The organism is Arenibacter arenosicollis (genome assembly GCF_014397245.1).
Classification (GTDB): Bacteria; Bacteroidota; Bacteroidia; order Flavobacteriales; family Flavobacteriaceae; genus Arenibacter; species Arenibacter arenosicollis.
In genome coordinates this window covers 57672-113172 of sequence record NZ_JACLHY010000017.1, presented here as the reverse complement: position 1 = coordinate 113172, position 55501 = coordinate 57672, and the positions used below count along the sequence as shown (strand labels likewise).

The 55501-nt window shown below is 37.6% G+C and carries 39 protein-coding genes; 20 read left to right on the top strand and 19 right to left on the bottom strand.

Going from position 1 to position 55501, the window contains the following annotated elements; all coding sequences use genetic code 11:
* Positions 1–722: 722 nt before the first annotated feature.
* Positions 723–890, bottom strand: coding sequence for a DUF6747 family protein (locus H4O18_RS22505; protein ID WP_187586220.1), 168 nt, complete (start codon positions 888–890; stop codon positions 723–725).
* Positions 891–1161: 271 nt separating this feature from the next.
* The gene (locus H4O18_RS15585) at positions 1162–1554 is read right to left on the bottom strand and encodes a response regulator (RefSeq protein ID WP_187586218.1); all 393 of its coding nucleotides are present in this window, start codon (positions 1552–1554) and stop codon (positions 1162–1164) included.
* Between the two features lie 708 nt (positions 1555–2262).
* On the opposite strand from H4O18_RS15585, the gene H4O18_RS15580 reads away from it, so the two are divergent.
* Complete coding sequence (locus tag H4O18_RS15580; RefSeq protein WP_187586216.1) at positions 2263–2955, top strand: LytR/AlgR family response regulator transcription factor; 693 nt, start codon at positions 2263–2265, stop codon at positions 2953–2955.
* Positions 2956–3417: 462 nt separating this feature from the next.
* Here H4O18_RS15580 and H4O18_RS15575 read toward each other — a convergent pair whose 3' ends face one another.
* Positions 3418–4257 carry a M23 family metallopeptidase gene (locus H4O18_RS15575; protein ID WP_187586214.1) on the bottom strand — a complete coding sequence of 280 codons (840 nt, stop codon included), beginning with the start codon at positions 4255–4257 and terminating at the stop codon, positions 3418–3420.
* Positions 4258–4317: 60 nt separating this feature from the next.
* On the opposite strand from H4O18_RS15575, the gene H4O18_RS15570 reads away from it, so the two are divergent.
* From H4O18_RS15570 to H4O18_RS15550, 5 genes are all read left to right on the top strand, one after another.
* Entirely contained in the window at positions 4318–5541 is a 1224-nt protein-coding gene (locus H4O18_RS15570; RefSeq protein ID WP_187586212.1) for a hypothetical protein, read from the top strand.
* A gap of 123 nt (positions 5542–5664) precedes the next feature.
* Complete coding sequence (locus H4O18_RS15565; protein WP_187586210.1) at positions 5665–6507, top strand: hypothetical protein; 843 nt, start codon at positions 5665–5667, stop codon at positions 6505–6507.
* A gap of 67 nt (positions 6508–6574) precedes the next feature.
* Complete coding sequence (locus H4O18_RS15560) at positions 6575–8131, top strand: toprim domain-containing protein (protein ID WP_187586208.1); 1557 nt, start codon at positions 6575–6577, stop codon at positions 8129–8131.
* Positions 8132–8204: 73 nt separating this feature from the next.
* Positions 8205–10730 (top strand): type IV secretory system conjugative DNA transfer family protein, encoded by a 2526-nt coding sequence (locus H4O18_RS15555; protein WP_187586206.1) that lies wholly within the window; start codon positions 8205–8207, stop codon positions 10728–10730.
* Between the two features lie 21 nt (positions 10731–10751).
* Entirely contained in the window at positions 10752–11150 is a 399-nt protein-coding gene (locus H4O18_RS15550; RefSeq protein ID WP_187586204.1) for a hypothetical protein, read from the top strand.
* A gap of 403 nt (positions 11151–11553) precedes the next feature.
* Here H4O18_RS15550 and H4O18_RS15545 read toward each other — a convergent pair whose 3' ends face one another.
* The 7 genes from H4O18_RS15545 to mobC all read right to left on the bottom strand — a co-directional run bounded on the left by H4O18_RS15545 (position 11554) and on the right by mobC (position 22974).
* Positions 11554–13230 (bottom strand): ATP-dependent nuclease, encoded by a 1677-nt coding sequence (locus tag H4O18_RS15545; RefSeq protein WP_343065470.1) that lies wholly within the window; start codon positions 13228–13230, stop codon positions 11554–11556.
* 128 nt (positions 13231–13358) lie between these two features.
* Positions 13359–14993, bottom strand: a complete 1635-nt coding sequence (locus tag H4O18_RS15540) for a response regulator receiver domain (protein WP_187586202.1) — start codon at positions 14991–14993, stop codon at positions 13359–13361.
* Positions 14986–17973 carry an ATP-binding protein gene (locus tag H4O18_RS15535; protein WP_187586200.1) on the bottom strand — a complete coding sequence of 996 codons (2988 nt, stop codon included), beginning with the start codon at positions 17971–17973 and terminating at the stop codon, positions 14986–14988. The genes H4O18_RS15540 and H4O18_RS15535 overlap by 8 nt, the downstream gene beginning before the upstream one ends.
* Positions 17940–19049: a DNA cytosine methyltransferase gene (locus H4O18_RS15530; RefSeq protein ID WP_187586198.1), complete on the bottom strand. Its 1110-nt coding sequence runs from the start codon at positions 19047–19049 to the stop codon at positions 17940–17942. Before H4O18_RS15530 ends, H4O18_RS15535 begins: the two co-directional genes overlap by 34 nt.
* 246 nt (positions 19050–19295) lie before the next feature.
* A complete protein-coding gene (locus H4O18_RS15525; protein ID WP_187586196.1) occupies positions 19296–19781 on the bottom strand; it encodes a hypothetical protein in 486 nt (161 codons plus the stop codon).
* A 513-nt stretch (positions 19782–20294) separates the two neighbouring features.
* Positions 20295–22589: a relaxase/mobilization nuclease domain-containing protein gene (locus H4O18_RS15520; RefSeq protein WP_187586194.1), complete on the bottom strand. Its 2295-nt coding sequence runs from the start codon at positions 22587–22589 to the stop codon at positions 20295–20297.
* A 1-nt stretch (position 22590) separates the two neighbouring features.
* Complete coding sequence (mobC, locus tag H4O18_RS15515) at positions 22591–22974, bottom strand: plasmid mobilization relaxosome protein MobC (RefSeq protein WP_187586192.1); 384 nt, start codon at positions 22972–22974, stop codon at positions 22591–22593.
* Positions 22975–23137: 163 nt separating this feature from the next.
* Between mobC and H4O18_RS15510 the strand changes: the two genes are divergently transcribed.
* The 14 genes from H4O18_RS15510 (at position 23138) to H4O18_RS15445 (ending at position 36279) form a co-directional block, all read left to right on the top strand.
* Complete coding sequence (locus tag H4O18_RS15510; protein WP_187586190.1) at positions 23138–23365, top strand: hypothetical protein; 228 nt, start codon at positions 23138–23140, stop codon at positions 23363–23365.
* A gap of 459 nt (positions 23366–23824) precedes the next feature.
* The gene (locus H4O18_RS15505; protein ID WP_187586188.1) at positions 23825–24508 is read left to right on the top strand and encodes a ParA family protein; all 684 of its coding nucleotides are present in this window, start codon (positions 23825–23827) and stop codon (positions 24506–24508) included.
* An 11-nt stretch (positions 24509–24519) separates the two neighbouring features.
* Positions 24520–24966, top strand: coding sequence for a hypothetical protein (locus tag H4O18_RS15500; RefSeq protein WP_110357172.1), 447 nt, complete (start codon positions 24520–24522; stop codon positions 24964–24966).
* Between the two features lie 9 nt (positions 24967–24975).
* A complete protein-coding gene (locus H4O18_RS15495) occupies positions 24976–25326 on the top strand; it encodes a hypothetical protein (protein WP_187586185.1) in 351 nt (116 codons plus the stop codon).
* Complete coding sequence (locus H4O18_RS15490) at positions 25259–25618, top strand: TrbC/VirB2 family protein (protein ID WP_110357174.1); 360 nt, start codon at positions 25259–25261, stop codon at positions 25616–25618. Before H4O18_RS15495 ends, H4O18_RS15490 begins: the two co-directional genes overlap by 68 nt.
* A 12-nt stretch (positions 25619–25630) precedes the next feature.
* The gene (locus tag H4O18_RS15485) at positions 25631–25954 is read left to right on the top strand and encodes a DUF4133 domain-containing protein (protein ID WP_187586183.1); all 324 of its coding nucleotides are present in this window, start codon (positions 25631–25633) and stop codon (positions 25952–25954) included.
* Entirely contained in the window at positions 25939–28473 is a 2535-nt protein-coding gene (locus tag H4O18_RS15480; protein WP_187586181.1) for a TraG family conjugative transposon ATPase, read from the top strand. Before H4O18_RS15485 ends, H4O18_RS15480 begins: the two co-directional genes overlap by 16 nt.
* A gap of 13 nt (positions 28474–28486) precedes the next feature.
* Entirely contained in the window at positions 28487–29104 is a 618-nt protein-coding gene (locus H4O18_RS15475) for a hypothetical protein (RefSeq protein ID WP_187586179.1), read from the top strand.
* 7 nt (positions 29105–29111) lie between these two features.
* Positions 29112–30023 (top strand): TraJ family protein, encoded by a 912-nt coding sequence (locus tag H4O18_RS15470; protein ID WP_187586177.1) that lies wholly within the window; start codon positions 29112–29114, stop codon positions 30021–30023.
* 46 nt (positions 30024–30069) lie between these two features.
* Entirely contained in the window at positions 30070–30687 is a 618-nt protein-coding gene (locus tag H4O18_RS15465; protein WP_187586175.1) for a hypothetical protein, read from the top strand.
* 10 nt (positions 30688–30697) lie between these two features.
* The gene (gene traM / locus H4O18_RS15460; protein ID WP_187586173.1) at positions 30698–31708 is read left to right on the top strand and encodes a conjugative transposon protein TraM; all 1011 of its coding nucleotides are present in this window, start codon (positions 30698–30700) and stop codon (positions 31706–31708) included.
* A 2-nt stretch (positions 31709–31710) separates the two neighbouring features.
* Positions 31711–32685, top strand: coding sequence for a DUF4138 domain-containing protein (locus H4O18_RS15455; protein WP_187586171.1), 975 nt, complete (start codon positions 31711–31713; stop codon positions 32683–32685).
* 4 nt (positions 32686–32689) lie between these two features.
* Positions 32690–33229, top strand: a complete 540-nt coding sequence (locus H4O18_RS15450) for a conjugal transfer protein TraO (RefSeq protein ID WP_187586169.1) — start codon at positions 32690–32692, stop codon at positions 33227–33229.
* An 11-nt stretch (positions 33230–33240) separates the two neighbouring features.
* Complete coding sequence (locus tag H4O18_RS15445) at positions 33241–36279, top strand: TraQ conjugal transfer family protein (protein WP_187586166.1); 3039 nt, start codon at positions 33241–33243, stop codon at positions 36277–36279.
* A 12-nt stretch (positions 36280–36291) separates the two neighbouring features.
* Here H4O18_RS15445 and H4O18_RS15440 read toward each other — a convergent pair whose 3' ends face one another.
* The 9 genes from H4O18_RS15440 to H4O18_RS15405 all read right to left on the bottom strand — a co-directional run bounded on the left by H4O18_RS15440 (position 36292) and on the right by H4O18_RS15405 (position 54548).
* The gene (locus H4O18_RS15440; protein ID WP_110357180.1) at positions 36292–36777 is read right to left on the bottom strand and encodes a hypothetical protein; all 486 of its coding nucleotides are present in this window, start codon (positions 36775–36777) and stop codon (positions 36292–36294) included.
* Positions 36778–37112: 335 nt separating this feature from the next.
* A complete protein-coding gene (locus tag H4O18_RS15435; protein WP_146216338.1) occupies positions 37113–37307 on the bottom strand; it encodes a hypothetical protein in 195 nt (64 codons plus the stop codon).
* A gap of 82 nt (positions 37308–37389) precedes the next feature.
* Positions 37390–37851 carry a JAB domain-containing protein gene (locus H4O18_RS15430; RefSeq protein WP_187586164.1) on the bottom strand — a complete coding sequence of 154 codons (462 nt, stop codon included), beginning with the start codon at positions 37849–37851 and terminating at the stop codon, positions 37390–37392.
* Positions 37852–38833: 982 nt separating this feature from the next.
* Complete coding sequence (locus tag H4O18_RS22600; protein WP_425489139.1) at positions 38834–38938, bottom strand: DUF6747 family protein; 105 nt, start codon at positions 38936–38938, stop codon at positions 38834–38836.
* A gap of 638 nt (positions 38939–39576) precedes the next feature.
* A complete protein-coding gene (locus H4O18_RS15425) occupies positions 39577–45327 on the bottom strand; it encodes a BspA family leucine-rich repeat surface protein (RefSeq protein WP_187586162.1) in 5751 nt (1916 codons plus the stop codon).
* A gap of 59 nt (positions 45328–45386) precedes the next feature.
* A complete protein-coding gene (locus H4O18_RS15420) occupies positions 45387–46277 on the bottom strand; it encodes a PorP/SprF family type IX secretion system membrane protein (RefSeq protein WP_187586160.1) in 891 nt (296 codons plus the stop codon).
* Positions 46278–46321: 44 nt separating this feature from the next.
* Positions 46322–51436: a cadherin domain-containing protein gene (locus H4O18_RS15415; RefSeq protein ID WP_187586158.1), complete on the bottom strand. Its 5115-nt coding sequence runs from the start codon at positions 51434–51436 to the stop codon at positions 46322–46324.
* 517 nt (positions 51437–51953) lie between these two features.
* A complete protein-coding gene (locus H4O18_RS15410; RefSeq protein WP_187586156.1) occupies positions 51954–52595 on the bottom strand; it encodes a response regulator transcription factor in 642 nt (213 codons plus the stop codon).
* Positions 52596–53567: 972 nt separating this feature from the next.
* On the bottom strand, positions 53568–54548 hold the full coding sequence (locus H4O18_RS15405; protein WP_187586154.1) for a helix-turn-helix domain-containing protein: 981 nt from the start codon (positions 54546–54548) through the stop codon (positions 53568–53570).
* Positions 54549–55501 lie beyond the last annotated feature (953 nt).

The window sequence follows — 55501 nt, the reverse complement described above, 5'->3', positions numbered from 1 at the left end:
TACTCTAATATTCCTTCTGGTAATATTAAACTTAACAAGGATAACTCAGTGCCTTTATTCATCAATGTAATTTAAAGCACAAAGAAAATTATTTTTCTCTTTAGACCCAACTTTTGAGATTGATCCTTATTATGTTCAAAATATGTTGGATGATCCCAAATTACACTGGATGAAGGTCATTATCGTCAATTATATACTCAAAATCGCCTCCTGTGTATTTAAATTTAGATCCGGCTTTTTTTCTGATGACACAGGCTCCAAAGTCGGAATTATAGGAAAATTAATGGTCCTACTAAAGCACCATAACTAGAGTCTATTGCCTAATAAATAGGAAAATTACAGATTGGCATACTACAGTATTTATTGCTCGCATAAGTCTTAAGCTTATAGGTAACCGTGTTTTGAGCAATGGTGGAAAAGTATATATTGGCCTGAAAGTTATATTAGAAGAACCTTGTCCCCTAGGATATTTAAAGAGACCGCATTAATAGGCCGTAATTGGGACACTACGACTACAGATTGTTGACTTTGAAAAAGTAGTACGTAAATTTTTTTTTTGCACCTATAAAATACTCAGTTTACCAACTAATCTTGGAAACTAAAAAAAGAAGAAATAATTATTTTACCTAAAAAAAAAGACACCAATATTCGACTTATGAAAAAATCCTTCCGAATAGTGACGGAAGGATTAAATCATCTTATACTTAATTCTAATAAATCATTCAAAAAGAGAATCCAGTAAATAATCTGTATCCAAAGGCATAAAGGACTACTAAAAACATGGCAAAACTGAACCATGCAAAAGCTTTAAAATAGCTTTTTACTAGCCAACTTCCCAGCTGCTTAAATCCGTTTAGATATATTTCTTTAAAAAGTAAAATTGTTTCCATAACAATTGTTTCGGGGTTTGGATGCAAAGGTATCGCAGTAATTTAGCATGTACTTTCTTTTTCTACAAGATGTTAATAAATACGATTTACAGCCTAAAAAAAAGTATTATCTAGAATTACGGCACTTAAACGTACCCATATCCGAATTTTATGAATTTTCTTGTAAACCTATGTAATTATAATAAACTTTGGATGAATTGAAAACACTGCGATGCAAAAGCATAACTCTTTTGAAATTCTCAAATGCACAGTTCCTAAAACGATTCGTTTACTACTTTTTTGAATGAAGAATCTTATCCATAATGCTTTTGGAAAGTGGCTTGTCAAAATGTCCTTTTATCATGGGGTGCTCCTTGGCCCTGGTCCGGTCCGCAGAATTTGAAAAGGCGGATAGAATATAGATGTCCGTTTTTTGTAAAACATTGCTACCAATCTTTATTGTATCAAGAAATTTCCAACCGTCCATGCCGTTCATGACCAAATCGAGGAATATTAAATCCGGAACATCCTCTTCATTGTTTACAGGATGGGTAAACATGTTCAAAACTTCTTCCGCAGTATCACAAACTAAAGTCTTGCAATTAGAAATTGATTGTTCAATGCAATATCTTGACGCGAATTGCGACACTAAGTCGTCATCTATAATGCAAACAGTCAATTCCATTTTTGAGAAATTTAATAAAAGTTGTAAATATGGGGAAGATTTAAGACTTAATTATAAATCTTAACAGGTAAACGTTCAAAAGGTCCACATTTTAGTCGTAATAAAACTGTTTCATGAATGAGGAGCCTATAAAGCAACAGAGTTTCTTTTATTATTCATCTTAGCCTATTGTCATCCATTGTGATAGAGCCTTTATTACTTAGTTCGGTCTAATTGAAATTTTATTTTTCAGAGTTCCCAGAGGCCTGATGTTGAACTGTGGCACAAAACGAACCTGATTATCTAGGAATTGCCAGTCTTGTCAATTTCCTTCCGCCCCACCATTTTTATTCAGATGGTTACAAATTTAGGATGAAAACGCAACAATAGGATATTTCTGGCACCGATGGCTTTTGAAAATTATAGTTCTTTTCCGTTGTTTTTTACATCTAATAATAAAATGTGTTTAAAGTGAAAAGCATATTTAAAGAAATTGATATTTACCTATAAAGCGACCACTCCAATCAACGTTGTTGGATTCCTATTGGAGAATGGTCACAGATGATTGTTATGTAAAGTATCATTTAGAAGCAAAAGAACTCTACCAAATTCTTAAACTATCATTATCCGCCTTTACGCAACATTTTAGGTGCCGTTCACATCATTTTGACAGGTTGAAATGGCTATTTAAGTAAATTGGCTGTGATTAAAACCCCGAATATACCTATCATGAAATTAAGATGTATAATTGTAGACGATTCCTCTATGCAGCGAATCGCCGTAGCAAGATTAGTGAACAATCATCCAAACCTGGCAATGGTAGCCGAGTACAGCAATGCCATTGAAGCAAAAAGCGGTATCAAAAATAATGACATCGATCTTATTTTCCTAGATGTAGAAATGCCGATCATTAGTGGTTTCGATCTTTTGGAATCCTTGGACAACCCTCCACAGGTAATTTTGATTACAGGCAATCCTGATTATGCCCTTAAGGCTTTTGATTACGACATAACGGATTACCTATACAAACCTATATCTTTATCCCGTTTTGATGCCTCAGTAAAAAGAGCTGTGGCCAAATACGAGCAGATTCATAAGTCAAACGAGGAAGAAGAATATATCTTCGTGAAAAGTAACCTAAAAAAACGCAAGGTAGTACTAAACGATATTAAATGGATCGAAGCTCTTGGTGATTATGTTAAATTGGTGACCAATGAAGGTAATATCGTTATACTTTCCACTATGAAATCTTTTGAAAAACAGTTGCCAGGGGATAAATTCCTAAGGATACACAAATCCTATATCGTGAATTTGGAAAAAATTGAAAAATTTAACAGTAAAATTGTTCAAGTAGCTGGAACACAGGTACCATTGAGCCGAAACAAAAAAACCGAATTGGCTGATGCACTTTATAATGTTTAAAGATTATACAAGGTATTTAGATTCCCAACACGATAGCTTTAAGAAGCTCTCGTGTTCATGTTATTGATATTTATGAAAATTCTTATTATAGAGATAAAATCTAATAATTAGGTTAAGCCCTAACCAAAATTAGTTATTTTATAATTTTGGATCGAGCTCCTGATGCTGGCAACAGTCAACATAGATATCCTATTTTAAATTATAGTCAGTGGTATAACCATGATATATAAAATCACTTTTGGCATATACCAATCCCTTTGCCACTCCTTTGAAAATTGCTTAGAAGCTATCCAGTCGTTTTTCCCCTATCTACAAAAAAAACCAGTTGGGCACTAGGTAATATCTGATTCTAACATCTGTTATTTTATATTCAAAAAATAAGATTTTAGGAGTAGACCCCTTAATATTTTTTTAGGTGTATAACTATACTTAAATTTAGAATATTGAATGCCCCACTTTCTTTTACTCCACTCCATCTTTGGTCGTGTTTAATTCAATTAAATGTGTATAAATAGTATTCTTTAGGTTGAATGAAAGTTTTGGATCTATTTTGTGCTTATTCTTAAGTATCTCATAGTGTAGATGATACCCCGTCGAACTTCCTGTGCTACCCACCGCGCCAATCATTTCGTGCTGTTTTACTGTTTGCCCCTTTCGGACAAGCACCTTGTTCAGGTGTCCATACAATGTTTCAAAACCAAAACGATGTTTAATGATAATATGTGTACCATAGCCTTTTTTGGAATATAGGATATCCTTAATGGTACCTGAGGCCGATGCGTAAACATATTTTCCACGAGGGGTTGCCAGATCGATTCCATAATGTTTCTTCTCTTTATCTGAAATTGGATGGACACGAATGCCATAGTTACTTGAAATGGAATAATTGCCTTTCTCCAAAGGGACAGCAGAAGGAAACTGCTCTAATAACCTCGGTCGGAACTGAAGGTATGTCTCCAATGAGCTTATATAAGAGTAATCGGGTATTTGGTAGAGAAAACCAACTATTTTTTCTTCGATGGTCAGTAACAATTGATCACGCTCCCTTTCTATAAGGTCCACATCCGCAGAGCTTGATACCAGATTCATTTTAAGGCGTTCCTCATAAAGCTCCATTGTGATTGTGTTGTCCTGAAGTCGTTGTGCTGAATTATATGGACAGTGCCATATTATAAAGAACAGGCACATAATGATTAAAAAAAGAAAATAGGCGAATTCTTTTTTTCCAAAGGTTTTAGCTGACTTTGGTTTGGTGTCACCCACTTTTTTCCTCCAAAAAATTGTAGATTCAAAAAAAATCATATATTTGTATTTATACACAAACTTACTATTTATATACAAATAAATAAATTTTTGAACAAGATGAACAACTGGCTTACAGAAGACCACCTAATACACCTGCCAAATCTCTTTGAACATTTGGGGTACCGAGTTGTGCAATCCGAAAATACCCACCTTATACTTAAGAACGGTGGTGAGCACTATGTAATCATAAATACCGAAAAAGGATATTTTTATTATAAGGTGCAACGGCCACAGGAAAAACTATCCGCATCCGACCTAATTACTGAGCATGTATCAAAAGTTGAAGGAATCGGCAAGGAACTGATATGGGATAAGGTAGATAGCCTATATAACAAAGTATTGGAAACCATAACCCTTCTAATATCCAATAACCCGGAATCCACTCTAAAAATAGTACCAAAGGATTATAATCACTTTCTATCTTACAGGTCACCACTCCAAGATACTTCCAAAGACCTATATCATGGTGTGGAAAGCTCTATTCCCTTTTCGGGGCGTGTTTTCCAAAATCATGAAGGTGGTCCGCTATTTCCTTTGTTCAATCTGCAAAACGAGGTCTGCGGATATTTCCAAGATACGGACAAAGAAGTAGTTCCTTATAAAGAGTCAGCTATAAAACACTCCCTTTGGTACTCCAATATTCCAAAGAGAATAGAGGGCCTTTTTCTTTTTAAAGATCCTAAGGAAGCTTTGGCATTCCATAAAAAATTCCAATTAAAAAATGTAGTATACATGGCATTGGGAGCGATAAATTCCCAGACGACCGATATACTTTTCCAGATACAAAAGCTAACGAAAGTGGACAAACTCTTTTTAAGCTTCACGGGAAATAAAAAAATAGAGGGCTATTTGCGGGACCTCCATTTTATATCATATACAAAGGATTCCTATTTTAATTTGACCTTGACCGATAGGGATATGCTATTACGCTTCCCTATGGGAAAGGAAAAATCCTTCTCCCGCTTTTACGACCATACCAGACGCTTTAACCAAGACTTGGCCCAAAGCTTTTTGAATTTCAACAAAATCATCGACCAAAACAGGCTGAACAAATACAGTATTCTGGTTTCAAAGGATAATGAAGACATTAAAATTAGGTTGCCCCTTGAATCCAATGCTATTAAATTGATAGTTTGGTCTTATTACAAAAACTATCTGAACAAAACGATAGATATTCTAAAGCCAAAGTCTGACAATTGGTATACTGAATGGAAAAATACTCAAAACCAAGTTAATGAAGGGAAGGAGGTGCAATTGAAAGAATATAGAATCGCTTTATAAAATGGAAAAAGGGCGCTCCCGCCCTCTTTCCTTCAAATTCCGTAACTCACAAATCACTCCTGATTTGAAAGTTATTCAAAAGTAACAAATTCAAATTCCGTAACAATTAAAAATCACTCAAAAATGAAAAATCAAGCAGAAAACACGATTCAAAAAGTATTCGTCAATGTCAACCAGGTTTGGCAAAAGGCCGAAGCAATATCCATAGACGATAAAACCTTCAAAATAAAAGCCGGTAATAATCCATCCTTTGAAATGTTGAAGGACAGCAGAAATGTGGAAGTCCAAAAAAACAAGGACCAACAATTTGCCGAGGCCGATGTAAAAAGACGTTTGGAAGGCGCTTACATAAGTTTTGAGAAGTTGGAACCCAACATTCAAGAGTCGATTCTAGAAGGTAGGGAGCAGTTGATCGAGACAACATACATCAATGATGGCAAATTAAAGGAAACGGTCAAGATGGTCCAAATGCTATATAACTCCACTTACGGATCCAGATTGGATGTACAGATCAAACGTAAGGAACAGATTAAACTTGAAGATGCCAATGCCTTTCAATATCAATTTACCAAGGATGAATACCATGCCATGGTACAAGAAGGCAAGACCGTTCAGTTCACAGGAACATCCTTGAACGGCGATACCTTCCAAAAACTGGCCTATTACGAGCCAAAACTGAACGATATCCGTACAAAATCGGCTGTGTCAGCAAATATGTATGTCCTGGGACAAATATTGACCAAGCAACAGGCTGACAGTTTAAACAAAGGCGAAGAACTGAAGATCACCATTCGAAAGACACAAAAAGGACCTTTAACGTATTTGGTAAGATGGAGTGCCAAAAACCAGCGTTTTCTTTATAAAAATTGGGAGAAAACCAATGTTTTGGATAAAGAGGTCAAGGAGCACAAAACGATTGAAGGCGAAAAAAAAAAGAAACAGCCTAAAAACGCCATAAGCATGTAACTCAGTTCATACTAACTCAAACAAATGGCCGACACGCCAAGCATGTCGGCCATTTTATATCCTACACATGCAAAGTCCTAACTACATAGACGACCCTGACCATTATAAAAGATTGATTTCAAAAATCAATGCTGAGGTCAATTTTCCGATGTACTTACGTCAAAATGGGTACAAATTGATAAAGAAAAGTGCAGGTTCCATGGAATTTAAGAACGACAGAGACCGCATTGTTCTGCAAATGGCCCGGGAACCCGTAACCTATTTTAACCGAAATGATTCCCAGGACAAAGGGCTTTTCTTTATGTTCTTAATGAAGCGTAACACTAATTTTTACAAGGCCGTTGATGCCGGTCTCCAAATCGTGAATGGAATAGGATATATAGAAAATACGGCTATGGAAGTTCAAAGTTCCAAGGCAGTAAGGAAATCCTTGGCGGAAAATTTTACTATTGTTCCATTACGAAACTCAAATTATTTAAGGCATCAACGTTGTATTTCAAAGACCACAATTAACGATCCGTTATTTAAGGGCCGTTTGCTAAATGCCTATTCCAAACGGGATAAAGGCCATAAAAATGCCAATATTGCTTTTCCAAAGTACGATTTGGAAGACCATCCCCAAAATTACATTCTTTACAACAAAACATATAAAAGTAGTAGGGACAATAAAATTAAAAAGTTTCGCCTAGTCTTGAATCAAAAAGATCATTTCCTATTTTATTCCAACCCCATCAAGAATCCATACAAAATTGTAGTCGGGGAAAGTGGCATAGACCTCCTCTCCTACCATGAACTAAATGGTAGTCCAGATAATTTTTATGTATCCTTTAGTGGCAACGTGTATCAAAAAAAGTTAGATTTCTTCGGTCAACTAACCGAACCTTACCTTAAGACAAACAGTGTATCCATGATATCCATAATGGACAATGATATCAAAGGTTTCGAGTTCGACCTAAAGTTGTTTACGAACCTTATTAACCGTTTTAATCCAAAGGTATATGTGGAAAGTTCAAATAGGCACGGAAATGTAAGCCTTACTATTAACTACACCTCAAAAGTCGGGGATCAATTGACCAATCATATCACCTTGCTGGAGGTAAAATTTAAGACTCTCAAAGCATGGGATAAGCTTATTTCTAATTCGATTAAATGGGTAAAATATAAAGACAAGATTATATTGGCATTTTCCTTACCTGAAATCATAAAACTTAATCAGGTTAACGGAGGTAAAAATCTGTTCAAATCCTTGATAGAAACCATTACCGATTTTTATCTAACGTTCCCAGCCACTATACATAAATCTAAAGGTAAGGATTGGAACGATGACCTTAAGAATTACAAGAATGCCAAATACGTAAAATTTGAAACTATAAGCACAGATTTTATGGGCATCGGGGATCAAATTGAATTGAAAACAACCAAAGGGCCTGAAGGCGCACCTAACCTTGGTATCATAAAATCAATTAATAGCAACAGCGTGGAATGCGATTTTGGATTGAAATTTAGCTATACCATTCCCTTTTCGGAAATCAGGGTGCATTTAAAGAAAAATGCTCCCCTTACTCCTGAAAAAAGGAAGAATGGAACAAAGAAGAACAATAACTTACAAAACTTGATAGAATGATCTTCCTAGATCCTTTTTAAGAAGAATTAAAGGACAATCTATACAAGGTACATTGTAACACTTTAATTTAATAATGAACGACAAGAATCTGGCATTCTCGGCCATGCTACTTTCGGTAACCTTTTTTGCTATTATAGGCTTTATTTCCTATTACCCGATCGTGCAATATCTGGAATGTGATTCACAACTTTCACAAATCATACATGATTTCCTTATTCGATTTAAGCCTTTGCAAGAGCCCTTACCCGGAAGAACAATGTTATTGATGTTCATTTTAGGTTCGGTAATGCTATATAATCCCAGAAAAAAAGAGGGCAAATCATTTTTGACCGGCCTAACGTATTTTGGAATTGGCTGTGTACTGTTATTTATAACAGGATATTTTAAACCTTCCCAAATCAGTTTGCTCTGGTGCTCTTTGATTTTATATAATATCGGTTTCCTGTTTTCTGTTTCTGGTTCGGTACATCTTTTCCAAGTGATGGACTTTACCAATGAGGCAGAAGAGGACCCTTTCAATGACCGGAACGAAACGTTTCAACAAATGGAAGATCGCATAGAGACCAAGTATTCCGTAAACATTCCCTATGAATACCAATATAAAGGCCGAATGCGGAAAGGGTGGATAAATTTTGTCAACCTTTTTCGTGCCCTGTTGGTTATAGGTACACCGGGTAGTGGGAAATCCTTTGCATTGATCGAAGAGATCATAGAGCAAATGATAGAAAAGAACTTTACACTTTTGATATATGATTTTAAGTTCGATACACTTAGTAAAATTGCCTATAACTACTGGCGAAGAAAAAAGGAATGCACAACCGGTGCCAAGGAACTTTCCAACCTTCCCAATTTTTATACGCTGAGTTTTGATGACATAGAGAAATCGCATCGCTGCAATCCAATTGACCCCTATTTAATGCAAAACCAGACCGATGCCGCAGATGCTGCAACCATTATCATGAAAAACCTGAACAAAGAATGGATAAAGCGAAGTGATTTCTTTTCCAAGAGTGCCATTAGTTTTGTCTCAGGGCTGATCTGGTACTTGAAGAAGAAATCCGAGGAGACTGGTGAGAATATCTGCACATTGCCGCATGTCATTACGTTATCCACCATAAACATCGAATACTTGTTGGAAATTATGATGAGGGAAGTAGAAGTCCGCAGTCTTATGATTCCGTTCAAGGATGCTATGGAGCGGCAAGCGGGCCAGCAGTTGGCCGGTCAGACCGCAAGCGTCCAAATATCACTTTCCATGCTGGCCAGCAAGGAAATCTATTATATCATGACAGGCAACGATTTTCGTTTGGACATCAATAACCCTCAAAAACCTAAAATAGTCTGTATTCAAAATAATCCAGACCGTTCTGAAATCTATGCCGCTCCAATAGGACTCTATATTAATAAGGTTTTGCAAGTGGTAAATAAACCTGGCTGTAGGCCTTTGGGTCTTATCCTGGATGAACTCCCAACCGTTTTCATTATGGGACTTCGCAAGATAATCGATACCGGAAGGTCCCATTATGTTGCCACGGTACTGGGGATACAGAGCATTACACAATTGATAGCCGACTATGGCCGGGAACTGGCAGAGGTCATCTTTGACAACTGCTCCAATGTGTTCAGTGGAGCTGCAAAAGGGGAAACGGCCCGAAGGATCAGTGAGATATTCGGACGCATCCATCAAGGAAAAAAAAGCAAGGCAATATCCAATAACGATACCACAGTCAATTTCAGTACCATTCTTTCGGAATTGTTGCCAAAAAGTAAGATCACCAGTATGTCTACAGGTTATTTTGGGGGCATTGTAGCCGACACCTTTGAAAACCCTATTGAACAAAAACTGTGTTTTGGGTTGTTAAAACCGAAAATGGAATCTAAAAAGATACAAGGGAAATACGAAATGCCCGTGCGTACCAAATTTAAAAGTAAAGATCATCAGGAATTGGTGGCCTCCAAAATGAAACTTATACACAGCCTTGAATTTTTTGAGGTGGTGCAAAATCTTGATTTTGGTCAAACAAATTATTTGGAATTTTATACCACTTACATTAAGAAGTTTGCAGCAGATCAATACGATAATCATATAAAGCAAATGCAATTTGTCCCTTTGGCCCATGAGCTAAAATTGTTCGACCATCTACAAAAGTTGGAGGAATTGACAAAGGATGATTCCGGTTCTACACAACATATAGTGCACTATATTACTGCGTTGGTAAATCGCATGTATATAGACAAGGAAATAGATAGGATTCTGGATGCTAATTTTTTAAAGGTGATCAAAGATATCAATGAGCTTGTGGAACGGGAATACCTACGTTGTACGGGGATTAAACCAAAGTTGGCTATTTTTGACGAACACAAAATTGGTGATAAAATAGCGGGATCTCTGGAAAAGGACGAAATCATTGCAAAAGATTTTATGAAGAAATACCGCAGTAAATCCAGCAGGGAGTTGGCAGATGCCTTTCGTAGGCAATATGAAACACCTACTTTTGAAAGTGTTTCTGCGGTTAACCAAACAGATGTATTTACTGATTCTTTGGAAAGTTTGGAAACCTTATTGTCCAGCTATCCTATAGAAATGTATAAGGAATAATCTATATTTAAAATTAAAAACATGAAAGATATTGACGAGATGATGAGAGCCTCCACCGAGGATTTCGCATACATAAGCGAACGTTTAAGGATGATTCGCGAAGAGCTTATCGAAAAGGATACTGGCAATAAACGTTCCAGCGAGTTTTCCATTAAATCGATAACCGAACGTTTTGATATGGACTATAATACCTTGGTCAATGTGGAACGAGGGGCCATATCCTTGACCACCATAAAATTTGTGTTGTATTACTACTCACTGGGTTATAATCCGGCATGGATCCTCACAGAGGACAACGAGTTTATTCCTAAGGACAATATTGGGGAGAATGTGGTGTACCAGACCGATGTTCAAGAGGAATACAAGGAGTTGGAATCTGCCATCGTTAATGCGCTGACAGAGTTTAAGAAGAAGATATAAAAATAGATTGAAAAATTAGGGCTGGTAGAAAGGTTAACATCCTTTTATTGTTGAACATAAATTCATCTTCATTTCGTCATTTTGAAATCGAATTTCCAATAATGAAAAGTAACTTATTATGAGAATTAGTCAATTAGCAATGTTTTAATGTAGCTTTCCCTAAAAAATGGGTAAGGCTACAATTCATGACCAATAAATTCTCTCCTAAGAGATTTCTAAAATATTCTCCATAAATGTGGATGTTAAACTATTATTTTAAGTTTCCAATGATGGCCACAACATCCCCTTTGTTGTAAAATACTCTTTACAAAAGGTGCTATTTGTAAAGAGTGTTATAAAGGTTTTATAATTTTGCAAAAAACATGTTGGAAATCAAGAGTGTCTTTTATATACTGGCAGACCTTTAAATTAAATCGCTTATAGTATTTTGAATATTATCAAAATCTTCGTTTTGATGATTAAGCCATCGTTGAATAAATTGACGTTGAACACTCAATATACTATCCGAACTGCTATCACCTAGAATTATTTTCGTAATAAAAGCAAATTTCTTTTTCATATCCGAAATTATTTCTAATTCAGCTATAAGCACATCTTCATCATTCTTATCTGAAATAAGAGCTCTTATTTGGTTGATTGCAAATTCTTGGTTCCAAATAATATCTTCTGGAACAGATTTTGGCAGATAAAATACATGGGTTAAATAAAAGTCGAGATACGATTTGAGCAATTCCAATTGCTGTTTTTGATTACCTCCTTTGGAACCTCCATCCACTGAAAATTTTATATCTTCAGTTGTCTGTTCTTTAATCTTTGTTCTAAGGTAAGTCACATTAATATCCGAAGCAATAAAGGATTGCCAATCAAAGTGAGGAGAGTCTGGTGATTGATCCCCGTCAAAAAATATAAAGTTCTCCGTATTTTCCTCACGACAAAACACACTTATGAATTCTTTCTTTATTACGGATACACCGCCAGGATTGAATCTTACATTAAATAGGTTTTTAGTAGCATCACCCATTTTTTCAAGTACCCCTGTTACAATCTCTTGAGCCAATATGTCTTCCACAAATATATTTTTCTTCTTGAAGACAGGAAATTCTATATGATAGAAAGCTTCTTCAGGGGAAAGGTTCTCGCTAATCAAAAATCTTCCATTGCGAGGATTTTGATAAAAAACTTTTATAGCTTCTTTTGGCAAACCTTTTACAATCGATGGAGAGTGACTAGTTAATACAACCTGGTGTTTTTTTATTTTTATTTGTTCTAAAAGGAACAACTTTAGTCTTTCTTGTGCTCCGGGATGCAAAGATACCTCTGGCTCGTCCAATAAGATAAGAGAATAGTTTTGAGCGGCAAGCACCTCTCTTACTAATCTTACAACGGCCATTTCTCCGCTTCCGGCAACTGCTTCAGAGTATTTCGCAAAATCTGTTTGAAATAATACTGAATATCCTTCATTCCTAAACAAACTATGTAAAACAGAAGTGGCCTTAATATAGTGTCGTCCCAATACAAATGAAATCCATTTTAATTCGTTGGAATTTAGAGTTTCCACTTGCTTATTCAAATCTCTAGTACTAGAGCTAATTTTAGAAACTTTTCCAGTAAATAGTTTATTTAGAGAGGAGGATCTTCTGCGAAGATATTCCTGCTTGTTTCTAGCACGACTGTTCTTTAAATTTCCAAAATAGAAGTATTTGTCAAAAGCACTTAGTTCTGATCTAAAGTCTAAATAAACTACATTTTTAATTATAGGTTTGTCTCTTTCATTCTTCTCCTCCCTCGTTCGCATTCCTGCCCAGGCTAAGGGTCTACTAGTTTCCCAATAATTAGGATCATCTTGTCTTTTGATACGAGCCTTGATAACTTCTTTTGTTTGACCGTTAATCTCAAAGGAATACCAAAAGGAATGTCTTTTACGCTTCTCGTCGTAGTACTTTACAGGGTCAACTTTTGTATCGAACCAAAATTTATAGGGTGTATAGCGGTCAGGCGCTCCGTAAAGCGCGTGAAGGCATGAACTTTTACCGCATCCGTTTTGACCTATGAAAACCGTTAACGGAAAATTAAAGTTAATTCTTGTGTCAATTTCTACGTTACGATAATAGGGAAATTGAATAAAATCGATATATTGTTTGAATTGATTGGCTGTCTGGGCCGTATTTATTGCTGATATAAGTTTGGGTAGTTCCAGGATTTTTTATTTTAATTACTCCAACGCCTTAACCATTCGGATTCATCTAAACCAACTCTAGAAATTTTTGTCGCAAAGTTATTGGCTTCTCTTTGGGCGTGTGCATCTTTTAAATCAGCCAACCATTGGAAATGTTCGTTATGATATGATTTAAAATAAAATTGACCCGCTGATTCTTCAGCCTGAACTATTTGACTTTTCTCTGATGGCTGAAACTTAATCGTTCTTAACTCGAAAGCGTCTTTTACAATATTTAATCGAATGAACTTTGAATTATCTTCAGTTACAAAATGAAACTTTGAATTTCCTTCCACTTTCTCAAGTGGTAGGAATAGGAACTTTCTGAGTTCATCCAACCGAACACTATCGCATCGGGCTTGAATGCATAGAAAGAAACGTTCCTCTTGCAACTCAGCTATAGGAAGTTGTTTTACCAATGTACCCAACGTTAGCCTTGGTAATGATGATGGCTGTTTTAGATTACTCTTGTGATGCGTAAGTATTGAAAATTCGGAATCGATATCGTCTGCAGGTTGCCCAATGAAAAATTCCGAAGCGGTTTTGTAAAGTTCTCTTTCCTTTTTAGTGAACTTCCCTAAAGGAGCATGTTGTTCGTCGCTGAAGCCACTAGCTACCCATTGTTTTTTACAAGCTTCTACAAAGCTAGTTGTAATCCAATTTTTTATAAAGGCTCCATTAATATTTAAATCCTTATCCTTATCGATCGTGAGCTTTTTGTCAAATTCTTTAGTGTCAATCCATTCAAGTATGTTTGATGTTGAAGTCGTTTCTCCAGTTTCATTGTAATTCAATATGGCTTGAATTGAATGTGATAGAATTTCTATAAGCTGCTCCTTCGAATCCTCTGGATTGGGCAAAAGAAGTCTGTGGGAAAGAAATGAAGGGTCAAGCTCTTTCTTATAAAGCTTAATTAATCTAAATGTATTACTCCTGATAGCCGTAAGTGATTGCAATACAAAGTTGGTTAATAAACCAGCAGTCATTTCTGTAAATTGTGTGAGAATAAATTCGGGCAACTGATCGTAATCGACAACTTTACTGCTCAGTTCGGGATTGTGTTTGAATTTTGATTCCCCGCTTCCATCCTTACTCGCGGGTTTAGCGGCAACTAGAATTTTTATATTATTGGTAAATACACAACAATCGCCCCGTTGCAGGCCTTCAATGGTTAAAGCTTGTAGATCACTAAATACTTCATCTGTAATGCCAGGTAAATCAAGTTCTCCCGTATATATCAATATCAATTTGAGACTTCCTTTCCCGGTCAGCGGATCTGATAATATCTCCCTAATAATTTTTCTTGTATGAGGTCCCCTAGGATCATCATTATCCGCGTCCTCTTCCTCATTTTCAACTTCCTCTTCAGCAATATTTATCTGCCAATCCAAGACAGTAACATCAGTTTTTTTAGCCAATTCAGCTAAATTATTAATATCCTCCAAACTCTTTGGATTATATACTGCACATACCTTTTTACTATTACCAAAAATCCGGGTTATCTGTTGTGCATTGAACTCATGATGATTTGGATCTTCACTTATGAAAGCCCTGTCGTCGATAAATACTATACTTTGCAGAAAATCATTGGCGATTTCCTTTGAAGAATCAAAAAAGGGACTATTCATTGTCAAGTTGTTTGATTGGTTCAATTTTAAAGCTTACTGTTTCACCCTTGCGAGAAGTATCCAAAAATATGTTGTAATTCTCAGCGTTAAGTACCTCCCTACTTATATGAAGACCCATACCTCTGCCGTTGCTCTTTCTAGTGAAGCCTAATTCAAATATTCGATTTTTATCCTGGATGGTCACCTCAGGTCCATTATTAGACATGTAAATTCCTGTATCATCAGCATGTAGTCGAATTATTTTTTCATCTACATTGGCTTGATTAAGCCAATGTATAGCGTTGTCAACTACATTAACAAAAACAGGATAAAATGTTGAGCGAAACCCATGTATTTTCTTCTTTGCAAATCCTTTGGTATGCTTAAACTGAATATTGTGCCGTTCCAATCTTGGTTTGAAAAGATCAATTAGAAATGTCTTTATTTCTAATGCCGAAATTTCCTCACGTTTTCGATTGAGTCTTCTATTCAAAGGAGTGAATAGGTTTAGATATCCATCGAGATGTTCAAAGTTGATTTTTATGTTGTTATAAACACTTTCAAGATTTTCATTGACATCGGCCCATGCTTTCAAGTCTTTTATACTATGACGAATTGACTTTGTTGTACTATTGAACTCATGATGTATTACACCAACTGCCAGCCCTAATTGACTCAACTCAATATCAGCGTGAATACGTCCTTTCAATTCGTCTAGTTCCTCTGCCATTGCATCCGCAATTTCATCACTTGTGACAATATCTTGGTTAAGATCTCTATCCCAATAAATACCTTGAAGTTGTTTAATAACGCGTTCAAGAACACCAGTTACCCGCTCCCTTCCTCTGTTAATATCGGCCTCCATAGATTTACGCTCATTTACTAAATCGAAATCCTCACTTGATTCAACACCAAGTGTTTTGAACCTATCCTTAACATCTCTTATTTGATTATCAAGCTCAATCATTAATTCGGTAGTGAGCTCTTTAACTTTAGATGTTATTTCTGAAACCGCTTTTTTCGTCTCTTTTTGTTTTCCTGATGCTGCCTTTTTCGCCTCTATTGAAATAAAGTCAACCGCTTGTTCTAGACGTTTGCGCTTACTTATTTCAATGTTTAATCTTTCAGTATAGTCGTCAACATAGATATCAATATTATCAACCGCATTTAGAAAAATTCCAGTCTCCAACTTTTTAAGCTCATCAATATAAGCCTCATAGTCCTTACGCGTATCTCTGGAAATAGTGAACCCTTTCGGCTGTGGAACCTTAATTTTTTGCTTATAAGCTTCTATTTCTTTTCGAGCTTCAAGCTCGCAATTAATTAACGACTGACTAGCTTGTTCGGGGTCATCAATTGAAGCAAGAGAACCGAATTTCTTCTCTTGGGATTCAAGCAGTGTCTCAAGTTCAGATTTAAATTTGTTAGAATTTAAGTCTTCAAAAAAAGAATTTAAATTCTGTTGAAACCTCTCCTTTCTTACTTTGGCCTGCTGATCACGTCTCTCCAAAGCCTTATAATAAGATTCCCTTTCTGCTCTTTTTTGAGCCCAAAATTCTGTTTTTGGACTATTACTACCTTCTCTAAAAAAATCAGCGGCAAGCTGAAGAAAGAAGTTTTTTAAAATATCTTGAAGCTGTCGATATGCTTTGTTCTCAATAAATCCTTCCCGACCAGCTTTTTCAGTTAACTTATAATTATCAGCTCTGGAAATATTAACTACTCCAAACATCCGACGGTATGAAAAAAAGTAAAAGGAAGCACTTTTTGTACGGTTTCGTTCAATATCGATAAAATCATAGTCGGAATCTCCATACGGTAACATTCTGATATTATCTCTATAGATATAAATACCACCAAACTTATCGGCTTTAGCTGTTATTCTAGCATAATTTTCAGAATCTATAATCGACTGCTTTAATCTACCTTGAACGTAGGCCAGGTTAATTGAGAATTCGCCACATTCTGTAGGTTTGAAATAATTCCCATTCCAAATAATTTTGTGTTCAAAGGATTTTTCCCTATAAATCTTGATTGAACCGGAGAACTGGCCAAACTCGTCAAAGATTCCTTGGAAATGGTGGTCAGCCAAGTCAAAATCTTTTGGGGTGAAAAATTGTTCTTTATCAAGAATATTTAAATAAGTACCGTCATTGTTTCGGTAATCCCTAAACTCTAGGTTGATTAATGGCTCTGGATGATTGGGTGTCATTGTATTTGTGAATCCGACCAGCATTTTTTCAATTTTGGTAGCATCGGAATTATTCTTATCCCCGTCAATAAAATGATTCAAAGTTTCATCGACCGGATCAATGTAAAATTGAGTACCCCCTTGATTTTTGGAAAATGCAAAATTCCCAATTAATGTTTGATTGAGGTCTTTTGGAGAAACATCAAAACTTTTGACAGTATTTATAATACTATTGGCATCTGCCTGATTGATTTCGTCTAATTTCGCCAATTTCTCTAAGGAGTCCAACAACTCCTTTTTCAATTGTTCAATTTCCTCTTTCGTAGGTAAGTCATCATACTCTCGAATAGGAACAATTACATCATCCAAATTGAGTCCAGGTAGTTCAAATATACTCCAATTAATGAAGGCTGCTACAATCTTGTGCTCCTTTTCTGTACGCTTAGCTTTCGAAATAATTAGAACTTGACTACCAATCGATGCGATTGCCAAACGTCCGATTCCCTTTTCACCCATTATAGGCCTTAATGTTTTTTTTGGATCTATAGGGGGTAGAGGAATTTTTTTGTTTGCAAACTTACTTTCAGTTCCCAACGTTAGCCATCGCGATTCGAAGTCGTCTTTAGTCATTCCTAAGCCATTATCCCGCAAAACCATCAGTTTTTGCTTCCGGAAATAGTCTATTTCGACATTGTCGGCGTAGGCATCATGTGCATTTTTAAACAACTCATTAATTGCAGTTGGAACTCCAGCAATTTGCTGTCTTCCAAGTAAATCTAGTGCACGTGCTCTTGCTTTGAATTTTGCCATCTGTTCCAATGTTCTTTAAGTGCTCTACCAATGGCTTCAGCCAGTTTTGGAGGTACTGCGTTTCCAATCATAGTTGCAATAGTACCCTTGCTAGATGAATAAAAATTATAATCTAATGGGAATGATTGGAGGGTAGCTCCTTCCCTTAAGGAAATTCCACGATTTTGCTCAGGGTGAGAATATCTTCCCGTACTAGTATAAGTAAATCTGGTGGTAATAGTTGGTGCCGGTTTATCCCAAGATAAGCGGCCATAAACGTCATGATGGCCATCATGATTCTTATAACATTCTAGTTGGAGAATTCCATTGTTCGCCCAAGCTTTTCTGGAACCCCCATTTTTTGGTGTAAGTTTAACTCTTTCTAAGTTAAGTTTTGAAAGTCTCGATGAAGAGTGCAAAAATGAGCTGTTATCTTGGGCCCCTGCTTTAATTTTAGGAAAAGTTTTGTAGTTCCCAATGGCTCTTTTTACCGTAATTATATTCTCTTTATTTCTAACTTGATTAGGTAATGAAATGTTTTTGGTAACCCTACTAGCTATTAAAACAAATCTTCGACGATTTTGAGGAACACCAAAATATTTGGCATTCAATACGTTTTGATCAAAAACATATCCTTCTTTCCTTAATGCCTTTTTAAATTTGTGCAACGGACTTCCCAACTTAGTTTCCAAACCGGGAACATTTTCAATAAAAACAAACCCTGGAAGATAGTAAAGAACAAACTCTTTGAAATCATCTAGCAATAATCTATTTCCTTTGGATTTTGTTTTATCGGATTTTAAATTTGAATAGTACTGGCATGGACTGCACCCAACAAAAATCATATTACCGTCGTTCCTTGTTACAGGGAGCAATTCACCCAACTTTTCACACGCTAGGTTTGATACATCTTCATTTAAAAATTTAGCATCGTTGTTGTTTTCGAAAGTTTTTTCAAACTTGGAATCTATGTCTATCCCACCAAGTACCTCGATACCGGCATTTCTAAAGCCACAGCTAACCCCTCCTGCACCACAAAAGAAATCCACTGCTTTTAAAACAGGTTTATCTAAACAATTTTTCGTTTTAGTAGTCAAGTTGATTAGATTTTGAAGAAGTAATACTCTTACAAACTTAAAGAATTGTTTTTGAATTTATTGAATTAGGCATTTAATTATTAATATTTTTCATATTGCACCGTGGTGCGTTTATCATCCTAGCCATAAGGTTGTCAAAAACATCATCCGTCATATAGCTTCGGTTGAACCTGTAGCAGTATTCGTAAAGGTAGTCTTGTAGATTTTCCACATAATGGCGCATACCCCTCAGCCATCCTTTTACGTTCATAACCACTTTATGGAATTCCAAGAAATTGCCCCCTTTTTTCTGGAGGGTATCTTAGGGGGGCCGTACCCTACCCATTGGTCCGTGGTCACTCGGGCCGTGGTCGTGCCGAAAACTGTTTCATCCACTTCGGCCCTACCTTTAATGGGATAATCGCCCAATTTATTGGTCGCTATTATGACCTTGTGCTCTAACGCCCAACAGGTCTTCTGCATGAGGGAGAGCTTGCTGGCAAGTTCCAGAGAGGTACCCCCCTTTTTATTGATCGCTACGAAATACACATTGCAGAAGGCCTTGAGCAGGTCGAATATAACCCTGTGGAATAGCGTATTGGCCGTTGGCGACCTATCGTAACGACAAGAGGTGCACTGGCGCGAATAAGGCTTGCTCCCCTGCAATAATTGCCGTGCCGATATTTGGGGGCACCTGAAACCATTGCCCCACTTCAGTTCGGAAAGGGAGAGGCTTTTGAATCTTCGCACCATGTTCCTAAAGCATTTTTCCCCTAAGTAGAGGGTACTTTTACGTTATCGACTAAACGTCTAAATCAATAAATTTATTTGCCTTAAACACAGTAAACTCATTGATAAGGTTTAATATTTATTTCTTTTAGCGAAAGAAAGTGGCTTTTTATCTCCAGAAAAACATGAGTAATGATTTGGTTATCTTGTAACTTGATTGAAAAAAAGAAAAAATAAACAGTATATTTATCTACAAAGGATTTGACTTTGAGCAATTAGTTGCTATATTTACTTTCACCCGGCCCACATGGTTCAAATTTTCCCACTCCTCCAGTAGGCTATTGTATGGTGTATTTCTATTAAATGCTATCATTTTGAACAAGGGTAATAATTACATACGTTGAATTAACGAGGGTAAATACAACAAAAATTTACCTTTGTTTATGGTATAAGGGTAAAACCTAGTCTCGTATATTTTTAAAATGAACCTGTCCTTTTTTATTGAATCAACATGGCTATGATCTCATTATCAATTATTCAGGAGAGGTAAATTCCATTTCGCTTCGAATAATCCGTAAGCTCGTCCTTAAACCCATTAAATACTTCTTCCTCCTTATAATGGCTACCTCCTAAAAGAGAATTGAAGGCAAAGGCACTCCTACGCAACATAGTTGCCTGCTGTGAATTCAACTTTTGTTTGGATACTTGAAGTAACCATTCCCGCCACCCCTTTTCTAAATGGTATTCCATAACGTCCTTATCCAAATTTGGACGTAATTTATCGTAGATCATCATAAAAGCAACTTTACCGTATAATTCCTTTTCTATCAAATAAGAAAGCCATAAATTTTTAAGCTGTCCCCTACCCTCGTCCATTATATTGGATAATGTTTTGGATTGCTCGTTCAACACTTGATCCAAATTCTTGATCGATTTAAGATATGCCTGGGTTTTTAATGCTAACGGAATACTGACCCCATGTTTTGAATAAATAGAGGTGATGGAAATATCATTCCCTATTAGCTTAAAATTAAATCCCTTGGCGTTGAACAGTTTTATATAATCGATAGCGGATTTTTCGTAATGCCAATGAAGCCGTTCCGTTTTATGGAGATATGCCTTTAAGCTATGCACTTCAAACTGCCTTCGATAATCGGGAGTCATTGAGCTATATAACTGGGGCAGAAACATGGGAAGGAAAAAGGCGGTAGCGTTTAAATCGGTAGCCTTACCTCCTTTTTCTTCCATTAACTGTTGCAATATCCTTGAATTTTGATCGATACAACCAAAGGATATATAGGCCTCATTCTCATTTGGGATATGATAATTGTCCAGGAATATCTCAACGGAGTGGATATTGGAGTTAATATAAGAAATCCTACCATTGCCATATTTGAGGCCCAAACTCTGTAGCAAATGAAATAAAATACCTTTGTTCCCAGAAATATCGAATACATTGGCTTCCAAAGTCATTTTTAAAATTAAAACCCTGTTTTCCAGCGTTTTGAGTTCTTTATTCGCTTCCGATATGCCCAATCCAGTACGTGTGCTCTCAAATTCCTTTTGTACCGAAATCAATAAGGAACTACCATTATTTTCGGGCATATAATGGTTTAGAAATGAATATCGTACCAAACTCGCTAGAAAGGGCCGCACTTCCTTAAAACTTTTGATCGATACAAATTCCGATAACAATATATCACGTTTATTGGCATCCAAATAAGCTTTATAAAAGGCATTTTTTATTAGTTTTTGTATTTCAAGAACAAACTGGTTGCTATCCACATCTATGCTGGTTTCCCCATCCTCGGAATTGATTATCTGTGGATGGTTTACGACATCTTTTTCTGAACCTATTTCCGAAGTACTACATATAAATCCTGATTTATCATAGATGATAACGTCACTTAGTTGGCTTTTCTTTTCATAAATCAATTCACAATCCAGATTCTGATAGGATTTTAATACATCTGGCAGGTCTTCAAAGTGAATACTCTTGAACAGTTTAAATGTGGTCATTATTTGCTTTTCCAAACGCTTTTTAACCATAGGAAATAGCTTGGATCGCATGTTCCGTTCAAAAACCTTTTGCAATTTTGGGCCGCTTAATTGAGGATGTACGGTAGAGCCGTTGATAAATCTTGAACTGTAGCCATTTTCTACATCGACCCCAAAAGATACACCATCCCTGCCATTGTAGTCTACCGTCCTTAAATGGATATGGTGCGGTCTCAATATTTCGGACAATTCTTTAAAACTTCGCACCTTGTACTTCTGGAGCATGTTGTTTGTAATGTCCTGTATATAGAACCTAACCCCGTTAATGTCCTCGTTCTTGAATTGCGGGATCCGATATATCGGTAGCTCCCTGTCTTTAATTGTTTCAGGAGACGGGGAAAGGCCAAACTGTTTTTCAAGGTATTTCTGTGTCGCTAAGTTCCTTTTGAAATCATTGGAAAGGTTTATTTGCAGACAATCTTCCCTTATGGTGGTCGAGACTATGTGGACATGCTCGTGCTTGGTATCGTGGTGGCGTACCACCATATAAGGTTGTTCTCCATAGCCCATATGTTCCATGTACGCTTTGGACAGTTCAAAAAAGTCGATGTCTTCCAAATGTTCGCCTCGGGGAAGATTGATAGTCGCATGTACATATCGTCTTTCAGAATCGTGCCGATTGCCGAGATAGTAAAGGACCCTACCGAAAAATGCTGTGTTGGTATGGGTATCCGAATAGGTGTTCTGGAAGCCGAGTATGCTGCTATCGGCCTTGCCCAATACATAATTCATTACCCCCTGCACATTATTCCGATATAGTATCCTTGCTATCATTTTAACTTCCGTTGTTGATCGTTTCTATAAGTTCGAGCATCAGTTCGCTGGCTTTTTCCATCTCCCGTTCCAGGTTCGAGTTGGGGCTTCGCATATTCTTGTAGTTGGCCACCTTTACCAGTTGGTTGATGTTGGCTCCTATTTTGTTCAATTGGTAATTGAGGTTCGATATATCATCTGGAACCTTTTTCTCTTTTATCGTTTCCCTGTTTAGGATAAGCTTTCTCAAAAATGGACCCACCGTTCCCCTTTTAGCAAAATCAAGATTATAGGAATGCAGGATAGTCTTTACTTTTTCAAGTTCCCGGCCATTGAACCTAAGCGTTATGGCATGCTCCCGCTTCCTGTCCCCCAAACGTTTTCTCCCGCCTTTGTTGATTGCCATTTTCTCCCTCTATATTATCAGTTTTCACTTCGTCAGAAGTAGGTGTTTTAAGATGCTTAAAACATAACTTGCTATCCGTCTACACGGATAAATATAGCAGAATAAAATTGATTACAACAATCTAATAATCAGTATTTTACATCTCAAATACATATCATGCCATATGGATATAAATGGGTACAGGCATAAGAATTATATGGTCTTATTTGATGCATTGGAAATGTTGAGAAACAATGAAATACAACTATTTTTTGTGGGTCGGGTGAAAAAAGGTCAAGCGACTTTTTGGGCGCTTGTACTTTTGCGCGGTACCGAGGGTGTCGAGGAAAACAGGAACGGAAAGACTTCCCGAGTGGACCGGCGAAGCGTGTCCGCATTGGGAGGATTGTAGAGGAAGGGTTGCTCGACTTCCGGAGGGATTTGGAACTATACAGAAACCAACATTATATTAAATCCCGTCCCTTCTAAAACTTAATAATGGAATAAACCATATTGAGGTGATGAAAGGAAAACCAAAACCTTATCTAGGCGTTTAAAATGGTAATAATATTCTCTACATGATTGGTAATAGGTACAAAAAATCCTTATCAAAAAACCAATGCATAAAACCATATGGAACCTCCCGCTGTACCTATCTGTTTTGATATGGTTTTATATGGACCTACAGTAAAATATATTATATAAAAACCTGATTATTAATTAATTATATACATATATTTAAATATAAATATAGGTGCATATTCAAATATATTTATAGGTAAATATATCCCTATAAATATATATTCATAATCCAATTTATAATTATAACGGCTCAATAATATATGAATATATCAAAATTAACTTCTATATCATGGAAACAAAAATTATAAGTATCGTGGGTGAAAAAGGTGGTATCGGAAAAACGACCCTAAACCTTATCCTAGCCTCCAATCTTCATTATGCAAAAGGAAAAAAAGTAGTGCTCCTTGATGGGGACAATCCACAGTATTCGATCTATAAAAAAAGACAGCGTGAACTTAGTTTTTTGGATGCTTCGGAAATTGAGGAATTGGAGCCTTACACTATAGAACGGGTAACAGTGGGATCCATCCAAGACACAATTATGAAATATTACGGTCTTATAGATTATATTATTCTGGACCTCCCTGGGAGTCTTAACGTAGAAATGGTTAAGGGCCTATTATATGTGGAACATATTTTCATCCCATTTAGCCACGACGAATTGGAGATAGACAGCACCTCTAATTTCTATTTTACCTTAAAGAACAACTTTCTGGACAATAATGAGCGTGTACTCAAAAGTGTCAACTTATTTTTCAACAAATTTAAATTGGTAAGGAAAAACAAGTTTTCACTGCTCCGCCAACAGTTCGAAAAAGCCGGCATCCCTATAATGCAAAGCGTGGTCAAGGACAGGACTATTTACAAGGAACAATATAGGAATACCCTCTACCCTATTCCCGAAAACAAGGAAGAAGGGGATATGGATATCAAAAAATTCTTCGAAGAAGTAGAACAGTTATCAAATATATAAACTAGATTTCAATGGGAAAACAGAAAAAAATCACCACACTTGATCTGCTCGAGCAAATGGCAAATAAAAACCAGGAGACATCAAGCACGCTAGAACAGCTCAAACTAGATCGTATGGGCCTAAAACAACAAACCACTTCCCTCAACGTTAGAAAGGAGGATGCTATTAACAAGTTGGAGAAAAATAGGAAACCGAAGGAAGAGAGTCCTTCTGAAAATAACCATAATATCGGAAAACAGTTGGATGTGTTATTGCAGACCGATAAATTGAAAAATAAAAAAGAAACCTTTTTTATGACCATCAACAGTGATTGTGCAATGAAATACGAAAAACTGGCAATGGGTATCTCCTATAAAATGGGTGTCAAGACCTCAAGGAACGATTTGATTCGAAAGGTTTTGCTGGATTTTACGAATAGAAATTATGAAAAATTAATTACGCTCATTGAGCAAAAATAAAACTGAAATTTGAGCACTTACTGGTACATATTGTTCGGTCTTGCCCTTGTTTGGTACGGGTATATCATGTGGGTGCTATTATCCAAAAAAAGCACAAAGACAAAAAAACATTCAAAAAAATTAGATTATTTGCGTTTAAATGATAAATTTGTATATAAATCAGATAATGATAAGACCGATTTAAACGCTGTACTCGACCAGATAAACGAAGTGGAAGACACTTCTAAACTTTTGGAAGCTTTTAGAGAGGGTTCATTTGAAGATGATTCAAATTCCATAACTCGCAAAAAGCATGAAAAACTCAAAGTCATCCGCAACAAGGATACGGCCAATGAAATACCGCCGGAATCCGAAAATTGAAACATTTCTTCTATTTTTAATTCTGTTATCCATAACCGTGTGCTCCTATGGTCAATTCGATCAACTGCTTCAGGAAGCACAGGATTTCAAGAACGATTCGAAAAACCTCTCCAGGGAAATTGTCGATATTATTAAGGTTATTGCTGGCGTGGCCATTGCCATAACCGGTCTGACCTATCTATATATTCGAGATCAGCAGACGGACCTGGCCAATAAATTGGGCAAGATTATTATTGGTATCGCCATTTTTTTTGCTCTGATCGCCATAGGTGAGGAAATAGCTAACATCTAAATTTCCCGTATTATGGAAAACTGCCACATTCCTATAAAGAAAGGGCTGCAAAAAGATGTCTATTACAAAGGTCTCAACGCAAAATACATTTTTTACTGCGTATACCTTGGTACGACGGCAATCATAACAGGCCTTGTCCTATCCGTTTTTATTTCTATGTTGTTGGCCTTGCTAATTACTGGTATAGCAATTGTCGTCGTATTCATGATCTTGCTGTTTTACTCTAGGACCTATGGTGCCAATGGCTTTGTTAAAAAACTTGCCGATACTTCCAAACCTGATTCCATCAAAATAGGCAATGACTATAAAAATCTATTGTTATGGGAAAACAGGTAGCTCTTTGGGATGCATTCCCTATATACGGATATGAACGGCAGGCATTAATATCAAAAGAAAGGGGATGTTTAACAATTCCATTACAGCTTATTCTACCCGAAGTGTTCACATTGGACACCAAAGACTATGGAACCCTTCAAGAACTTTTCTTGAACATCATAAATATTTTAGGCCCAAATAGACTCTTGCATAGGCAAGATTTCTTCCTCCAGGAAAACTATACGCCCATATCTAAAAGACTGCAGGGCGATATGATGGAAAGGGCAAACGAAAAACATTTTCAAGGTCGCCCCTATTTAGTTGGAACGCACTATTTATATATTAGCGTTGTTCCAGAAAACTATATCAAATACAGTTCCAAACGGGCGAACTCATTTTTAGAGAAAAACCGGGATTTCTATTTGACCCAAACCGTTCCCGATGAATTCATCAATAGTAGTTTGCTAGCAGATTTTGAAGCTCAGGTACAGAACGTGAACAATCTGATCAATTCCACTGGACTCATAGCATCGCATATCCTTGAATACAACGACTTATTTTCCCAAAATGGACTTTACGCCAAATATTTTGGTCTTAAGGAAAATAACACAAATCTGGTGGATGTAGATTTTGACAACAACACCATACATGTGGGAAATAAACAAGGACAGTTTTTTACTCTTGAAAACTTGGACCAGTTTAATAAGGACCATATCGGTACCTACGAATTTTATGGAAAGTTCACTACCCGACAAAACCGGTTTCCTATAGGCAATCTTTTTTCTTTAGGTTTCAAAGTTCCCCATGAGCACATTATTAACCAATATATCTATATTCCAAATCAAGAAAAAATCCTCACAGGCTTAAGAAAAAAAGCCAAAAGCTTTCTACGGTTCGGTAATGGCAAAAAAGATGACAGCAATGCCATCTATGCGGACCAGATTTATGATTATACCAAAGAAATTTTGGAAAATCATAAGGAATCTGTTTTTTACCATATCAATGTTTTTGGTTTTGAAGAAGTCGGGAATCAGCCCAAGCAAATGGAAAATTCCATTACTGGCGCTTTCAAAAAACTAAGGATAAATGCCAAACACAACACCATAGACCGTAAGAACCTTTTCTTTGCAGGAATAGCTGGTAACGCAATCGGGATATCTTCCGATATGTACTTGCCCATGCCCAGCGATATGGCCACGGCCCTACTCTATCTTGAAGGCGGTTATAAAGATGCAACCAGGGCTGTTGATGGATTGCGATTGGTTGACCGTGTTACTGGCCAACCGCTTTCAGTATCTGTGTACAGGGAACCAGAAAAAAAAGATTGGATCTTCAATCGGGGCATGTTGGTCGCCTCAGGGTCGGGTGGTGGCAAGTCTTATTTGGCCAATCATTATTTTGCCTCTGAACTAAGACAGGGCGCGGAGGCCATAATTATGGAAGATGGCAACTCATACGATAGACTTACTGAAGTATTTGGCGGAGTAACGTTGCAGCACGCTGATGAAAATCCGTTTACATTCAACCCCTTTTTATTGGACAAATACGATTCTCTTGAAAGCGAAGCCCTGGGCAAAACTTTAGCTCAAGGAAAGCTGGTTGACCTTGTAACCCTTCTAAAATTGATTACTGGTCAGGAAGGGAATATAGGCGGATCAGAAATAACAAATACCGTTTTGGAATTTTTGATTACCAACTATTACGAATGGATGTGGAAAAATGAAGACAAAAATTATAAGTTCGATACCTTTTTTGAATACTGCAAAATCCACATTGCAACCTATATTAAAACTAAAAAAGTCCCAAAGGAAAAGTTCGATCCTGATGTGTTCATGTTCCTTTTGGAAAAATACTATGCCAATGGCACAAGGGGAAGCTTACTGAACAAATTGGACGATCGGATTTCCAGCCTAAGTGATGAAAAGATTATTTATTTCAAATTGGGCAAATTGATTGATAACGAACTGCTATTTCCTATTACCGCTTTGATGATTATGGAAATATTCAACAAGAAGATGCACGACCCTACAAAATTATCCATTAATAAAATACTGGCCGTCGACGAAGCCTGGAAGGCTCTAGTAAGACCGGAACTTGTACACTACTTTAACAACCAGTCCAGAATGGCCAGAAAGTTGGGCGGCCAGCCAATCTTCATTTCCCAAAAAGTTGATGATTTTATATCCTCTGAAATCATCAAAAATGCTATTGTAGTCAATTCGCATATAAAAGTGTTTTTGGATATGCGCGACTTTGCCAGATCCTTTGATAAAATACAGTCCTTAATGGGATTGGGTGAAAAACAGAAACAACTCATTCTTTCTCTCAACAAAGACCTACCAAAAGACAGGAAATTCCGTGAGGTTGCATTTTGTTGGATGGACATGGTAAAGGTGTATGGCGTGGAAACGTCTTTGGAAGAAAAGTGTATTTACGAAACCAACCCCACCGAAAGTGCTAAGATCAAACAACTATACAATAAAAATCATAAAAATTGGGAGTTGACGGCTAAGGCATATGCCTTTGACAATACTCCATAAAACCAAAAAAAAAATGAAACTAACTCCAGTAATTCTGAGCCTATTGCTGCACCTGGCGCTTTTTTCCCAGATTCCAGTAACAGATGTTGCCACCAACACTAGCGTCGGGATGGTTAACAGCCAACTCATGAATATCAACATAGAGCTAAAAGCTGTAAACAAAAACTTGTCCCAGTTGATTAATCTAATGGAGAAAAACAATAATGAAACCTCTAAATCCAGAGAAATTCTGAAAGAAGAGCTAGAAGCTAAGAAACAGGCACCCAAATATGTGACCGGATCGACCGATGTGAGCTTGGCCATAGAACTAAAAATGAAGATTCTCGAAGCATATAGAACTTCCAAACAGACCGTCCAAGAATTGGAATATTTGGAGCGAAAGGAAATCGATGAATTTATTGGTTATGCCACCAACGCTCTTTTGGAGACTAAAAATCTATTTCAACAATGCAATGAAATTATAAATACCAAAGCCATCATTTTGCCCGAGGAACGGCTAAAGAAGGTCGATGCCATTAACCTTAAACTGGAAACCATTTTGGACAACCTAATTGTTTACAATCATAAACTATCACAAATCAATTCCCTCCGAGAATCTCGCCGCACACTGATCAATATGAATAAAAACTAATCATAGTATGAACATCACTGACAAAGGCATACGGGAATCCGTCAATGAACTATTTGATCAATATATTTTGGATGCCTACGAAATTGTAGACCCGATGATAGAAATCGGTCAGGTTTTCGCATGTATTGGTATCTCGGTTTATGCCATCCTAGTGTTTCTCAATAAGGATAAGCGAGCTGATATTTTCGAACATCTCAAATGGGTGCCATTGGCCTTTGTCCTTTTTAATTATCGGGCCCTGACAAGGACCATTCTTGAATTCTACCAAGGAATTGGAATGTCCCTAAAGGCTAATGATATTTCATGGGACGTCCTCCATATTAAAATTTTGGTGGCCCAGACAACAGCTATGGTAGATTTTGGTGTTTCCTGGGTACTTCTACAGGGCGATCCGGAGGCTATACAAGTACTTGTTCTCGGGGCTTTCACTTCCGGTGTTACTGCCATTGCATCCGTTATTTCCGCCGTTGTTTTCGTGGGAATAAAAGCAATGTCCGTAGTCTATTTGTTCGTGTTGATAATATTTGGGCCATTAAATATAGGGTTATCCTTCATCCCTGTATTTTCAGGCATGTGGAAGGCATGGCTACAAAAATTCATGAGTGTCTGCCTATGGATACCCATGCTTCACCTTATCGATAACTTCATGTTGCACGTGTTGGATAAGCTCATAGACTCACTACTATCAGAAAGAGATGCGAACTTAGGTTTAGTGCTCACCTGTGGTTTATTGATGTTGATGAACGTTTTTGTTTATCTAAAGGCCCCAATATTATCCAACTTCATCGTCCAGGGAATGAGCGTTAGTGCCGGCCATTTGAAGGATCAGGCAAAACACTATGTGAAAAAATTAGCACAAACGACAGTTGATGCAAACACGGGAGGAGCTACAAAGGGAGTAAGAACCTTAATACAATAAGCGGTTTAACGATAAAAATTGACTTTAAACGATATCAAAAAAACAGATGGACGGTAATTATAAGATTTTCAACGATTTAAGCAAGATTGGTAGTAGGAGTAATAAAGTGCTATATGTATCTTTAATTCTCACGTTCGTAACCACTATCCTCAATATCTTTTATACCTACAAGACGAACGAGAGCGCCAAAAACAATTTCTATCTGCTCGATAACGGCCAGAAGCTGGCTGCCGTCAGGATAAAGGACTACAAGCGGGCAATAGATATTTTATGTGAAGGCCATATTGCCAATTTCCATGAATTGTTTTTTGCGTTGGAACCCGATTTACGCCATATCAAGAGAAATATCGAAGATAAGGCGCTGTATATGGCCGATCATTCGGTACAAAGGCTGTACAATCGTTTGATCGATCAAAACTATTACGAGGATATCGCCAAAAGTGGCTATTCGATAGAGATAGAAAAGGATTCAATTTTCGTGGATTACTCCGAATATCCATTTCTATTTCGATTCGTTGGAAAACAAAGGATTTTAAAGAGTGGCAATGTGGAATATCGGAATATGATAACCAAAGGGTACTTGGTAGAGACCAACTCAACTCCAAATAATTTGAACGGACTTAAGATTATAAAGTTCGACGTTTTAAACAACCAAGATTTGTAATTACCAACCTATGAACCGCAAAATTGACCAATTCAATCTTTGGATAAAACGGCATAGACTGTTCGCTTTCTTTGCCCCTATTATAGTTCTTCTGGCAGTATTCTTTGTAATGACCAGTATCAGTTCTATGGGTAAGGACAAACAAAAAAGTAACAGTGACGATGCGTACAACAATAATTTGCCAGACCATAACAAACAACTCGATGCTACGAAACCTAACGATATTTACAAAAAGTTACAACAAGATTCACTTGATCAATTGAGGTCAAAAGGACTCTTCAAGAGCATTTTAGAAACCAAGAAAGAGAATGATTCGTTAGAACGTATTTTAGAGGAACTCAATAACTTTTCTTTTGATGAAAAAGAAAACAGTAGCAATAGGAGTGTCAAGGACACTTCATATCCCGAAACAATTATTCCCGAGTACACTTCTAAAACTACTGATGCACAAAAAAAACTGGAATACAGAAATCTATTAATGCAAGCAAGGGATCAAAGGCTTGCCCGTAGTCAGGATTATTCCGCTCCATATACAGAACCATCCACCGACTCAAAGACAAATGCAATAGCATTCGATGCAGCAATTTACCGTGACCAGTTTATTTTACCGGGTAACCGTGTTACCCTGATCTTAAAGGATGATATCTATTACAAGGGTAGGCGATTCCCTAGGAATACATTTGTTTACGCAACAGCCAACGTGAAAGGATCAAGGGTTTTATTGGAGATAACCAATATTGACAATTTGGAAATGGAATTGACCGCAATTGATCAGGAAGATGGCATGGTCGGACTGCACAATGAGCGAGCGGGTCAATTGTTGCAGGAATTCACAGCCGATATTCAACAACAAAGTGTAAACGAATTATCGGAGGCTGTCGGCGAAACAGTAGAACTTCCATTGGCACAAAACCTGGTACGCTCCTTTGGCAATTTTTTCCAAAAGAAAAAATACAAACAGAAAGACAAGATACTTTTGGTAAATGGAGACCGTGTAATTCTAAAACCAAAAAAAATATAGTGATGATGAAGGCGCTATTGCTCATATCGGTCCTATTATCAGGGTACGCGTTGTGTGCCCAAGCCTCTAGTGATACCTTGCAAATATCTAAGGACTTCAAGACCATTCTTATTTTTCCTGAAAACATTTCGGAAAGTAGTATCGGCAACGATTTCGGTTTTATTGTGGACTTACCAAAACCGGAAGACGGCAAATTTAGTGGTCGAATAATAAAACTGTATTACGATGAACTCGCCATCGAAAAAGAAAATGTAACCAACTATTTGGTCATTACTGATACTGGAAACGTTTACGATTTTGTATTGGAACTAGTTGCGGTTCCGGAAAAAACGACATGGTATATCACTCAAGAAATGGCCGTTGCCAACATTGAGGGAAAACCAATTGAAAAAAGGAATGAAAATCAGCAGCAGATAGTCACACCTGAGAAGCCTAACAATGAAATCGAGAAAATGGACGCCATTTCTCATATTAAAAACTCCGACAAAATAGTTGCTGGTAATTCTAAAAATAGTGTTACCAAAGAATTGTACCTATCCGACCCCTTGGAATATTATCGCCTTCGATGTTATTATATGCAATTCGACAAAGCCAAGATCAGTCGGTATTTTTCTAGATTGGACAATGTTTTCCTATGGCTAAAAGGTGTCTATTATAACGAGGACGAGCTTTATTTTCATTATAGGATAGAAAACAAGGAAGGCCTTGATATGGATATCAATTTTATAAAGCATCAAATTGCGACCAACTATAAAAATAGTAGTAGTAACCAAAAAATGGAGCTCAAACCGGTTTTTGTCTACAAACAACCTAAAACCATAGCAGGAAAAAGCGAGAACCATTTTGTTGTGGTATTTAAAAAATTTGCCTTGGATGAGAAAAAAGAGGTCCTGGTGGAATTGGACGAGGAGTCTGGCAACCGCAATCTTTCATTGCGCATTGGCCATGAAATTATCAATAATCCCATAGACTTTTAAAATAATGAGGAACTCTATAACGGTTTTGGCACTTTTCATTTCGACAATGGCATACACGCAAAGTGGCAATTATGCCTCATCGGTCGGAATAAGCGGGGGTTACGCAGAGGATGGTTATGGTATAATGGCCACGTTCAATTACCACGTAAACAGAGAGCGTTATGTACAATTGAGCATATTTGCCGCCATTGCAGAGGATAAAGGTTCGTTTGATATTCCTTATAACATTTTCACTGTACAGCCCGGATACTTCATCAAGATTTGGGAACAGAAAAATTTTAAACGGTATGCCCTCAATTTTGGCGGTGGGGCAATTATCGGATACGAGGTCATTAACAATGGCAGCAAAGTGCTTGAGAACGGAGCGATCATAGATGCTAAAAGTCAATTTATATATGGAGCCTATTTGGGACTGGAAGGGGAAATAACCCTCAGCAATGATTTCTCCTTTCTACTAAAGGCCAACGAATACTATCACGTCAATAGCGATGTAGGAAATTTTTATCCTTATGTCGGAATCGGTCTTCGCTATTTTCTGTTCTAAACACATTGAAGATGAAAAACTACAAAAGAGTTACTAAAGTAGTACTGGGGCTTGTCGCCTTAATATCAGTGCTTATCATTGCTTGTAGCAAGGATTTTGGGGATATTATTTTGGATGATTTTGATTTTGATTTCTCCATTGAACAGCCGGAAACCAGTTTCGTTTTTGAAAGTGCCAAAACTTTATTTTCAATTGTTCCTGAAAAAGAAATAAGTACTGTTCATTATTATGCGCGATATACGACTTTGAAGGGCAAAGGATACTTCATGAACATGTTAGGCGATACTATCCTTGAGAATGATACGCTGAACATTATCGACAAGCAGTGGTCATATAATTATGTCGCCATCGATACAGGCATGCATAAAATTAACTTCATTGCTTGGGATTCAAATGCCAGGGAGAAAAAATTGGAACTATTGCACTATGCCAAATACGCCAGTTTTAGCTTTTTGCTAAACAAAGGGGTCAACGATTTTATCATCAATTCCAAGAATCCTGTGAATGTAACACTACTTAGGGATAAGGAAACCGAATACTCGGATAATAATGGGGAATTTGAAATAACCTATCAGATTGAAAATGGAACCGGGAAACTCTATTTGAAAGAAGAAGCTTTTGACGCTGGAAAACCATTTAACTTACCAAAAGGAATTTCGGAGATGGGATACCTTCCGGATACCTTGGGCGAACATAGATTAATCGTTACGGCCAAAGCTCCTGATGGTGCTACCTTGACCGAGGTTCTTCTTCTTACTGTGCTTAACCTCGGCTTTACAATTAATGCCACTGCTGCATCGACTCAAGTGGAATTGAATACTAATTTGGCCGTCGCCATAGATCTGAGGACCCAAGACGAAGAATCTGACGTAGCATATGAAATTACCCATTCCTTTTCACCTACTAGCGAAGGTGCAGGTACCGTGCGCGACCAGAACGGTGGTGTAATGGATCCAGGTAAATATAGGCCTATAATTCCCAATTCCTACAATTTCACTTTTACGAGTACTGAGCTGGGAAAACGGACAATATTCTTTGATGTGAGGGATTCCAACGGACAGATAAAACAGGACAGCGTTGAAATCGAGGTGGCGAACATCCCATTTACTTTTTCTGGTAATTCGGAAAGCAATTCAGTTTTTTTAAATGAGCGTACTCAACTTAATTTTAATATTAAATCCAATGGCAATACAGATAACATAGATTACAATATTTCCTATGAAATTGTGGAGGGCAACGGAAAGCTGGCGGGGATGAATGGCAACACCCTACAGAACTCAACAGGCTATCCCGTGGAACTTGGTAACTTTTCACTTTTCTATTTTCCTGAAAGTTTAGGTTCGCACCAGATTACATTTATTGTAACCGACAATTACGGGCAGGAAGTGGGGCCGGTAAATATTGACCTTGAAACCAAACAGAACGATTTTACTGTAAATATAACCCCATCGAAAACTTCGGAATTTGCAAATTTACCTGTAAATGTAATTATCGATATCAATGAAATACCTGAAGGAACCAATGATACTTATGAAGCATTTTATTCATCCGGCAAGAATAGCTCATTGCGGGTAAACGGAACGGAGTATGGTCCAGGCGAAAAATTTCAACTTGGTCCAAACAATAATAATGTAGTCTATACAGGTACTCAAGCTGGTCAGCATGATATCGTGTTGAGCGTGGAGTCAAGTGCCAATGTCACGCATACGGCAAACACTACGATAACTTATGATCAAGTTGATTTTCTATTTACAGGTGGAAGTCAAAAATCGGATATTTCGGTCGGGGAGATCACTTCCCTGAACTTTAATATCTCTGAGAGCGTTGGCTCCTCCGATTATACGATGCGATACAGTATGAACGGCAATGCCCTGATTAGAAATGAAAACGGAATCGAAGTTAATGCCGGCAATATTTATGATGTTCCAAAAGGTAATTTCAACTGGAGTCTGCAGGGCACCGACGAGAGCAATATCACATTGACCTTCTATGCACAGAACGATACAGGCCTTGAAAAGGTGGTTCCCATATCCATTGATGTAACCCCAAAGAATTATAACTTTTCGGCCAATAGCACACAATCCCAAGTATATATCGGGGATGTGGTAGATATTAATTTTAACATAACCGAGTTGGGAATTGGTGGCGATACATATGTGATGTATTTCTCTTCCGGTAGTTCCAACGGTAGCTTTGAATATCAAGGCGATACCTATGCCGCCGGGGAAAGTTTTGGCGTTCCGGTAGGTTCCTTCCAAGGAAAATATACGGGCAGTTCGGAGTCCAACCACAATATTGAATTCACGGCAAGATCATCCTCAGAGGTTGAAAAAACAGCAGGTGTCAATATTGATTATGAAAAGTACGAAGAATCTTTCGATTTTACCGTCGGCCAGCCGTCCCAAGATAAATATGAAAATCAACCCTTCCTATTAAATGTGGTCACAAATGCCACATCTGGACACGATACATCTGTCATTTACCAAATGACATTTGAATTTGCCGATATGAACGGGGGTTATATAAACCATCGGGGGAAGATATATAGGGAAGGTGAGGTTATTCCCCTGGAGTACGGTTCTGTGGCGATGCAGTTTTATCCACAAATCGACGAGAGTTTTACTATTAATTTTCGTGTCGAAAATTCAACTGGCATATCACAGACCGCCAGTGAATCGATTTTAATGCTTAAAAAGCCCAGAGCAGCCGTCAAAGGAGAGAAGCATAATATACGATGTGGTGGTCTTAATGGCTGTGACTACGTGGTTCGGATATATACCTGTTTTGCTGCAAATTGTTCAGAAGCTTATAATGGTGCCACCTTACAACAGGTGGAGGTTCGAATCTTCAATAGAAATACTAGTAGATGGGATACAATGCTATTCAATTACAATGACGCACGAGGATCAGGTGTTGAACGCTATTTTGAATTAGAGGAAGAACCAAGGGAGAATAGACTTCGATATCAAGACCAGCCTTATGAAGTTAGGGTTTTTGATTCTAATGGGCAATGGAGTGAAAAAGCTACTGGAAATATCATTCGTGTATAAATTTTCTTATAACTAGCTTTTCTTAAATGTGATTGTTACAATAACATTCTGACCACCTAAATTGTCATTTGTTTCAATTTGCAGCTTACTTCTGTTAAGCTCGAGAATCCGCATCTCATTTCTCATATCAAATTGAATAATCGAATTATTTATTAGCTGGTAGCTATCCTCTTCAATTGTTGAATAAGGGTCTTGATCATCACATGACAAGCCATTTTCGTTGATAGCGTATGCCCCTTTCTCCCCTACGCCCATTTTTGTAAAAAAAGTAAGGTTATCCTTTAAACATTGCCTAATTTCTTGAGTATTGAACAAGTCGATATTTACCGTTCCATCCCCATTGATATCCACTGCTTTGTCAGTCATAATAGATTGATATTCCCATTGGCCAAGAAGCGCTTGAGCCCTGTCCGATTCTGAAACATTGTCATTATCATTACTACATGCAAAAAATAGCAAAATGGAAAAAATGAGAAAAACATTAGTAATAATTTTCATCTGTTTATTTTTTTTGTTTTTAAAAGGTCAGATGTAATTCGCCAATAATCATTTACTCACGAGTTTTTATTTTAAATTTTGGAGTTCGTGAATCTCCGATTTCGGTTGATATCAAGAATTTTCATGGCTCATTTCATAAGAACATGTTTTAGACCTTTGCATAAAGATAAATATTATGAGCGTAGGTATGGCAATCATTAAAACTCTAATTATATCTTCATTTAATTAAACTTCCATAAATTTACAAAAACCCTTTAGTGTAACACCTGTTGCCCTGTGTGGCTTCATAGCTCTGGCTTTAGGGTTTTGTTTCTTTAAATTCTTAAGTAGAGGATTTAATCCCGATGAAACCCATACTTTACCAACTCTTTCAATAAAGATTCATAATGCTTTTCAGGAAAGTTCCTTCGTTCATTCAGGAAATGCCGTAGGGTATCCCTGGGCATTTCACAGTTGTCCTCCAACTTCCTAATAGAGAGAGCTTCCCGTTCCAATAACCAATTTCTTAGGGGTACAAACTTATAATCCATACTGGTATAAATTTTTGAATTTATTACAAATGTACTCAAAAGCGTACAATTACAACAATATTGTAACAGCAAAACAAAGGGCCTAAAAAAGCCCTTCATCTGCGAAGGAGTAATATCCCTCCCTAGTAATTATTATGCTGTCAAGGGTTGATATGTCCACCAACTTTGAAGCTTCCCTCAACTTGTTGGAGATTTGCTTGTCGGCTTCCGAGGGATTTAGATTCCCTGATGGATGGTTGTGAACCAAGATCAGGGAGCTTGTCTTGATCAGGATTGCCTGTCGCAGCACATCCTTTGTCGAAATGAGACAACCGTTATCGGTGCCAGATGTTAGATGGTGTATGTTCACCACCTGATTTTTACGGTTCAAATGTATGACCTTCACTTCTTCGTGATCGTCCATAACATCGTCAAAGAATGGATATATGAACTCCCTCACTGAACAGGAAGAGGTTATTTGAAAACTGGGCAGTTTAGTTCTCCTGTAAATGGCCGTTAACTCTCCAACGAAATCTTTAAAGGTTGCGATTCGAATGTCTTTCATAATAGTATGTTTTTAAGATTATGCGGCGAAAAAAATCAACAGGAGCGTAGCGGTGGGGATAGGTCCATGTGGAGATTTTAAAAAATTGTGGTGGGCTCCCCTGACAGGAGGGATACCCCATTTTTTCAAATACTACATGGACAGGGCAAATGCGGCTTGATTAAATTGCGGCATAAGTATGAAAAATGAATTTTTAGGCTGGAACCTGCCATTTTAAACAAGAAATAACCGAATCGTTTTGAGAGGGTTCGATGCCATTCTAAAATGAATCGCGTTAAATTGGTATAAAAATAATTGTGATTATAAATTGATGTTGTTAGTAGTGATTACTTCAATAGGCAAACCCTTAATATTTAAAATTTAGATAACCACGGAATCCCAATGCTCTTGATTGATACCTATCTGGACCGAGGCCACACCCCTTCAATTGGGCTTTCGTTCAGTGTTCCGGTTGCCCGTTATCAGAATATTGGAAAAGGCCTCGTGGCTCAACTGATTCGCGTGAAATCGTCTTCACCATAACCATCTATGTAGTACAGTACCTCATGCCTCTGGTTAAAAGTTGGTCTATTTATTAATGCAAAGATTGTCCTAGTTTTTATTCAGGCACTTTTCATGGCCTATTAGTACCAAATAGTCATCTACTTCGTCCTTACTTTTCAGTCCTACTATCCTAGTGCCGAGGTATTCGGTAAAGATCCGCCTTCAAGATTTGTATTCAAAACATAGACCTTCTTTGTTCTTCCTGAAATGCTTGGCATCATAGCAATGCCACAACTTACCCTTATATGGTCCAATAGATATCGCTCACGTTACCTCAACCTTTGGTTCGGCAGCTTCATTGCCCACGGCCAATAATTCAGGTTGTAACCGCTTCATACCCTCTTTGGTCATATTATAGTCCAAAGCTTCCATTAATCCTTATGGGTTATGCAGTAGCCTCAACTTTCAAGAAAACGACTTATATAATTGCTACCATTGGCTAATCCAAAACAATTTCATTAACTACCCTAAATGTAAAGGCATTTAGAACCATTCCAAACAAAACAGTACAAGCCCTGAAATATATTTTAAAGCCATTCTTCACCAATTAAGGTCAAAGGTTCCTAAATCCTTCGAAATAGACTTTTCTCACTTTTACTGATTTTGCCATAACATAGGGGATTATAATTTTCCACGAAATTGTGAGACCCAAGATTAAAATGTTAAATTTATGGATGTAGTGAAACAAATATTGATTCAAAAATTAAGAGCACACAATAGAGCTATAAGTCATATTGTTCATTCAACTCTGAATGATGTATTTTAAAGGATTTTAATATGCTTAGGCTGAACATTATTTTCATAATTACCATGTACTCATTTGGTTTTTAGTGTTTTAAAAACATCAATGATCGTCATGGCGCTTTTAATTTAAAATTGGGAAAGAATTTATTTGAGTCAAAAATAAATTTTGTAAAATGTTGTCCCGTTTTGCCTTACGCCAATAATAATATTTCATTTAGAATACCCTAACCTTATAAGCCAAGATTTCAAAACAATTGAATGGACAATTTTAAAGAACCAAAGTTTGGTTTTCTAAAATTGCCCATTAGTATTCCATCTAAAAAATCAATACAGATTTTCCACAATGACCAGCTTTATTTGGAGTGTTGACATTGGACCAACCTTATTATTCGGGGTCGCAGGTAAATCATTGCTCTACTGGTCCTTTTAAATTGCATTCTAATAGTTTATAAAAATCCAACCCTGAATTGGTTCGGCCCCATTCCCAAGATTAATCGTATAGAAATAAGAACCGGTTGGCAATTTTTCGTTTCTTGATTTATAAAGTCCTCCCCAATCGTTTGCATATCCATTTGCTGTATAGACCGGATGACCCCATCTATTGAATACCTGTACATGGTTGTTTGGGTAATTATCAATGCCAGGTATGACCCAGCGATCATTATTGCCATCCCCATTTGGAGTAAATGCTTGCGCAGGAACCAGTTTCGGAGCACTTGTTTTAGGGAATGCATCATTGGCATCCATAATTCCATCATTGTCGTCGTCATCGTCTACATTATCACCTAGACCATCATTATCAGTATCAGAGTCCTCTGATGAGTCCAAAGGAAATTGATCCAAATCATCCAATACTCCGTCCCCATCATCATCGGTATCCTTATTGTTGCCAATTCCATCACCATCCGTGTCAAGATTCTCACTAGGGTCATTGGGAAAAGAATCTTCATGGTCCAAAAATCCGTCATTGTCGTCATCTAAATCCATATTATCCCCCAGTCCATCACCATCTTTATCAACGGTTTCTGTTGGATCTATTGGGAATGCATCTTCCGTGTCCAAAACACCATCATTATCGTCATCCATATCACAAATGTTACCCTCACCGTCCAAATCTGTATCCAGCTGGTCTGGATTGGAATTAAAAGGGCAATTATCCAACGTATCAAAAATACCATCCCCGTCTATGTCGGTCGCAGGGTTCAAAGGATCGGAATCTTCCGTGTCCGGCAAACCATCATTGTCATCATCAGTATCTTGATTATCACCAACGCCATCGCCATCGGAATCGGTGACTTCATTGGCATCGTAAGGGAAGGCATCGGCATTGTCACCTACACCATCGCCATCGGAATCGGTGTCTTCATTGGGATCGTTAGGGAAAGCATCGGCATTGTCACCAGTACCATCACTATCGAAATCTGAATCTTCATTCGGATCGTTTGGGAATGCATCGGCATTGTCGCCGGTACCATCGCCATCGGAATCGGTGTCTTCATTGGGATCGTTAGGGAAGGCATCTGCATTGTCGCCGGTACCATCGCCATCGGAATCGGTGTCTTCATTGGAATCGTTGGGGAAGGCATCGGCATTGTCACCTGTACCATCACCATCCGAATCGGTATCCTCATTGGCATCGTTAGGGAAGGCATCATGGGCGTCATTGGTCCCGTCCCCGTCCGTATCCTTTTGCATATCCGAACAACCGGTAGTATCTACCGTTTCACCACTAGAAGTGTTTGGACATTGATCAAGGTTATCCGTTACACCATCACTGTCCGTATCCTTTTGCATTTCACTGCATCCGTTCGTATCCACAGTTTGTCCTGTTGGTGTATTCGGGCATTGGTCAAGTACATCTGGTATACCGTCACCGTCAGCATCACATTCATATCCACCATCAGTAATTACCCATCCAAAAAAGTTGATTAAATTTTGTCTTGAAGATTCTCCTTCACAGTAAATAGATAATCCTCCATCAAATGTTACATTGTTTTTGAGGGTTAGTGAATTCCAGCCATTTAACAATGCATCATAATTTATGGAGGAAAGCTTTGTGTTATTGAACATTAAAGACATATTTGTAACATTGGAAACATCCCACGACCCAATGTCCTGATTGAAAGACGAGGCATTTCTAAACAAACTATACATATTGTTTACGCTAGAGGTATCCCAAGCTCCAATGTCCTTATTGAAAGCACTAGCTCCTTCAAACATGCTTTGCATATTGGTCACCTTGGAAATATCCCAATTGATTTCTGAATTAAAGACCGGATTTCTGTAAAACATTGTGGAGACATCGGTAAGACTTGTTGTCTTTCCTGACCAATTTAAAGGTTGATTGAATGCTTTTGCCTCCTGGAACATACTTCTCATGGAAACTACGCTAGAAACATTCCAATCACTGATGTCCTGATTAAAAGCTTCACTAACAGCGAACATGAATATCATATCGGTTACCTTGGAAACATCCCAATTCCTAACATCTTGGTTGAAAGATTTCGAGCTAGTGAACATTTGGTGCATCGTTGTAACGTTGGCGGTTTTATTGCCCCAATTTAAAGGACCATTAAAATCTCTTGTATTTGCAAATGTGTATCGCATGTCTCTAATATTTGACACATCCCATGCACTTAGGTTTTGATTAAATGACAAAGCCCCATCAAAAGTATATTGCAATGAAGTTACATTTGACACATCCCATGAAGATATATTTCCATTAAACGCAGCCGTATTGGAGAACATATTTTGCATTGAAGTTAAATTTGAAACATCCCAATTGTTCAAATCTTGATTAAATGCATCGGCATTATCAAACATCAAAATCATATTTGTAACCTTGGAAACGTTCCATGTACCAATATCTTGATTGAACAACGAAGCGTTTCTAAACATCCCATACATATTGGTGACGTTTGAGGTATCCCAAATACCAATATCCTGATTAAACAGACTAGCATCAGTAAACATACTAGCCATATTTGTAACGCTGCTCACATCCCAATTGGTGATATCTGAGTTAAAAGCATAAGCTCTATTGAACATAGCACTCATATTGGTTACATTGGATACGTTCCAGTTACTTAGATCTTGATTAAAATTAACGGTCCCACTAAACGAATTGATCATAGCGGTTATATTGGAGACGTCCCAATTACTTATATCTGGATTTATTGACGAACCAGCCAAGAGCCCACTTAAGTCTGTACATATTGTTAAATCGGGACTGTCCAGTGCCAAGAACTCAACATTTATATGATTGCTAAAAGCGCGATTGAAACTGGACCATTGGCCTGATCCCCATTGTTTGATTTCAATTAATTTTGATTTGGAATCCGAACGATCAGCTCCTCCCTCAAACCAGCCGATATCTAAATCATCATCTGTTTTTATGGTTACTATGTAATCACCTGCAGTGGCATAAGTATGCTGAAAAAATTGTGTATATCCTACTGTTACCTCTGAAGGTGATGCTATTTCAGAACCATCGCCCCAATCAACTGTAATACCGCTCCAATCTCTTAATGGAAAGCGAATGGTTTCATTATTACTGGTTGTGCGCCATTTGGTAACAAAAGCACCATCTAAAAGACCATCATTATTTTCATCGGTCTCATCAGTTATAAAAATGGTGAAGGCTTTTTGGTAATCATTTTCCCCGTCATTCACGTTCAGGTAGATCGAATAACTGGACTTTTCCTCGTAATCGGGTACAACCCCCAATTCAAGGCCGCTTCCATTTATGGTGAAGCTGCTATTGTCGGCATCATTGGTGCCATTTCCAGTAACCAAAGAATACAAATAGTTATTACCGGTATCCTGATCAATATTACCTAAACTACCAACCAATGTTCCAACAGCACTATTCTCAGCTACCGTAGTATTGTCTATTGTTATATCCGTAGGGCTTTCATTGGCATCAGTAACATTTATAGTAAACTCTTTTTGATAGTTATTTTCATAATTATCCTGAACTTCAACCCTGATGTTATATACTTTCTTTATTTCAAAATCAAAAACCACATTGGCCAATAAACTGTTTCCGGAAATCAAGAATGAACCATTATTGGCATCACCCGATCCGGAAACCAATTGATAGGTATGCGTATCGGAAACCTCTGGATCTGTAACGGAAAACACACCTATAAGTTGGTTCAATGAATTATTTTCCAAAATGGTATTTTCCGAAATGCTTATTTCCGAAGGAGCTTCATTAAACGTAAATCCCGCTAAACTGTCCGTACCTCCTGAATTGGTCACCGATATATCGCCAGAAATAGCATTTGAGGGAACAATAGCGGTAATTTTTGATGTAGAGTTTATGGTGAACGAGGTAGCATCGACTCCGCCAAATTTTACCTCCGTTACATTCTCCAGATTGGTGCCGGTGATGGTGATTTCACTTCCTTGTGCAGCGGTTTTTGGGGTAAAATCAGTAATGACAGGACTGTAAATGATTTCTACCGTTCCACTAGCACTATAAGAAGTACCACAACTACCGTTGGCCACCAATACCCGAAATAAGGTCTCTTTATTTATGTTATTATAAGTATAGGAATTATTAGTATTTGAGATATTGATCCAAACAAGCCCATTATCAGTAGACTTTTGCCATTTACTTATCGTACCATTATAATCTGTCAAAGTCAGCATGCCGCTATTGGTTGCAGAAAAATGGGTATTGGAACTTACCGTGCCTCCCTGTGGGGGTGTTCCTGAAACAATCGAAATTTCCTTTACAGGTGTAATTACCGCCTCACCACAACCGGGTACTTGTACAAATGCCCTATAATACATGGTTCCTACCGTATTCACAGTTTCAATTAAGGTAGGGTTGGTGTTCGCTATATCGGTCCAAGCATTACTATCAGGAGATCGCTGCCATTTCTGTACATCTCCTTCGTGACCGGATAAATAAAGATCCACATCTGAACCGGCACAAATAGATGTGTTCACGGCAAAAACATTTCCTGATACGGGATTACTTACATAAACCGGCGCACTAGAGGTCGCAAGCCCATTGCAGGTAGACGGAGATGTAGAATTGACAACCGCTCTGAAATATGTGGTCTTTGAAATATTGCTTACCGTTAACGTGGTATTGGTGTTAGAAATAGTGGTTCCTGCGGTTATAAAATTATCAATTGAACTTTCCCAGCGCTCTACGGACCCTGTAAAACCACTCAATGTCAGGGTGGTAGAATTGGACCCGGCACAAACCGTTACGTTTCCTCCGGAAATGGTACCACTAGAAGAACCTTGGATAAATATATCCTGAGTGAATTGAGGTGTGGATTGCGTGTAATCTCCGGGCATATCACCATATTCGATGATTCCATAAATTACTTGAGAATTAGCGAAATCATTCCATCGACCATCAGCATACATATGAAGGCAATGTTCAGAACCAGAATTATTAGGTTCTCCTCCCCCCCAATTTTGGTATACACTACTAATATTGACCTGATTTGCAGTACTCATTTGGGTCCCCTTTTCAGGTCCAGTAACCCAATGCCATTTACCCTCTGAATCCGATTGATTGGCATATAAGGTATAGCCCACTGCCTCGTTGATTTGTTGGAATTCATCGGATGCACCCATCCATGAATTTTGTCCTATTAACCTTGAAACGAAGGTATTTTCAGCCTGGCTCGTCATTGTCGCCAAATATCCTTGAGCCCCGTAATAAGAATCCGAAGCTGCAGCTATTTTTGTTGGCAGCCAATTGGACGCTGAATTGGTTATTTTGTAGTAATGCCCATTCAATGGATTATAAAATGTCTCCCCTGCAATAAAAGAGACTTTTCTATTTTCTGGGGAACACACATTTGCCGTGGTAATTGTCAGATTTCTTAAAAAGACTTGCCATTCTTCGGCCGTTTTCGTTCCCTTAAATACGATGGCGCGTTTAGTCGAGTTCCATCCAGAAGTAGTAATACCACTAGGCATACCACCCATATAACCAAGAACATCATTTGTAGAGTAGGAATCTGTAATGGAAACTGTAAAATCAGTGATATCCTCAGTAGATGTTATCGTTAAACCAGGGGCTACTACAGTGGCACTATTACTGGTAATTGTAGTCTGCGTATTAGGGGCGCTTATAAATATCTGTCCTTGGGACCAAGCTTGATTGCAAACCAAGATATTAATAATCAGTATAAGGAAAAATGTAAACTTATTCATGTTATTCAGTTGTTATTTTATTTGGGGAATTGGGTTTTGAAATACTAATTAAGATTGCTCTATATTCCTAATCTCATAAAAAGTTCATGTGTTCCATTAGCCATGCTCCGAATAGAACTTTGAAGAGGGGTTTCATAGGCATAGCCGATATCGAATCCCTTTCCGGCATTGAATAGAAATAGACCGCTGATGCTTTCATCAAATCGGTAAGATGCCCCTAAGCTAATATGGTGGTTAAAATCCAAAATACTGGTGAACTCAATTGACAAAGGAGAAGAATCAACATAACGCAACATGGTCATGGTCTGTAGGGCCAGTGATCTGCCAAGTTCAAAATTATAACCACCACTTAAATAGGAGTGCATGCGGTATTCGCTTAGATAAGCATTGCCATCCCGCTCCTCCAATCGTTCCGGGGTTAGAATTTTAGGAACTGATAGGGATATGAAGTAATGCTCATGACTAAGGAACAATCCTGCACCAATATTTGGAGTAAACCGACTGTTGTAGTCAGTTAGAGCTTCATCTTGCCCAATACCATAGGTCAACAGACCTTGAGAGTTTGCATTGTATGAGTTAGCACTTCCTTTGATACCAAAATAAAGTAAATGTTTCTCATCCAACCTGATGTGGTAAGATACATCTACCCCTATCCATGTTTGGTTTTCTATAAACGTCCTATCGTTGAGTATTGAAACTCCTAACCCTAACTTTTTGCCCACGGGCATACCGAATAGGGCACTTTGGCTTTCGGGGGCGCCTTCTACACCAGCCCATTGGCTTCTTAGCCCTAATGATAGTTGCCCCCTTTCGGAACTACCTGCGAAAGCAGGATTATAAAGACTCATATTATAACGGTAAAAGGAATAATTGGGATCCTGTTGTGCACTGACACTTATGGTCAGTACAAAAAATAAAAGGCAAACGATTGTTTCTTTGAGAGATATCATAATTTTTGGTTATTGGTTTTGTAAAATATTTGTTTTATTGTTTTTTAATAATTAATGAACAGCCACCCCCTTAGCGGCGCAGTACCATTCCCTAATTGTATTACGTACATGTAGGAACCTGACGGCAGTTTTTTACTATTTTGACGGTATATCCCTCCCCAATCATTACCGTAACCTAAAGCTGAATAAACCTCATGACCCCATCTGTTAAATATTTTAACATGGTTATTTGGGTAATTATCAATACCTGGAATTATCCATGTATCGTTATTGCCATCCCCATTAGGTGTAACAGCCTCTGCAGGTATTAAGATGGGAGTACTACTTTTTGGGAAATAATCCGAACTATCTGGGATACCGTCATTATCGTCATCATCGTCCACACTATCGGGAATGCCATCCGAATCACTGTCTGCAGGGTAATTTGAAGGATCATATTGATCGGTGCCTTCCGATAATTCTATTTCATCGGAATATCCATCGCCATCGTCATCTGAATCTCTATTGTCTCCAATGCCATCTCCATTTGTATCTTTGCTCTCTTGTGGATCAAATGGAAACGCGTCCATATCATCCAGCACGCCATCATTGTCCAAATCCCCGAAAGCATCATAAGGAAATGCGTCTTCTTCGTTCGGTATTCCGTCACCATCAATATCGTTATCGCAAACATCCCCTATCCCATCATAATCTATATCCCCTTGATCGGTATTTGAAATATTTGGACAGTTGTCATCCGCATCATTTACCCCATCGTTGTCTCTGTCCTTTTGACTTTCGGAACATCCATTTACGCCGACTATTTCACCCACCGGGGTATTTGGACAATTGTCGTTATCATCGGAAACCCCGTCCCCGTCCATATCCTCATTCTCATCCAGGATTGTAATGATGAACACCTTTTGATAGTTGTTCACCCCATCATTTACGTTCACGTATATCGAATAGCTGGACTGTTTTTCATAGTCAGGAACAATCGCCAACTCAAGATCGCTTCCGTTGATGGCGAAGCTGGAATTGTCCTCATCGTTTATTCCATTGCCCGTGATTAAATTGTAAGTATGTCTGTTCCCATTATCCTGGTCCATGGCAGTTAATACTCCTACTGCTGTTCCAATTGGACTGTTCTCCATAATACTGGAATTGCTAAGGCTTATGTCGGTGGGGATATCATTTAAATCGGTTACCTTGACGGTAAAGGACTTTTGATAATTGTTTTCTCCATCATTCACGTTCACGTAGACCGCATAGCTGGACTTTTGCTCGTAATCTGTTATAATGGCCAATTCTAGATCGCTTCCGTTCATGGAGAAGCTGGAATTATCAATGTCGTTGTTTCCGTCCCCGGTAACCAAACTATAGGTAAATATATTGGCCGGATCTTCGTCCGTAGTCAAAAATGTACCCACTTTGGTCCCCACTAGGCTGTTCTCTGCGACACTGTTATTGCTCAGGCTAATAGCTGTCGGTGCTTCGTTGATATTGGTTATGCTAATGATGAAGATCTTTTGGAAATCGTTCAACCCATCATTTACGTTCACGAAGACCACATAGCTGGACTGATGTTCATAATCCGGTACAATGGCCAATTCAAGTTTGCTTCCGTTGATGGCAAAGCTGGAATTGTCGGTATCGTTGCTTCCGTCCCCGGTAACCAAACTATAGGTAAATGTATCGTCCGTATCCTCATCAGTAGCCAAAAAGGTACCCACCGAGGTCCCTACCGGGCTATTTTCAGCAACACTGTTATTGCTCAGGCTTATATCCGTCGGTGTTTCTTTGGAATCGGTTATTGTAATGGTAAAGGCCTTTTGAAAATCGTTCTCTCCATCATTTACATTCACGTAGACCGAATAGCTGGTCTGTTGTTCATAGTCCGGCACAATGGCCAATTCAAGGTCATTTCCGTTGATGGCGAAACTGGAATTGTCGGCATCATTGCTTCCGTCCCCGGTAACCAAACTATAGGTAAATGTATCGTCCGTATCCTGATCAGTAGTCGAAAATGTACCCACCGAGGTCCCTACCGGGCTGCTCTCTGCAATACTGGTGCTGCTCAGGCTTATATCGGTAGGTGCTTCGTTGAAATCGCTTATAGTAATAATGAAAGCCTTTTGAAAATCGTTTTCACCATCATTTACGTTCACATAGACCGCATAGCTGGACTGTTTTTCATAATCCGGCACAATGGCCAATTCAAGGTCGCTTCCGTTCATGGTGAAGCTGATATTGTCGGCATCATTGGTGCCATCGCCGATAACCAAACTATAGGTAAATGTATTGGCCGTATCTTCATCAATAGCGGAGAATGTACCGACCGAGGTCCCCTCTGGGCTGTTCTCTGCAATACTGGCGCTGCTCAGGGCGATATTTGTGGGAGCATCGTTTACATCGGTAATGCTGACAGTGAATTGCTTTTCATATGTCAAGTCCCCGGAATCCATAACCCTGACTCTTATGTAATAAGTGGATTGTAATTCATAATTTGGTACCATTGCCAACAAAAGATTTCCAGAACCATCAATGGTAAACGATCCATTGTCCGTATCCCCGGTTCCAGAAACCAAATAGTAGGTATCTGTATCACCACTATCAGGGTCCACGGCACCTAAGTTCCCTATAATTGTACCGATTGCACTGTTTTCAATAATACTATTATTTGAAAGAATTATATCTGTTGGTGCCCTATTGTTAAGGATAACTATAGTAGGATCATCCGGTTCACCATCGCCATTATTGTCGTTGTTGGTACTATCCATGGGATTATCCGAATCATCTGTAATAACATAACCATTTGATAAGGCCGCCCGGGCCTGTGCGATATTGGTTACCGAACCCGTAGTTAAATCTCCTGTGGTTATGGTATGTTCGGCAACAAAATTTGTTGAGGCACCTGGTGCTAGGCTGACAACTGTGGCTGGAGTTATACTGCCCGAATCGGCATTTGTGTCCACAATATTCACGTTGGTTAACGTGTTGGGGCCGATATTGGTCACTACAAGGTCATATATGATAATCTCGCCCAAGGTACCATAGCTCCCATCCATTGCTGCCCTGGCTGTTTTGGTTACCCTAATTTCATTGTTAATTACGCTTATAGTTTCGGTCAGGTCATCGGGTATGGAATTGCCATCCGTCTCTGTTTGTGTATTATCTACTGTTAAGGTCAAATCGGAATCCTCAAAAACCTCGTCGACAGTGGCAGTTATGGTTAGCAAGTGGTTTTCCCCGCTCAAGATATTACCAATGTTCCAAAATCCGTTGTTGTAGGATCCAAAGCTGGGGGTTGCACTTACCAAAGATAGACCTGTGGGAATGTCCACATTCACCTCCAGGTTGGAAACCGGTGTATATCCGTAGTAACTTAGTTCTATGGTGAATTTCACCGTATCGCCTTCAAGGACACTGGCTTTGTCGGCTACGTTGGTCAATACAATTTCCGGATTACAATCAAAAATGGATGCGACAGCAGATTCATAGGAACAAGCCCCTTTTGTAACTACCACATAATAGTCCCCGGCAATAGGAGGCGCATAGGTATTCGAAGTTTGGTCGGGAATGACTTCTCCATCACGGTACCAAGTGTAAGAAGAAAAACCGGCCGTTACCTCTAGGGTTGCACCAGGTAGGCATCCTCCACCGGAAACATCCACTTCCACGACAGGAACCGTATCAAAACCTGAAAAATAGCCTGCCATGCCAACAACACCAGACGCTCCTAAAAAACCAACTGCAATGGGCCCGGTAGAATTTACCTTCACATTACCTGTGAGGCCAGGTGCATAAAAGGTTTTCCATTCTGATGAGCCTATCACTGGTCGCTCGGTAAGGGAAGCTGCAGTAATAGTTCCTCCTCCGTGTGTTATTACAATGTCACTATTAGGGGTATTTGCAGAAGCTACCAAGGTAACTCCTCCATCTAATGTTAGACCTGCGGCATCCCTAATGTCTGGGATGTTATCAAAACTACTCGGCATTAGGCAGTTTACCGGTGAAATGAAATTCATTCCGGAAGTGGCATCACTTGAAGATCCAGCTGTATTTTGGTAGGCATAAATGTCCTTTGAAGCTTTTACAAATATATTTCCGCCCACAGAACCTGTTGAATAATACGAAGTAGGTATAACCACATAATCTCCATTATTTATGGTAGCAAAGGGCGTGGAAGAACCGTTAACGTAAATATCGGTATTATTTTGTGTGGCAATCAAAACTGGAAATTCAGTATAGGAAGTTCCATTACCTCTTACAAATACATATTCCTTTCCAATTACGTTTTCAGGAATTGGCTGGTCTATTCCCCCATCCCAACCACTACTCCCAATAAATGAGCGCATTAACATGCCCCCATTACTAATAACAATTTTTTTACTGGAAGTAATGGAAGCCCCCAACCAGCCATCGATATTGGCGTTGGTTTCAGAAACAATGGCTTCCATGACATAAGATTGACCTGCGTTGAGGGTTATTTGAATGTTATCTGAGGTAAGGCCATCAGGATCATTCTGTAACCTAAATTCTGTATCCGGATCATACCCGAAAATTTCAACTACTGTATTATCTTCGGTTGCCATAATACCGAGGGTGGTACTTGTGTTGGTGGACCCCCCATCTGCTTGGTTTGGAATCCCACCCCATTTAAATGCTGTTCCCAGCGCCTGTCTACCTTTGGACGTTAATGAAACGGCTTGGTAACCAGACCTTCCTCTGTAATTTACATAGAATCTTTGTCCGTCTGTCGATTGAAATCGAAGACCGCTATTACTTAACGCAATTCCGGTATTGGCGTTGGAAACCAAAGTTATTTCATTATCGCCGTTTGGTAATGAGTATTCTGCGGGGTTAGTATTGGAAATGGTTAAAGTCGTTAAAGGAGTTGTACTGGTTCCACCATAAACTTGGACAATAAATGGGCTAGTCTCTGGAGTTGATAGATAAAGTGCCTGGTATTGAACAACTGTATTACTGCTTATTTGTTTTAAGGGTGGTAAATAGTGTAGGTCACTTAACTGCCCAAAAGAGAAATTGATTCCCAAAACAAAAAAAAGTGTTGCATATAGATTTTTGAAAATTGATACCTGGTTTATTTTTATACCTAATAGACGATAATATTTCCAGCAGGCTTTAACGCCGGAAGACGGGGGAATTAGTTTGGTCATAAATGGTAATTATTTTTTCGACAATAAGTAATTATTGGATTGTGATTGTTATATAACGACAATAATTGCATCAACGCATAAGGAAAAGTCTTACAAAGGGAATTTTAAACATATCAGTAATAGGTTTTCATAATTCAATAATATTTTTATTATACTTTTACGACTATCTGTACAGTTATATCGTTGAAATGACTCAATAGGATAAAATCAGGAGGTAAAACGATTATATTTTATGTGCTGGATTGTCTAACATTGGTTGTTGAACTATACTCCTTAAAATAAAAGGAGGTAAAGTTACAGGCCCTAAATTCTTCCATTAGAAGGTCATACATACTTCTTAAACGAATAAGTAAGGAGTTTAATAATTCGTTACCATGGTTGCTTATGACTTACATAAACCATAAAATCATGAGCAGATTATTTATTAAGCATTAATGGTCAAAATACTCAGTTGAGTCAATTTTTCTGCTTTCGATAGAATATATAGTCACCTTTTCTAAAGTTGTACTTTATCTCTTTAAATATAACACTCAAAATGTGGCAGATCCCTCAATTTAGCCAAGGCTTCTGATTTTGAGTTTACATCTAATTTCAGATAAATATTCTGTATATGAAAGTTAATGGTACTTGGCGTTAGGAACAAATTGTCGGCGATGGTTTTATAAGTTGCTCCTTGGCCCAAATAGTGAATTATCTCATTTTCCCTTTCTGAGAATGAAGCATATGATTTTTTTTGGAACATCGAAATAATTTTTTTGGTGATATCATTGCTTATTGTAGCTCCTTCATATTTTACAGAATCTAGGGCATGGTGCAAGCTATGTTTGTTTACTGGTTTGGTGAGATAACCATTCGCCATATGATTAAAGGCCCTTTTTACGACCTCAAAATCGCTGTCAGCTGTAATCATAATAATTTTAACATTGGAATCCTTTTTACGAAAGCGTCCAATTCCTTCAATACCGCATCCATCTGGCATGGAAACTTCGGAAAGAATAATATCTGGCATAATATTATTATAATCTATAAGGGCCTCCTTTACCGAATCATATATGCCATCAAGGGAATAATCCTTATATGTTTCGAAATAGTACTTGTAAGCCTCGTGAAGGCAGCGGTCATTCTCAATAATAATAATTTTTAGAATGTTTGATTTCATATCAATTGTGATTTGAATAATTTAATATGTAAAACGAATAAGTAATTGTTTTCGATTAAAACAAATCACAGTGGAATAATTGCACTGAGCTATTTTAACAAAAAAGTGAAGACCTATAGCCATTACTGCAGTTGTTACAGACTTTATATATTTATTGGTTGATGTTTGGTAAACATGGTCAATTTTGAACCTTGTGAAAAATTTAATAATAATACCTGTCAGAATGTAAAAAATCGAATTAAGCCAAAAAATGGATTCGAAGAATAGCATGGTTAATGAATTAGCTGAAATAATGCCTACACTTAACCATTGAGCACCGTTGTCTGAAATTAGGACGCCTTTATTCATAAAACCTGTGAGATGCTTAGACAATCCTATTTTTCCAATAACACGATAGGATGAACTAGTGGATAATGTAGATGGCAATTTATTAGTAGAATAATACAAAAACTTCATAAGCACCTGATTTCTAAATGATTTTTAAATAAAAAATCGGTTTTTACTGTTGGTAAAATTATAGTAAAGGAGTAAGTAAAATTAGAATTACATTGGGTAGTTAACCAGCGGACCATGAAAAGTATAACTGTAGCTTTTTTAATAATGAACGTTTTAAAACTTAGTAGGACTTAACCATTATGTATAATTTCTAAGTTTTAAAGCGTTCATAGAATAAGATTCAAACCATTGATGGTAGGCAATTGCGACAGGTGCCTTTCAATCTTTTTGAAGGTTCAACCAGAAATTCAGAACCAAATTTTATTTGTTACAAATCGAAGGGGATTCGTTTAATTAGAATCAATCATCAGAATACCCTATATGCTCCATTGGAGCAAGTAAGATTTGAAAAGAATACAATGTCTTCTTGAAAATAGGAGGTTACCATTAGCACAACAGTAATACCTAAAAGACTTAAGGATGATCCTAATTGCTTTTGGGAGGATTTAAAATATGGAATATTCACTTATATTAGATCTACTGTTTAATATAATTCTGCGGTGAAAAACCTGTATGCTTTTTAAATGACACATAAAATGGGTTATAGGACGAAAAACCGACCGTGACCGAAAGAGATTCTATTGTATTATCTTTTAAATACCCTTGATCGATTAAATTTTCAGCTTCCCGAATTTGTAACATTTTTTTAAACTCCGGAAAAAAGAGTTGGCAGTGATATTTGAAGATAAATGTCAAGTGACTCTTAGGTACTTTAATTTCCCTAGCCAACATTTGTAGATCAAAGTTTGAATTCCCGAATAGTTTTTTATCAAAAACCACTTCTTCAATGGTTTGTATTTTTTCAATTAAGGATCCCTGAACTTTTGCAGATAGTAATTCATCCTGTTTGTTATTAAATTTAGTGGTCTGGTCCAACTTCCAGACATTCAGAGCAATTGTTTTTTTGCCGTGCCCCCTTGAAATATCAACTCTTTTTTGAAGTACGCTGCTGCCGAATAAAATTTCCGGTGAAATTAGCAATTTAACGAAGATTGCAATGATTATAGTGGCCCATAACCACATTCCATTTTCAAAACCCGATAAAGTTCCGTGGTAAAGATCCATACATACGATTACCAAAACCCTAAAACATAATATTACGTTTATAATCAATAGAAAAAGTATCCATTTTTTTGCATAGTGGTCCATGTTCAAAATTTGGTTTCCACTGGAGTGCTTACTTAAAAATGAAATTTGATATAGACGAATGGAAAGAAGTAGGTAAAACAGAATTAATAAAAAATAAAAGATGTAAAATAAGCTAATTACTTCTGGCAATAAATATCCAAAAGCTTCCAAGGACTGAACCGTCGTAAAAAAGAGTATAGGAACAATATAATGTATCAAATCATTAATGTTCCATCTAGGGGCATCCTTAATAACCCTCTTAAAATATAGGAACAAGGTAGGAAACATAAAAAGGGAGAGCCTTTTATAACCTAGGGAGGTTTGATCCATTATGTCCTGTATACCTAATAGGTAAGAAGATTTCAAAAGCGAAAAAACAGAAACATAAAATAAAATAAGGATTAAATAAAAATTTACCATTCGATTGTTCCTCTGGTAAAAAAGAGGTATTGCCGTTGTCAACAATCCAAGGCAGCCAGTAATTAACAAAAGAAACTCTCCAAACATGTCACTGGTCAAAATTAATATTCGCGCAATTTTAGGCATAAAATTATTCCTACACAACTATTAATTATTCCATTCTTTCAATTTTCCGGTTATCAAAATCGCAACATAAAACTGTTATCTCTCTCCTTCACCTAGGGCCAATTTGATTGAACCAATCTTCCTCTATTTACTTATTCACACTAAACAAGTTGAAGGCGTTGATATAATCTGAATCCAATACTTTCCTCCCTCTCTTCAATTTCTAAATTTTTGTGAATTAGGATCGGTCTAAGTTTTAATATCACCTCTTCCGCCTTATACTTCTTGGGCAACTGCAAATTTAAACCTACTATATGGTTGATATTTTTTCAGTTAACTTTTATGTGTAGTAATTCTTTAGTAACGTACACTATCGCGATCTAGAATTTTGGATTCATCCAAGCCACTTCCATAAAGAACATATCCCAATTCCATAATTCACCCAGGGTTGACTCCTACATATAATCTAAACTGATTTATTTTAATTAGATTATGTGACTCAGATATTGGTAGTGTGTGAATTCATGAATTTGAGGCTTGTGGTCCAAGACTTATATTAATTAATAAAGAAACTAAACCTATAGCACAAGGAAGGAAGTCAATTTTAATAATAATATATCGACAAACAATGATTCATTACATATCCCGATTGGATATTCTAAATGTTCTTTCAGGGGCATAAATTCAAATAAATCGTTCTTTGAAGAAAGATAAGTAAGCTACCCGTAACAATAATTAATTGAACCAAATATCAATCT

Excerpts from the sequence above, each read along its gene's own strand:
- H4O18_RS15490 (WP_110357174.1), top strand. The coding sequence starts at position 25,259 with ATGAAAAACTCAAAGTCATCCGCAACAAGGATACGGCCAATGAAATAC.
- H4O18_RS15480 (WP_187586181.1), top strand. The coding sequence starts at position 25,939 with ATGGGAAAACAGGTAGCTCTTTGGGATGCATTCCCTATATACGGATAT.
- H4O18_RS15445 (WP_187586166.1), top strand. The coding sequence starts at position 33,241 with ATGAAAAACTACAAAAGAGTTACTAAAGTAGTACTGGGGCTTGTCGCC.
- H4O18_RS15560 (WP_187586208.1), top strand. The coding sequence starts at position 6,575 with ATGCAAAGTCCTAACTACATAGACGACCCTGACCATTATAAAAGATTG.
- H4O18_RS15485 (WP_187586183.1), top strand. The coding sequence starts at position 25,631 with ATGGAAAACTGCCACATTCCTATAAAGAAAGGGCTGCAAAAAGATGTC.
- H4O18_RS15425 (WP_187586162.1), bottom strand. The coding sequence starts at position 45,327 with ATGAATAAGTTTACATTTTTCCTTATACTGATTATTAATATCTTGGTT.
- H4O18_RS15410 (WP_187586156.1), bottom strand. The coding sequence starts at position 52,595 with ATGAAATCAAACATTCTAAAAATTATTATTATTGAGAATGACCGCTGC.
- H4O18_RS22505 (WP_187586220.1), bottom strand. The coding sequence starts at position 890 with ATGGAAACAATTTTACTTTTTAAAGAAATATATCTAAACGGATTTAAG.
- traM (WP_187586173.1), top strand. The coding sequence starts at position 30,698 with ATGAACCGCAAAATTGACCAATTCAATCTTTGGATAAAACGGCATAGA.
- H4O18_RS15470 (WP_187586177.1), top strand. The coding sequence starts at position 29,112 with ATGAACATCACTGACAAAGGCATACGGGAATCCGTCAATGAACTATTT.
- mobC (WP_187586192.1), bottom strand. The coding sequence starts at position 22,974 with ATGGCAATCAACAAAGGCGGGAGAAAACGTTTGGGGGACAGGAAGCGG.
- H4O18_RS15535 (WP_187586200.1), bottom strand. The coding sequence starts at position 17,973 with ATGGCAAAATTCAAAGCAAGAGCACGTGCACTAGATTTACTTGGAAGA.
- H4O18_RS15580 (WP_187586216.1), top strand. The coding sequence starts at position 2,263 with ATGAAATTAAGATGTATAATTGTAGACGATTCCTCTATGCAGCGAATC.
- H4O18_RS15475 (WP_187586179.1), top strand. The coding sequence starts at position 28,487 with ATGAAACTAACTCCAGTAATTCTGAGCCTATTGCTGCACCTGGCGCTT.
- H4O18_RS15405 (WP_187586154.1), bottom strand. The coding sequence starts at position 54,548 with ATGGATCAAACCTCCCTAGGTTATAAAAGGCTCTCCCTTTTTATGTTT.
- H4O18_RS15440 (WP_110357180.1), bottom strand. The coding sequence starts at position 36,777 with ATGAAAATTATTACTAATGTTTTTCTCATTTTTTCCATTTTGCTATTT.
- H4O18_RS15565 (WP_187586210.1), top strand. The coding sequence starts at position 5,665 with ATGAAAAATCAAGCAGAAAACACGATTCAAAAAGTATTCGTCAATGTC.
- H4O18_RS15525 (WP_187586196.1), bottom strand. The coding sequence starts at position 19,781 with ATGGTGCGAAGATTCAAAAGCCTCTCCCTTTCCGAACTGAAGTGGGGC.
- H4O18_RS15520 (WP_187586194.1), bottom strand. The coding sequence starts at position 22,589 with ATGATAGCAAGGATACTATATCGGAATAATGTGCAGGGGGTAATGAAT.
- H4O18_RS15555 (WP_187586206.1), top strand. The coding sequence starts at position 8,205 with ATGAACGACAAGAATCTGGCATTCTCGGCCATGCTACTTTCGGTAACC.
- H4O18_RS15455 (WP_187586171.1), top strand. The coding sequence starts at position 31,711 with ATGATGAAGGCGCTATTGCTCATATCGGTCCTATTATCAGGGTACGCG.
- H4O18_RS15570 (WP_187586212.1), top strand. The coding sequence starts at position 4,318 with ATGAACAACTGGCTTACAGAAGACCACCTAATACACCTGCCAAATCTC.
- H4O18_RS15465 (WP_187586175.1), top strand. The coding sequence starts at position 30,070 with ATGGACGGTAATTATAAGATTTTCAACGATTTAAGCAAGATTGGTAGT.
- H4O18_RS15575 (WP_187586214.1), bottom strand. The coding sequence starts at position 4,257 with ATGATTTTTTTTGAATCTACAATTTTTTGGAGGAAAAAAGTGGGTGAC.
- H4O18_RS15500 (WP_110357172.1), top strand. The coding sequence starts at position 24,520 with ATGGGAAAACAGAAAAAAATCACCACACTTGATCTGCTCGAGCAAATG.
- H4O18_RS15450 (WP_187586169.1), top strand. The coding sequence starts at position 32,690 with ATGAGGAACTCTATAACGGTTTTGGCACTTTTCATTTCGACAATGGCA.
- H4O18_RS15540 (WP_187586202.1), bottom strand. The coding sequence starts at position 14,993 with ATGAATAGTCCCTTTTTTGATTCTTCAAAGGAAATCGCCAATGATTTT.
- H4O18_RS15505 (WP_187586188.1), top strand. The coding sequence starts at position 23,825 with ATGGAAACAAAAATTATAAGTATCGTGGGTGAAAAAGGTGGTATCGGA.
- H4O18_RS15585 (WP_187586218.1), bottom strand. The coding sequence starts at position 1,554 with ATGGAATTGACTGTTTGCATTATAGATGACGACTTAGTGTCGCAATTC.
- H4O18_RS15510 (WP_187586190.1), top strand. The coding sequence starts at position 23,138 with ATGGATATAAATGGGTACAGGCATAAGAATTATATGGTCTTATTTGAT.
- H4O18_RS15430 (WP_187586164.1), bottom strand. The coding sequence starts at position 37,851 with ATGAAAGACATTCGAATCGCAACCTTTAAAGATTTCGTTGGAGAGTTA.
- H4O18_RS15435 (WP_146216338.1), bottom strand. The coding sequence starts at position 37,307 with ATGGATTATAAGTTTGTACCCCTAAGAAATTGGTTATTGGAACGGGAA.
- H4O18_RS15550 (WP_187586204.1), top strand. The coding sequence starts at position 10,752 with ATGAAAGATATTGACGAGATGATGAGAGCCTCCACCGAGGATTTCGCA.
- H4O18_RS15420 (WP_187586160.1), bottom strand. The coding sequence starts at position 46,277 with ATGATATCTCTCAAAGAAACAATCGTTTGCCTTTTATTTTTTGTACTG.
- H4O18_RS15415 (WP_187586158.1), bottom strand. The coding sequence starts at position 51,436 with ATGACCAAACTAATTCCCCCGTCTTCCGGCGTTAAAGCCTGCTGGAAA.